This is a genomic window from Ruegeria sp. YKSF131, assembly GCF_059612645.1.
The window spans coordinates 1-57,671 of record NZ_JBXWQZ010000021.1; the positions used below are offsets into that span (position 1 = coordinate 1).

48 protein-coding genes and 1 pseudogene (1 of these 49 running past the window's edge) are annotated in these 57,671 nt (G+C 60.9%); 18 read left to right on the forward strand and 31 right to left on the reverse strand.

All coding sequences use genetic code 11. The features are described 5' to 3' along the window. The 5 genes and pseudogenes from AC2FLZ_RS09600 to AC2FLZ_RS09620 form a co-directional block, all read left to right on the forward strand. Positions 1-701: pseudogene (locus tag AC2FLZ_RS09600) on the forward strand (hypothetical protein); the annotation flags it as partial. 81 nt (positions 702-782) lie between these two features. Beyond that, positions 783-2,294: an Asp-tRNA(Asn)/Glu-tRNA(Gln) amidotransferase subunit GatB gene (gene gatB / locus AC2FLZ_RS09605; protein WP_267365910.1), complete on the forward strand. Its 1,512-nt coding sequence runs from the start codon at positions 783-785 to the stop codon at positions 2,292-2,294. A 147-nt stretch (positions 2,295-2,441) separates the two neighbouring features. Then, positions 2,442-3,698, forward strand: coding sequence for a peptidase T (pepT, locus tag AC2FLZ_RS09610; RefSeq protein ID WP_480622264.1), 1,257 nt, complete (start codon positions 2,442-2,444; stop codon positions 3,696-3,698). 80 nt (positions 3,699-3,778) lie between these two features. Continuing rightward, complete coding sequence (locus tag AC2FLZ_RS09615) at positions 3,779-4,210, forward strand: DUF4177 domain-containing protein (protein WP_496813654.1); 432 nt, start codon at positions 3,779-3,781, stop codon at positions 4,208-4,210. A gap of 161 nt (positions 4,211-4,371) precedes the next feature. Further along, the gene (locus AC2FLZ_RS09620; protein WP_496821611.1) at positions 4,372-5,448 is read left to right on the forward strand and encodes a PLP-dependent cysteine synthase family protein; all 1,077 of its coding nucleotides are present in this window, start codon (positions 4,372-4,374) and stop codon (positions 5,446-5,448) included. Positions 5,449-5,457: 9 nt separating this feature from the next. On the opposite strand, the gene AC2FLZ_RS09625 is transcribed toward AC2FLZ_RS09620, so the two are convergent. Next, a complete protein-coding gene (locus AC2FLZ_RS09625) occupies positions 5,458-5,712 on the reverse strand; it encodes a BolA family protein (protein ID WP_209597754.1) in 255 nt (84 codons plus the stop codon). 106 nt (positions 5,713-5,818) lie between these two features. On the opposite strand from AC2FLZ_RS09625, the gene AC2FLZ_RS09630 reads away from it, so the two are divergent. The 3 genes from AC2FLZ_RS09630 (at position 5,819) to AC2FLZ_RS09640 (ending at position 8,015) form a co-directional block, all read left to right on the forward strand. Then, positions 5,819-6,445, forward strand: a complete 627-nt coding sequence (locus tag AC2FLZ_RS09630) for a J domain-containing protein (RefSeq protein ID WP_480475989.1) — start codon at positions 5,819-5,821, stop codon at positions 6,443-6,445. A gap of 131 nt (positions 6,446-6,576) precedes the next feature. Beyond that, positions 6,577-7,125: an NYN domain-containing protein gene (locus AC2FLZ_RS09635; protein ID WP_480475987.1), complete on the forward strand. Its 549-nt coding sequence runs from the start codon at positions 6,577-6,579 to the stop codon at positions 7,123-7,125. A 101-nt stretch (positions 7,126-7,226) separates the two neighbouring features. Next, positions 7,227-8,015 carry a hypothetical protein gene (locus AC2FLZ_RS09640; RefSeq protein WP_496821613.1) on the forward strand — a complete coding sequence of 263 codons (789 nt, stop codon included), beginning with the start codon at positions 7,227-7,229 and terminating at the stop codon, positions 8,013-8,015. Positions 8,016-8,181: 166 nt separating this feature from the next. Here the strand turns inward: AC2FLZ_RS09640 and AC2FLZ_RS09645 are convergent, their stop codons facing one another. Further along, positions 8,182-9,072, reverse strand: a complete 891-nt coding sequence (locus AC2FLZ_RS09645) for a Hint domain-containing protein (RefSeq protein ID WP_496882124.1) — start codon at positions 9,070-9,072, stop codon at positions 8,182-8,184. Between the two features lie 448 nt (positions 9,073-9,520). On the opposite strand from AC2FLZ_RS09645, the gene cobS reads away from it, so the two are divergent. From cobS to AC2FLZ_RS09665, 4 genes are all read left to right on the forward strand, one after another. Next, positions 9,521-10,507 carry a cobaltochelatase subunit CobS gene (gene cobS / locus AC2FLZ_RS09650; protein ID WP_480475981.1) on the forward strand — a complete coding sequence of 329 codons (987 nt, stop codon included), beginning with the start codon at positions 9,521-9,523 and terminating at the stop codon, positions 10,505-10,507. Positions 10,508-10,628: 121 nt separating this feature from the next. Next, entirely contained in the window at positions 10,629-12,506 is a 1,878-nt protein-coding gene (gene cobT, locus AC2FLZ_RS09655; protein ID WP_496882125.1) for a cobaltochelatase subunit CobT, read from the forward strand. Positions 12,507-12,587: 81 nt separating this feature from the next. After that, complete coding sequence (locus AC2FLZ_RS09660; protein ID WP_496882126.1) at positions 12,588-14,378, forward strand: aminopeptidase P family protein; 1,791 nt, start codon at positions 12,588-12,590, stop codon at positions 14,376-14,378. 63 nt (positions 14,379-14,441) lie between these two features. Further along, the gene (locus tag AC2FLZ_RS09665) at positions 14,442-14,783 is read left to right on the forward strand and encodes a DUF427 domain-containing protein (protein WP_480475975.1); all 342 of its coding nucleotides are present in this window, start codon (positions 14,442-14,444) and stop codon (positions 14,781-14,783) included. Between the two features lie 59 nt (positions 14,784-14,842). On the opposite strand, the gene AC2FLZ_RS09670 is transcribed toward AC2FLZ_RS09665, so the two are convergent. The 19 genes from AC2FLZ_RS09670 to AC2FLZ_RS09760 form a co-directional block, all read right to left on the reverse strand. Continuing rightward, the gene (locus AC2FLZ_RS09670) at positions 14,843-16,528 is read right to left on the reverse strand and encodes a chloride channel protein (RefSeq protein ID WP_496882127.1); all 1,686 of its coding nucleotides are present in this window, start codon (positions 16,526-16,528) and stop codon (positions 14,843-14,845) included. 99 nt (positions 16,529-16,627) lie between these two features. Further along, on the reverse strand, positions 16,628-18,277 hold the full coding sequence (recN, locus tag AC2FLZ_RS09675; protein ID WP_496882128.1) for a DNA repair protein RecN: 1,650 nt from the start codon (positions 18,275-18,277) through the stop codon (positions 16,628-16,630). Between the two features lie 36 nt (positions 18,278-18,313). Next, positions 18,314-19,177 carry an outer membrane protein assembly factor BamD gene (locus tag AC2FLZ_RS09680; RefSeq protein WP_480475969.1) on the reverse strand — a complete coding sequence of 288 codons (864 nt, stop codon included), beginning with the start codon at positions 19,175-19,177 and terminating at the stop codon, positions 18,314-18,316. A 126-nt stretch (positions 19,178-19,303) separates the two neighbouring features. Further along, complete coding sequence (lpxC, locus tag AC2FLZ_RS09685) at positions 19,304-20,224, reverse strand: UDP-3-O-acyl-N-acetylglucosamine deacetylase (RefSeq protein WP_496882129.1); 921 nt, start codon at positions 20,222-20,224, stop codon at positions 19,304-19,306. A 213-nt stretch (positions 20,225-20,437) separates the two neighbouring features. Continuing rightward, positions 20,438-22,042 carry a cell division protein FtsZ gene (gene ftsZ / locus AC2FLZ_RS09690; RefSeq protein WP_480554080.1) on the reverse strand — a complete coding sequence of 535 codons (1,605 nt, stop codon included), beginning with the start codon at positions 22,040-22,042 and terminating at the stop codon, positions 20,438-20,440. Positions 22,043-22,388: 346 nt separating this feature from the next. Further along, a complete protein-coding gene (locus tag AC2FLZ_RS09695; protein WP_480516298.1) occupies positions 22,389-22,808 on the reverse strand; it encodes a hypothetical protein in 420 nt (139 codons plus the stop codon). Then, entirely contained in the window at positions 22,795-24,129 is a 1,335-nt protein-coding gene (gene ftsA / locus AC2FLZ_RS09700) for a cell division protein FtsA (protein ID WP_480475961.1), read from the reverse strand. The genes AC2FLZ_RS09695 and ftsA overlap by 14 nt, the downstream gene beginning before the upstream one ends. A gap of 8 nt (positions 24,130-24,137) precedes the next feature. Next, complete coding sequence (locus AC2FLZ_RS09705) at positions 24,138-25,145, reverse strand: cell division protein FtsQ/DivIB (protein WP_480475959.1); 1,008 nt, start codon at positions 25,143-25,145, stop codon at positions 24,138-24,140. Beyond that, positions 25,133-26,056, reverse strand: coding sequence for a D-alanine--D-alanine ligase (locus AC2FLZ_RS09710; protein ID WP_496882135.1), 924 nt, complete (start codon positions 26,054-26,056; stop codon positions 25,133-25,135). The genes AC2FLZ_RS09705 and AC2FLZ_RS09710 overlap by 13 nt, the downstream gene beginning before the upstream one ends. A gap of 102 nt (positions 26,057-26,158) precedes the next feature. Next, positions 26,159-27,097 (reverse strand): UDP-N-acetylmuramate dehydrogenase, encoded by a 939-nt coding sequence (gene murB, locus AC2FLZ_RS09715; protein ID WP_480493806.1) that lies wholly within the window; start codon positions 27,095-27,097, stop codon positions 26,159-26,161. Beyond that, entirely contained in the window at positions 27,094-27,387 is a 294-nt protein-coding gene (locus tag AC2FLZ_RS09720; protein ID WP_209504519.1) for a hypothetical protein, read from the reverse strand. Before AC2FLZ_RS09720 ends, murB begins: the two co-directional genes overlap by 4 nt. Before the next feature lie 24 nt (positions 27,388-27,411). Continuing rightward, complete coding sequence (locus tag AC2FLZ_RS09725; RefSeq protein ID WP_480475955.1) at positions 27,412-27,678, reverse strand: DUF2484 family protein; 267 nt, start codon at positions 27,676-27,678, stop codon at positions 27,412-27,414. After that, a complete protein-coding gene (locus tag AC2FLZ_RS09730; protein ID WP_480516296.1) occupies positions 27,675-27,923 on the reverse strand; it encodes a DUF2484 family protein in 249 nt (82 codons plus the stop codon). Before AC2FLZ_RS09730 ends, AC2FLZ_RS09725 begins: the two co-directional genes overlap by 4 nt. Before the next feature lie 75 nt (positions 27,924-27,998). Further along, positions 27,999-29,408, reverse strand: coding sequence for a UDP-N-acetylmuramate--L-alanine ligase (gene murC / locus AC2FLZ_RS09735; RefSeq protein WP_480475951.1), 1,410 nt, complete (start codon positions 29,406-29,408; stop codon positions 27,999-28,001). Continuing rightward, on the reverse strand, positions 29,405-30,502 hold the full coding sequence (locus AC2FLZ_RS09740) for a UDP-N-acetylglucosamine--N-acetylmuramyl-(pentapeptide) pyrophosphoryl-undecaprenol N-acetylglucosamine transferase (RefSeq protein WP_480475949.1): 1,098 nt from the start codon (positions 30,500-30,502) through the stop codon (positions 29,405-29,407). Before AC2FLZ_RS09740 ends, murC begins: the two co-directional genes overlap by 4 nt. Beyond that, positions 30,502-31,665: a putative lipid II flippase FtsW gene (gene ftsW / locus AC2FLZ_RS09745; RefSeq protein WP_480475947.1), complete on the reverse strand. Its 1,164-nt coding sequence runs from the start codon at positions 31,663-31,665 to the stop codon at positions 30,502-30,504. The genes AC2FLZ_RS09740 and ftsW overlap by 1 nt, the downstream gene beginning before the upstream one ends. A gap of 189 nt (positions 31,666-31,854) precedes the next feature. Next, positions 31,855-33,456, reverse strand: coding sequence for a S8 family serine peptidase (locus AC2FLZ_RS09750; RefSeq protein WP_480516294.1), 1,602 nt, complete (start codon positions 33,454-33,456; stop codon positions 31,855-31,857). A 21-nt stretch (positions 33,457-33,477) separates the two neighbouring features. After that, positions 33,478-34,635 (reverse strand): phosphatase PAP2 family protein, encoded by a 1,158-nt coding sequence (locus AC2FLZ_RS09755; RefSeq protein WP_480604449.1) that lies wholly within the window; start codon positions 34,633-34,635, stop codon positions 33,478-33,480. A gap of 28 nt (positions 34,636-34,663) precedes the next feature. Further along, the gene (locus AC2FLZ_RS09760; protein ID WP_496809129.1) at positions 34,664-36,487 is read right to left on the reverse strand and encodes an adenylate/guanylate cyclase domain-containing protein; all 1,824 of its coding nucleotides are present in this window, start codon (positions 36,485-36,487) and stop codon (positions 34,664-34,666) included. Between the two features lie 839 nt (positions 36,488-37,326). Here AC2FLZ_RS09760 and AC2FLZ_RS09765 point away from each other — a divergent pair. After that, positions 37,327-38,508: a BaiN/RdsA family NAD(P)/FAD-dependent oxidoreductase gene (locus tag AC2FLZ_RS09765; protein WP_496882130.1), complete on the forward strand. Its 1,182-nt coding sequence runs from the start codon at positions 37,327-37,329 to the stop codon at positions 38,506-38,508. Positions 38,509-38,531: 23 nt separating this feature from the next. Here the strand turns inward: AC2FLZ_RS09765 and AC2FLZ_RS09770 are convergent, their stop codons facing one another. The 9 genes from AC2FLZ_RS09770 to mraZ all read right to left on the reverse strand — a co-directional run bounded on the left by AC2FLZ_RS09770 (position 38,532) and on the right by mraZ (position 48,208). Continuing rightward, positions 38,532-38,906, reverse strand: a complete 375-nt coding sequence (locus tag AC2FLZ_RS09770; protein ID WP_480475937.1) for a glycine zipper family protein — start codon at positions 38,904-38,906, stop codon at positions 38,532-38,534. A 109-nt stretch (positions 38,907-39,015) separates the two neighbouring features. Continuing rightward, on the reverse strand, positions 39,016-40,413 hold the full coding sequence (gene murD, locus AC2FLZ_RS09775; protein WP_480554075.1) for a UDP-N-acetylmuramoyl-L-alanine--D-glutamate ligase: 1,398 nt from the start codon (positions 40,411-40,413) through the stop codon (positions 39,016-39,018). A 149-nt stretch (positions 40,414-40,562) separates the two neighbouring features. Continuing rightward, entirely contained in the window at positions 40,563-41,645 is a 1,083-nt protein-coding gene (gene mraY / locus AC2FLZ_RS09780) for a phospho-N-acetylmuramoyl-pentapeptide-transferase (RefSeq protein WP_480475931.1), read from the reverse strand. Between the two features lie 36 nt (positions 41,646-41,681). Next, positions 41,682-43,076 (reverse strand): UDP-N-acetylmuramoyl-tripeptide--D-alanyl-D-alanine ligase, encoded by a 1,395-nt coding sequence (locus AC2FLZ_RS09785; RefSeq protein ID WP_480516286.1) that lies wholly within the window; start codon positions 43,074-43,076, stop codon positions 41,682-41,684. Beyond that, on the reverse strand, positions 43,073-44,572 hold the full coding sequence (locus AC2FLZ_RS09790) for a UDP-N-acetylmuramoyl-L-alanyl-D-glutamate--2,6-diaminopimelate ligase (RefSeq protein WP_480604459.1): 1,500 nt from the start codon (positions 44,570-44,572) through the stop codon (positions 43,073-43,075). Before AC2FLZ_RS09790 ends, AC2FLZ_RS09785 begins: the two co-directional genes overlap by 4 nt. Before the next feature lie 22 nt (positions 44,573-44,594). Beyond that, a complete protein-coding gene (locus tag AC2FLZ_RS09795) occupies positions 44,595-46,382 on the reverse strand; it encodes a peptidoglycan D,D-transpeptidase FtsI family protein (RefSeq protein ID WP_496882131.1) in 1,788 nt (595 codons plus the stop codon). Next, entirely contained in the window at positions 46,379-46,747 is a 369-nt protein-coding gene (ftsL, locus tag AC2FLZ_RS09800) for a cell division protein FtsL (protein ID WP_209504535.1), read from the reverse strand. Before ftsL ends, AC2FLZ_RS09795 begins: the two co-directional genes overlap by 4 nt. Beyond that, the gene (gene rsmH, locus AC2FLZ_RS09805) at positions 46,744-47,736 is read right to left on the reverse strand and encodes a 16S rRNA (cytosine(1402)-N(4))-methyltransferase RsmH (protein WP_480604461.1); all 993 of its coding nucleotides are present in this window, start codon (positions 47,734-47,736) and stop codon (positions 46,744-46,746) included. The genes ftsL and rsmH overlap by 4 nt, the downstream gene beginning before the upstream one ends. Positions 47,737-47,740: 4 nt before the next feature. Beyond that, a complete protein-coding gene (gene mraZ / locus AC2FLZ_RS09810; RefSeq protein ID WP_480475923.1) occupies positions 47,741-48,208 on the reverse strand; it encodes a division/cell wall cluster transcriptional repressor MraZ in 468 nt (155 codons plus the stop codon). Between the two features lie 926 nt (positions 48,209-49,134). Between mraZ and AC2FLZ_RS09815 the strand changes: the two genes are divergently transcribed. Together AC2FLZ_RS09815 and AC2FLZ_RS09820 are read left to right on the forward strand one after the other, a co-directional pair. Then, on the forward strand, positions 49,135-49,359 hold the full coding sequence (locus AC2FLZ_RS09815) for a DUF1127 domain-containing protein (RefSeq protein ID WP_480516274.1): 225 nt from the start codon (positions 49,135-49,137) through the stop codon (positions 49,357-49,359). A 370-nt stretch (positions 49,360-49,729) separates the two neighbouring features. Then, on the forward strand, positions 49,730-50,020 hold the full coding sequence (locus tag AC2FLZ_RS09820) for a DUF1330 domain-containing protein (protein WP_480516272.1): 291 nt from the start codon (positions 49,730-49,732) through the stop codon (positions 50,018-50,020). A gap of 4 nt (positions 50,021-50,024) precedes the next feature. Here the strand turns inward: AC2FLZ_RS09820 and AC2FLZ_RS09825 are convergent, their stop codons facing one another. Next, entirely contained in the window at positions 50,025-52,421 is a 2,397-nt protein-coding gene (locus AC2FLZ_RS09825; RefSeq protein WP_480554070.1) for an ATP-dependent helicase, read from the reverse strand. Positions 52,422-52,580: 159 nt separating this feature from the next. On the opposite strand from AC2FLZ_RS09825, the gene AC2FLZ_RS09830 reads away from it, so the two are divergent. From AC2FLZ_RS09830 to AC2FLZ_RS09840, 3 genes are all read left to right on the forward strand, one after another. Further along, the gene (locus tag AC2FLZ_RS09830; RefSeq protein WP_496809121.1) at positions 52,581-54,377 is read left to right on the forward strand and encodes a sensor domain-containing diguanylate cyclase; all 1,797 of its coding nucleotides are present in this window, start codon (positions 52,581-52,583) and stop codon (positions 54,375-54,377) included. A 39-nt stretch (positions 54,378-54,416) separates the two neighbouring features. Further along, positions 54,417-55,544, forward strand: a complete 1,128-nt coding sequence (locus AC2FLZ_RS09835; protein ID WP_496882132.1) for an alpha-hydroxy acid oxidase — start codon at positions 54,417-54,419, stop codon at positions 55,542-55,544. A 154-nt stretch (positions 55,545-55,698) separates the two neighbouring features. Beyond that, on the forward strand, positions 55,699-57,671 hold the 5' portion of the coding sequence (locus AC2FLZ_RS09840; RefSeq protein ID WP_496882133.1) for a pyruvate carboxylase. 1,465 nt of this gene lie beyond the right edge of the window; the window shows 1,973 of its 3,438 coding nt (coding positions 1-1,973); the start codon lies at positions 55,699-55,701; the stop codon falls past the right edge of the window.

Consider the following 57,671-nt stretch of genomic DNA (forward strand, 5'->3'; position numbering starts at 1 on the left):
TGCCCAAGTGCAAGGCGGATGCGCCGGACAGCCCTCTGATTGCGGCCGCCGGTTGTGCCCTGTTGGCCGGGCAGCGCAAGTCAAACGCCCGCGTTGCCGATGAGTACGAGCACCTGATCACACTGGACCCGCACAATCAGCGTCACATGCGCGCGATGGGCAGCCATCTTTTGCCCCGGTGGTTCGGCAGCTACGCAGAACTGGAATTACAGGCACTGCGCAATGCCGTCCGGACACAGGATATCTGGGGCGCAGGTGGATATACGTGGGTGCAATTCGATGCCATCGCTTTGGACGAAGAGGCCTGCGCACAGGTCGATGTCGAATATTTCCTTGAAGGATTGCGCGATATCGTCGGTCTGCGCCCTGATCAGCAGATGATCAATATGTTGTCGGCCTATTGTGCAATCACCATTCAGAATGGTCACGGGCTGAACGAAAAAGCAGACAATGTCCGCGCCCAGATGCGCGACACCGCAAACTGGCTGATCCGCGATCACCTGACCGAGCTTCACCCCCTGATCTGGGCCCATGCCGCCAACGGGTTCAACAACTCGGTCCGCATCAACTCGCCCGAGCGGTTTGCTGCGCGCGGTCAGCGCGACGCGCTGCGCGCTATCTCGGATCTGTTCCGGGATGAACTGCGCAGCGGCAAGGATGTAACCTTCACACCGTCTGGTCTGCAGTTTTCCAAGAACTGAACGCGTCAGGATTCCCCCTTGCCCCTAGGCCCTGCCGGGCCTAATACGCAGGCTTAGACTTCTGCGGAAATGAGGCGCGCCATGCTCGACCTGACATACGAAATGCCCAAACCCAAAACCATTGCCGGGGCCAAGCACGATTGGGAACTGGTGATCGGGATGGAGGTGCATGCGCAGGTCTCATCCAATGCCAAGCTGTTCTCGGGCGCGTCCACAAAATTCGGGGCCGAGCCGAACTCGAACGTGGCTTTCGTGGATGCGGCGATGCCGGGAATGCTGCCGGTGATCAACGAGTTCTGCGTGGAACAGGCGGTGCGCACCGGGCTGGGCCTGAAGGCGGATATCAATCTGAAATCGGCCTTTGACCGCAAGAACTATTTCTACCCTGACCTGCCGCAAGGTTACCAGATTTCCCAGCTTTATCATCCCATTGTGGGCGAAGGCGAGGTTCTGGTCGAGATGGGTGACGGCACTGCGCGCATGGTGCGGATTGAACGTATCCACATGGAGCAGGACGCCGGCAAATCGATCCACGACATGGACCCGCACATGTCTTTTGTCGATCTGAACCGGACCGGTGTCTGCCTGATGGAGATCGTCAGCCGCCCTGATATTCGCGGCCCGGAAGAGGCCGCGGCCTATATCGCCAAGCTGCGTCAGATCATGCGCTATCTGGGCACCTGCGACGGCAACATGCAGAACGGCAACCTGCGGGCGGATGTGAATGTCTCGATCTGTTTGCCAGGTGCTTATGAGAAGTATCAGGAAACACAGGACTTTTCGCATCTGGGCACCCGTTGCGAGATCAAGAACATGAACTCGATGCGGTTCATCCAGCAGGCCATTGAGGTCGAAGCCCGCCGCCAGATCGCCATCGTCGAAGCCGGTGGCAAGGTCGAGCAGGAAACCCGCCTGTATGATCCGGACAAGGGCGAAACCCGGTCGATGCGGTCCAAGGAAGAAGCGCATGATTACCGCTATTTCCCCGATCCCGACCTGCTGCCGCTGGAGATCGAACAGGCATGGGTGGACGATATCGCCGCCCATCTGCCAGAGCTGCCTGACGACAAAAAAGCGCGCTTTATCAGTGAGTTCGGCCTGACCGACTATGATGCTTCGGTGCTGACTGCCGAAGTGGAATCGGCGGCCTATTTCGAAGAGGTCGCGCAGGGCCGCAATGGCAAACTGGCCGCAAACTGGGTGATCAACGAGCTGTTCGGACGTCTGAAAAAAGAAGACCACGACATCACGGAGTCGCCGGTTTCTCCGGCGCAGCTGGGTGGGATCATTGACCTGATTTCCTCTGATGCTATCTCGGGCAAGATCGCCAAGGACCTGTTTGAAATCGTCTATACCGAAGGCGGTGATCCGGCGCAGATCGTCGAAGATCGCGGAATGAAACAGGTCACCGACACCGGCGCGATCGAGGCCGCTTTGGACGAGATCATCGCGGCCAATCCGGCGCAGGTCGAAAAGGCCAAGGTGAACCCGAAACTGGCGGGATGGTTCGTGGGTCAGGTGATGAAAGCGACCGGCGGCAAGGCCAACCCGAAGGCCGTTAACGATTTGGTCAGCAAGAAGCTGAGTTCCTGAACCTTACATTTTGTACAAGCCTGCCAGTGGCAATTGTCAGGTTTGTACAATCAGATTTCCACGATTTCTTAAGAAATGGGGTCAGCTCATCGGCTTGACTTCGCCTGTGATTGCACCCTTTCTTCCGACCCAGAGAGGTGAGGTATCATGCAGAACAGATTTGATCAGGAACTCGAAGATCGGCTGGTGCGTTACGCGGCGATCGACAGTCAGAGCGACGAGACCTCGGCGACCACGCCGAGCACACAGATACAGTTCGACATGCTGAACCTGCTGAAGCAGGAACTGACCGAGATCGGCGCCAGCGATGTGACGCTGACAGGTGACAGCGTGGTCGTCGCGACCATCCCCGGCACCGCACCCGGCCCGACGGTAGGCTTTCTGGCGCATGTGGATACGGCCCCCCAGTTCAATGCAACGGGCGTCAAGCCGCGGGTGATCAAGGGGTACAACGGTGGCGACATTTCCTTTCCGGACGATCCGGATCTGGTGCTGTCTCCGGACGAGAACCCCTATCTGGCCGAAAAGATCGGACATGATCTGATCACGGCATCGGGTACCACCCTGCTGGGCGCGGATGACAAGGCCGGGGTGTCGATCCTGATGACCATGGCCCGGCATCTGATCGAAAACCCGGATATCCCGCACGGGCCTATCCGCATTGCCTTTACCCCGGATGAAGAGATCGGGCGCGGCGTTACCGAACAGCTGCCCAAGGATCTGGGGGCGGATTTCGCCTATACTCTGGACGGTGCCGAAGTGGGCGAGATCGAATATGAAAGCTTTTCGGCCGACCGTGCCGTGATCCGGATCGAGGGGGTATCAATCCACCCCGGACTGGCCAAGGACAAGATGGTGAACGCAGCCCATCTGGCGGCGAAGATCGTGCAGACCTTGCCGCAGGCCACCATGACGCCCGAAACAACCGATGGCCGCGACGGGTTCATTCATGTCACCGACATGAGCGGTGGATCGTCCGAGATGGAAATCAAGCTGATCCTGCGCGATTTCGAGATGGAGGGCCTTGAGGCGCAACGTGACATCGTAAGGCAGGTCTGTGCCGCCGTGCAGGCCACGGAACCGCGCGCGACCATCACCTGCGATATCAGCCACCAATACCGGAACATGCGCTATTGGCTGGAAAACGACATGACACCGGTTGATCTGGCGCGCGACGCCTGCCGCGAGCTGGGGATCGAGCCGCTGTCGGTGCCGATCCGCGGCGGCACCGACGGGTCGCGCCTGACCGAGTTCGGCACCCCCTGCCCTAACCTGTTCACCGGAATGCAGTGCATTCACGGGCCACTGGAGTGGATATCGGTACAGGACATGGCAGTGGCGACCGAGCTGTGCCTGTCGGTTGTGACCAAGGCGGCACAGGCTGGCGGCAATAATCAGGGCTGAAAACCGCCGGTCGGGCGACGGCCCTTTCACCCGGGGGTCAGCGTGGTAAGTTGGCGCGAACAGGTATTTAGGAACACTTGATGCAGCTTTTTGAGTACAAGGTCGTCCCCGCGCCGCTAAAGGGCGTGAAAGCCAAGGGCGTGAAAACGGCCGAGGGCCGCTTTGCGGTCTCGGTCGAACAGGTTCTGAACCAGATGGCGCAGGACGGCTGGGAATACCAGCGCGCCGAGCTGCTGCCCAGCGAGGAACGCTCGGGCCTGACCGGATCGACCACAAACTGGCGCAATGTGCTGGTGTTCCGGCGGGTCGTGGCCGAGGAAGTCGATGCGTCGGTGATCGGAGACGTACCCGAGTTTGACGACACCCCATTGGCCCAACCGATCCCCGGCCCCGGTGTGGTGGCCGCGCCGAAACCAATTTCGGAAGACGCGAATGAGCCGCCCTTGTCATTGAAAAGCCGGGACCAGGTTGACCAGGACACTGACACCGCGGGCGACAAAAAAGACGCCTGAGACGGATCAGGGTTTGACGTGCGGTTACACCTGCAACACGGTGTGCACCGCAGTTTGAGCAGCCCGCCCGCGGGCAGGTTTGGCGCTGCGGGCGCGATATGTGCTTATCAACCCAGCGAAATCTGTGGCATGTTAACCGGACAACCGGGAGGGACTTTGAAATGGGTATTCGGCAGACACAGGGGCGGGCACGCCTGTATGACAGCATCCTTGATACAGTCGGCGACACGCCCTGTATCCGGATCAACCGGATCGCGCCGGAGCATGTGACCGTTTATGTGAAGTTCGAAGCGTTCAATCCGGCGGGGTCGGTCAAGGACAGGCTGGCGCTGAATATCATTGAGGCGGCAGAACGGGATGGGCGGCTGAAACCCGGCCAGACGGTTGTCGAGGCGACGTCGGGCAATACCGGGATCGGGCTTGCCATGGTCTGTGCGGCCAAGGGATATCCGCTGGTCGTGACGATGGCCGAGAGCTTTTCGGTCGAGCGGCGCAAGCTGATGCGCTTTCTGGGCGCCAAGGTTGTTCTGACCCCCAAGGCGCAAAAGGGGTTCGGCATGTATACCAAGGCCAAGGAACTGGCCGAGGAAAACGGGTGGTTTCTGGCCAGCCAGTTCGAGACTGCCGCCAATGCCGATATTCACGAGAATACGACCGCGCGGGAAATCCTAGCGGATTTCGAAGGCACGCAGCTGGATTACTGGGTCACGGGATATGGCACCGGCGGCACGGTCGCTGGGGTGTCACGAGTGTTGCGCAAGGAGCGGCCCGATACGAAAATCATCCTGACCGAACCGGCAAATGCCGCCATCGTGTCGTCAGGCTATGTGAATACGCGCAATGACGATCACCAGCCCACCGAAAGCCACCCCAATTTCGAGCCGCACCCGATTCAGGGCTGGACGCCGGATTTCATTCCATGGGTCCTTCAGGAAGCCATCGACAACGCCTATTACGACCAGCTGATCCCTGTTCCGGGGCCGCAAGGGATTGAGTGGTCGCGCCGCCTTGCCGCGGAAGAGGGGATATTCACCGGGATCTCGGGCGGGTCGACCTTTGCGGTGGCCATGAATCTGGCGGAAACCGCGGCGCCGGGATCCGTCATGCTGGTGATGCTGCCGGATACGGGCGAGCGTTACCTGTCGACGCCTCTGTTCGAGGGGATCGAAGACGTCATGACGGATGAGGAATATGCGATCTCGGCCTCGACCCCGTCGGCGCAGATGAGCGCGGAATAGGGCGCAGCGTCAGGTTCCGATATCCAGCGCCAGCGCGTGGATGCGGGGCACGATATCGCCCAGCGCCTTGTGCACGGCCCGGTGACGGGCGACGCGGGATTGACCGGCGAATGCGGCGGCGCGGATGCGGACGTTGAAATGGCTTTCGCCGCCTTCCCTGTGACCTGCATGGCCGCGATGGCTTTCGCTGTCGTCGATCACGTCAAGCTCATGCGGGTCAAAGGCGGCTTGCAGGCGGGTTCGGATTTCGTCGGTCACGCTCATTTTTTTGCTCAGCGGCAAAATTTTTGCCGCCCCCCTCTTCTACTTTCGGCTGCTTAGACTAAACTGCTGCCTCCGAGTCGAAAAGATGCGTTCGTGAGGATAGAGCATGGCGAAATCAGACCCCTTCGGATTCGATATGTCCGTTTCCAGCGCCAAGAAAAAGAACCCGCGTGGGCGCCGGGGCATGTCAGGCGCGTCCGAGACCTCGGTCCGGATCTGCGATCACGACGGGTGTGACGAGCCGGGCAAGTTCCGCGCGCCAAAGGCACCGGATGTTCTGGATGACTATTTCTGGTTCTGCCAGCAGCACGTGCGCGAGTATAACCAGAAGTGGAACTTCTTCGATGGCACCACTGAGGCCGAGCTGAACGCGCAACGCTCGAAGGACAAGGTTTGGGAACGTGAGACCAAGCCGATGGGAGACCCGGAGGCGCGCGCCTGGGCCCGTCTGGGCATTGAGGACCCGCATCAGGTTCTGGGCGCCAACAGCACGCAGAACAAGGGGCGCACCTCGGGTGGTGGCGGACGTCGCCTGCCCCCCACTGAACGCCGTGCAATCGAGATTCTGGAAGCCCATGACAGCTGGTCCAAAACCGAAGTGCGCAAGGCGTACAAGAAGCTGATCAAGGTGCTGCATCCGGACATGAACGGCGGCGACCGGTCGCAGGAAGAGCAGTTGCAAGAGGTCGTCTGGGCCTGGGACCAGATCAAGGACAGCCGGAATTTCAAGTAGGGCCGCCGTCAGTCGCCAGCTGTTTACACAGTTTGAACGGATTGTGAGGATGCTGTCTGGAAACCTGTTTCAATTCCCGCAATAGTAGTGGGAATTGAAACAGTGCTTTTCCCGGAGCAACCGCTGTGCGTATGCCTTTCTTTTTGTTGCTTGCCTCACTTTGTGGGCTGGTCGTGGCGCAGTTCTATCCAACCGAGATGGACTGGCTGTTCCTTTTGGCCCTGCTTTGTGTGTTCGCCAGTACGATCCTTCTGATCCGGGCCTGGTTCGGCTGGCGCAGGGCCAACACATGGATCATCGTGGACGGGTCGAACGTGATGCACTGGAAAGACGGCGCACCAGATCTGGCAACGTTGCGGCAGGTTCTGGCCAGCCTGAAGCAAGCCGGGTTCAAACCGGGCGTCGTGTTCGATGCGAACGTCGGGTACAAGGTCGAAGGGGAATACATGAACGACCGGGCGCTGAGCCGCGCCCTGGGCTTGCGGGCCAAGCGGGTCATGGTCGCGCCCAAAGGCACGCCGGCAGATCCGTTGATCTTGCAGGCGGCGCGGGACAGCAAGGCACGTATCGTTACAAATGACATGTTCCGGGACTGGGAGGACGAGTTTCCGGATGTGTTGAAAGCGGGTCGTCTTGTGAAAGGCGGTTTTCGCAAGGATGAGCTTTGGTTTTCGCTTTGACCACGCGACCATAGCTTTACGCATCGATCCGGGTTTCGTAGCGTTCAGGGATGACACTGACGTGGCCTTGCCCCGACAGAACAGTTTTGGATGCAAGGACCGTGGCACGCAAAGAGCAGAAACCACCAAAAGCCAAGATCCCGCCGGATCATCCGTTTTCTGACATCGTCAGCGATGCGTACAGGGTTTTCGCCTATCCAAAGCCGAGCAGTATCGAGGTTTGCGAAGGCTGCTGCATGGACGCCGATATTGAGGCGGACTTCTTCACGCCGTCCATTGCCGAGCTGCCCCTGCATTACGTTCAGGATTGGTTCTTCGCCGCTTGTGATCCCGCGGGGATAGCCCGCGAAACATGGGGGTACCTACTGCCCCGGATCCTTGAGATTCTGTCTGTGGACGAAGACCCCGCCAGTGTTGGGCTGGAGGTGAGCCTGAACCGGTTTGAAACCGGTAACCCGGATAACTGGTCACCCGAGGAATGGCAGATTCTGGACCGGTTCCAGCGCGCGTATCTGAAACGCGAGATGGCACGGGAACGCGGCTGTCTGGACGATACGCTTTGCATGTTCGCCCTGGCAGGGTGGCCGCTGGAGTCGCTGTTCGAACAGGTCGCCGCAAGCCCGGATACCGAATTGGTGCTGCGCCTGTGGCGCGATTGGTGTGCATATTGCGTTCCGGGGCGAGACTCGATCTGGATCACCGCGTTCTGGAACAGCCCGGGCAATACGCGAGCCTTTGAGTTTTACACCTCGGAAGCGATGCACGACAGGATGACCCGCATCGCGTTCGCCGAGGACACTCCGGAGGATATCGCGGAAAAGGCGCTGGCTGTGGCCAGTGTTATCGAGACCCATGCCGATTGGGGCATAGGCGGGTTGAACGGCCCATAATGCCCGTGCCATGCGCGAATGATGTTGGGTCGATGTCCCGGAGGATGAAGGCGTCAAACCTTGTTCGGTTGATCCCCGATTAGCAAATTCTGCACTTATGCAGTTAACAGCGGGGCGTGATCCGGGCGCGCACCAACAGCGGCGCCACGATTTCCGTTATGTGGGCCTAGTCTGCGAACATGTCTCGCAACGCGCGTGCCTCACGCCCGGTCAGGCAGCTTAGGCACGTTTGGGGGTGCGGTCCTGCGTCTGAAAGTAACCCCGGAAAGAGCGCGCGCAGTTCCTCGACATCGTCGCGATGCAGTGATTTCAGCGCCATATCGCCCGGAAACAGGCTTTCGCTTTGCAGGCCGTGCGAGGTGAGGATCACATGTTCGGCGCAGGCGATGTGGTAATATGTCACCGCTTCGCCCGTCGTCACCTGCCGGATGGTATCATCGTTGACCAGATGAATGGCCGCGCAGAACACGCTTGGTGCGCCAAAATATAGCTCGGCCCGCCAGCCCCCCAGCACGACCCGGTGTTGCGGAGAAAGGTAAAGATCCCTGTCCGGCAGGCCCTTGCCCATCGCATCGCGCCGGATGCAAACCGGGTTGAATTGGGGCCGGACGCGCAGGATTTGCGCGCTGAGCGTTCGTTTGCCGATCCATTCGATGGGCAGCGTGGTCCCACCGGCCACGCAAACCCGATCGCCCACGGCCAGATCTTCGACCGGACGCGGGCCGCGATCCGTTTCGATCAGGGTGCCCGAGACAAAACAGGGTGGATCGGTCGGGTTCAGATCAACCGGGGTGATCTTCCAGTTGCCTGTGGTCATCGGGCCTGTTGGGTTATTGGCATCCCAGGCGTAGATCTGCCCGCCGACCTGAATGAACTCTCCGGATTCCCCGGTTCCGCGATAGTTTCCCTGGCCAAGATAGGTGTAGGGCTGGAAGGTCGTGCCCCCATCAAACGACACCATCGAACCGCTGATGATCGCGGGTTGTGTCGTGTTCTGGACGATGAGATCGTTCTGGCCCGTCGTATTGACGGTGTGGAGAAGAGCGTTAAATGCCACCGGGAGTCACCGCGGCTTTGCAGGCAATTTCTAACGTCTGCCTGTCATTCGACACGGAGCGACACCCCGGTAAGGCCTGCGCTTGGCATTCCTGCTTCACCAACACCCGATCACTTACAAAACGCCCCATAAGACCATATTATATGCCTGATAAGGTCATCCTCTACAACATGTAGATTGTTGAATACCTACCTGCGTGCAGCCTTTCGGACACATGGTTTGGCGGGTGCGTCCGAATAGCAGCACTGTCATTGTTGATGAACGCGGCTTGATCTGCGTCTTGTACCCATCGCGACCAAGGATCGTCCGCGCGTCAATAGGGCCAGTTTGAAAGAAAAACCTGCTCACCTTTCGGAGCGGGCCGCTTTCCCTTGCCCTTGTCCGCAATATGTTGCACCACACACGGGTTCAAACCCGGTGAGCGGGGCAAAGGATAAGGACAAGGCGCATGGCTGACGGATCGATCGATGTAAACGCAAAACCCACCGAAGATATCTCGGTCCGTGACGTATTTGGCATTGATACGGACATGAAGGTCAAAGGGTTTGCCGAAGCCACCGACCGTGTGCCCGTGATCGACCCGACCTACAAGTTTGACCCCGAGACAACATTGGCGATCCTGGCGGGCTTTGCCCATAATCGCAGGGTGATGATTCAGGGCTATCACGGCACCGGCAAATCGACCCATATCGAGCAGGTCGCCGCCCGTCTGAACTGGCCCGCTGTGCGCGTGAACCTGGACAGCCACATCAGCCGGATTGACCTGATCGGCAAGGACGCAATCAAACTGCGCGATGGCAAGCAGGTGACCGAGTTCCACGAAGGTATCCTGCCCTGGGCCCTGCGCAACCCCGTGGCCATCGTGTTCGACGAATATGACGCAGGCCGCGCCGACGTGATGTTCGTGATCCAGCGGGTGCTGGAACATGATGGCAAACTGACCCTGCTGGACCAGAACGAGATCATCACGCCGAACCCGTGTTTCCGCCTGTTTGCCACCGCAAACACCGTGGGTCTGGGCGATACCACGGGGCTGTACCACGGCACGCAGCAGATCAACCAGGCACAGATGGACCGCTGGTCGCTGGTCTCGACCCTGAACTATCTGAGCCATGATGCCGAGACGATGATCGTGCTGTCGAAGGCGCCGCATTACAACACCGCCGAGGGCCGCAAGACCGTCAGCCAGATGGTCACCGTGGCCGATCTGACCCGGACCGCCTTCATGAATGGCGACCTGTCCACCGTCATGAGCCCGCGGACCGTGATCAACTGGGCGCAAAATGCCGAGATCTTCCGCAACGTGGGCTATGCTTTCCGCCTGTCGTTCCTGAACAAGTGCGACGAGTTGGAACGTCAGACCGTTGCCGAGTTCTATCAGCGCTGCTTTGACGAGGAATTGCCGGAAAGCGCGGCGAGTGCGAGCTTGGGCTAAGCGCCCGGATTGCGCCCGTTCCGGGCGCAATGCCTCCGGCGGGGATATTTTTGGCCAGATGAAGTCGGATCCGTTATTGTTTTCCGCGCCGGGCAGGTCACTTTGATGAGGGCTTAAGGACATGGCACAGAAGAACGACAACCCTGCCGATCCCTTCAAGAAGGCCTTGGCCGAGGCCACCAAGGTCATGGCTGATGATCCTGAACTGAACATTTCATACACCGTCGATCCGTCGGGCTTGTCGGGCGAGTCGATGCGGCTGCCGCAGGTGTCTCGGCGTATGACGCGGGAAGAGGTTCTACTGGCGCGCGGCACGGCGGATGCTTTGGCGTTGCAGCGCCGGTATCATGATGATGCAACCCATGCGCGCTATGCGCCTCCGGGGGATATGGCGCGGGACTTGTACGAGGCGATGGAGACGGCGCGTTGCGAGGCGATGGGTGCGCGGGATATGCCCGGCACTGCCAGCAACATAGACGTCAAGATCGGGCATGAGGCGATCCGGCGCGGCTATGACCAGTGCAAGCAGCCTGCCGATGCGCCCTTGTCGGTGGCGGCGGGCTATCTGATCCGGCATCTGGCCACCGGGCGCGATCTGCCGCCTGCGGCCGAGAACATCATGAACCTGTGGCGCGGGTTTATCGAGGAACAGGCCGGTGGCGTGTTGGAGAACCTTGATGACGTGCTGTCGGATCAGGCGGAGTTTGCCAAGTTCGCGCGGCAGATGATCAAGGATCTGGGCTATGGCGATCAGCTGGGCGATGACCCCGACGAGTTGGACGACGATCAGGAAGATCAGGCCGAGGACGACGCCGAGGAACAGCCCGACCCCGACAGCACCGGTCAGGATGATCAGGAAGATCAGGACGCGGATGCGACGCCTGAGCAGACGCAGGAAGAGCAGCAGGATCAATCTCAGGCGCAGGTCTCGATGGATGAGATGGCCGAGGATGAGCTGGGTGACGAGGCGGAGATGCCGGATGGCGAAGCGCCGCTGGAGCCGCCTGCCCCGCCGCCCGCATCCGAGGCCGACCCGGATTACAAGGTCTATCTGAGCACGCATGATGAAGAGATTGCGGCCGAAGATCTGGCCGAGCCTGCGGAACTGGAACGGCTGCGGGCCTATCTGGATCAGCAGCTTGAACCTTTGAAAGGGGCGGTTTCGCGCCTTGCCAACAAGTTGCAGCGCCGATTGCAGGCGCAACAGAATCGCAGTTGGGAGTTCGACCGCGAGGAAGGCATTCTGGATGCGGGCCGTCTTGCGCGCGTTGTGGCAAACCCCACCACACCGCTGAGTTTCAAGGTCGAGAAGGATACCGAGTTCCGCGATACGGTGGTGACGCTGTTGCTGGACAATTCGGGGTCGATGCGGGGGCGTCCGATCTCGATCGCGGCCATTTGTGCCGATGTTCTGGCGCGGACGCTGGAGCGCTGCAATGTGAAGGTCGAGATTCTGGGCTTTACCACGCGGGCGTGGAAAGGCGGACAGGCGCGCGAGGCATGGCTGAACGATGGCCGCCCGCAGCAACCCGGCCGCCTGAACGACCTGCGCCATATCATCTATAAGGGCGCCGATGCCCCATGGCGGCGGGCGCGGCCCAATCTGGGTCTGATGATGAAAGAGGGCCTGCTGAAGGAAAACATCGACGGTGAGGCGCTGGAATGGGCGCATCGCCGGATGATCGCGCGGCGCGAGCAGCGCAAGATTCTGATGGTGATTTCGGATGGAGCTCCGGTTGATGATTCAACGCTGAGCGTGAACCCCGCCAACTATCTGGAGAAGCACCTGCGCGATGTGATTGCCATGGTGGAAAAGCGCAAGATGGTCGAGCTGCTGGCGATTGGCATCGGTCATGATGTGACCCGGTATTACGACCGTGCGGTGACGATCACCGATGTGGAACAGCTGGCTGGTGCGATGACGGAACAACTGGCGGCTTTGTTCGACAGTGATCCACGCGCGCGGGCGCGGGTGATGGGGATGAAAAAGGTCGGCTAGGCTGGCCTTGCCTCCGGCGGGAGTATTTCCCAAAAGATGAAAAGGCGGCGATATCGACCGCCCGGCTGAGGGAGGAGTAGTATGTTCCAGTCCTTTGAGGTGACCGCGCGGCCCGAGCAGGGGCCACCGCGTCTGGCTGCGTTGCGCGCTGAGCTGGTGCGCGAAGGGTTGGACGGGTTTCTGATCCCACGGTCGGATGCGCACCAGGGCGAGTATGTGGCCCCGCGGGATGAGCGTCTGGCCTGGTTGACCGGGTTTACGGGATCGGCCGGGTTCTGTGCTGCGCTGACCGACATGGCTGGTGTGTTCATCGACGGGCGGTATCGCACGCAGGTCAAGGCGCAGGTCGCGGATGTGTTCACGCCGGTGCCGTGGCCTGACGTGAGCCTGAGTGCATGGCTGAAAGAGCAGTTGCCCGGTGGAGGCAAGGTCGGTTTCGACCCATGGCTGCACGCGGCAGGGCAAATCTCGGCCGCGCTTGACGAGCTTGAGGGCACAGGCATCGAACTGGTGCGCTGCGACAATCTGGTGGACCGGATCTGGGCAGACCAGCCTGAACCGCCGATGCAGGCCGTCAAGGCGCATCCGATCGAGTTTGCGGGTGAAACCGCTGACAGCAAGATTGCCAGACTGGCCGCAGACCTGCGGCAGGCCGGGCGAAAGGCCGCAGTAATCACATTGCCGGATTCGATCATGTGGCTGCTGAACATCCGGGGATCGGATATCGCTTACAACCCCGTGGCCCACGGGTTTGCGATCCTGCATGACGACGGCAGGGTCGAGCTGTTCATGGCTGCGGCAAAACTGTTGGACGTGCAGGATCATCTGGACCCGAAGGTAACGGTGCGCCACCCTGCGGAGTTTCTGGATGCGGTGGCAGTGCTGGACGGTGCGGTGCAGGTGGATCTGAGCACGGTGCCGCAGATCGTGGCAGACGCGTTGGGCGATGCCATGGTGGATGGCGGCGACCCCTGTGCCCTGCCCAAGGCCTGCAAGAACCCGGCCGAAATCGCGGGCAGCGCCGAGGCGCATTTGCGCGATGCGGTGGCGGTGGTCGAAACCTTGTGCTGGCTGGACGCACAGCCCCCCGGCAGCCTGTCCGAGACGCAGGTGGTCACGCGGCTGGAAGAAAACCGCCGCAGGGACAATGTGTTGCAGGATATCTCGTTCGATACCATTGCCGGGACAGGCCCGAACGGCGCGATCATGCATTACCGCGTGACGGACGAGACCGACAGCCGGTTGCAGGATGGTCATCTGCTGGTGCTGGACAGTGGCGGGCAATATCTGGATGGCACCACCGATATCACGCGGACGCTTGCCATCGGCTCTGTCGGGGCGGAGGAAAAGACCTGCTTCACCCGCGTGCTGAAGGGCATGATTGCCATGTCGATGCTGCGCTGGCCCACAGGGCTGGCCGGGCGCGACATCGAATGCGTGGCCCGCACGCCGCTATGGGCGGCGGGGCAGGACTTCAACCATGGTGTCGGACACGGCGTCGGGGCCTATCTGAGCGTGCATGAGGGGCCGCAACGCCTGTCGAAGGTCAGCCATGTCCCGCTGCAACCCGGCATGATCTTGTCGAATGAGCCGGGATATTACCGCGAGGGCGCTTTTGGCATCCGCATAGAAAACCTTGTGGTGGTGGAAGAAGCTCCGGCCCTGCCCGGTGGCGACGTGGAACGCGCGATGCTGTGCTGGCGCACCCTGACATTTGTGCCAATTGACCGCAGGCTGATCATGGTGGATATGTTGACGCCTGACGAACGCGGCTGGCTGAACGCCTATCATCGCGACGTCGCGGAAAAAATCCGCCCAAGGCTGGGACATGACGCGCAACTGTGGTTGGATGCCGCAACTGCGCCGATCTGACACCCGCCTGTTACATAGAACGGGCAGAGGAGAGGCCCCAATACGTCGACGGAAGGAATAGAAATGACTGAGATCACGATCCAAAAAGCACCGGGCAAATGGACTGTCCGTTCGGGCGGTGCGATTCTGGGCGAAACGAGCAACGCGCTGGAACTGCACGAAGGCGACAAAGCTCCGGTGATTTACTTTCCGCGCGGCGATGTTGCGATGGCGTTTCTGGATCAGACCGACAAGGTGACGCATTGCGCCGGCAAGGGCGACGCGACGCATTTTTCCATCGTCAACAAATCCTCGGTGACCGAAAACGCGGTCTGGAGCTATGAAGACCCGATTTCCACCGTGGCCGAGATCAAGGGATACCTGGCATTTTATCCGGTGGACTCGGTGAAGGTGGAGCAGATTTAGAGGCGCCGGACAGGGTTTCAGCGGAGGTTTCCGGAACGCTTGTCCCGGTCGCGGGCGCCTTACGAATGTTCCTCGGCCGCGGTGGCTGCAAGGGCCCGGTTGTAAGCCTTGAGCGCGTCGACATGGTAGAGCGCGCCAACCGGTGTCTCGGACCCGTCCTGTTCCAGAACGATAACCGGAATGCAGGGAATGTCGTCGCGGTCGAAATAGGGCATCGCGGCCTCAAGCGTGGCGCTGGCCTGAATGCACAGGCCCTGTTTGATCAGGGCTTGCGCCTCGTCCGCAGTGATCGACCGTTGATCCCCGAGCGGACGCATTACCGCCCCGGCACGGAGCATTGCCAGCAGATAGGCCTGCGGCCCGGCGGCCAGATGGACATCGCGGCGTTCCAGCTGGGTCAGGAAGAACGACCTGTCCACCAGGCGTGAGGCCAGCGCCGTGGACATGGACACACTGACCATAACAGCAAGGCCGATCTGCCAGTCGCCGGTCAGTTCAAACACGATCAGAGTGGTCGAGATCGGGGCACCCAGCACCGCCGCGGCCACCGCGCCCATTCCGGCAAAGGCATAAAGTGTGTGCGTGCCGGACACATCCGGCAGCAGCCCTGTGGCGATCAGTCCGAACGCCAGCCCGGTCAGCGCGCCGATCATCAGGGACGGTGAAAACACTCCACCCCCCATGCGCCCGCCCATGGTGATCGCCACGGCGATTGTCTTGGTCACCGCAAACAGGATCGCGGTTGTCAAAACCAGATCGCCGGTTAAAGCGCGGATCGTAGTCTGGTAGCCCACGCCGATGATATGCGGGAACCAGATCGCCATCAGCCCCAGCATCGCGCCGGACACGGCCGGTCGCAGCCAGCCCGGAATGGACAGGCGGTTCTGGATATGGCTGCCGATATCTTCAGCAAAGAAGATCGATCGCATCAGCAGCAGCGCGACAAAGCCGCAGATCAGGCCGAGGATCAGGAAGGCGGGAAGTTCGACATAGAATTGCAGCGATCCGGGCGTTTCCAGCGTGAACTCGGTAACGTCGCCATATTCGAGGCGGTTGATCACCGTTCCGGCGACCGAGGCGATGACGATCGGGGCAAAGGCATGCACGGCGAAGTGGCGCAGCACGACCTCGAGCGCGAACAGGGCACCGGCGATGGGGGCGTTGAAGCTGGCTGATACGGCGGCGGCGACAGCACAGCCCAGCAAGTCGCGGCCCGTGATCCCGTCGGCATGGATACGGTTGCTGACCCAGGTGGAAATCACCCCGGCCATATGCACCACGGGGCCTTCGCGGCCCGTTGACCCCCCGGAACTGAGCGTGATCAGCGAGGCAAAGAACGAGGCGATGCCGGCCTTGACCTCGACCCGCCCGTCGGTGATGGCGGACCCTTCGATCACATCAGCGACGGACCTGACGCGCCCGTCATTGGTGAACCGGTTCAGGATCAGGCCCACGACCAGCCCACCGATGATCGGGATGATCAGGATCATGAACCACGGCAGTTTCTCGGCATGGCTGTGCAGCAGCAGGACGTCGTCGGTGTCATAGAGATAGGCCTGCGACGCACGGATGGCTTTGCGGAACCCAAGCGCCATGAAACCGGCGGCGATACCGATGACCAGTGCGATGAACCAGAACTGGATCTGGCTTGGCCCCCGGCGCAGCATCACCCGCCACGCATCCTTGATCGCGGCCAGAGCCTGATTGAGCTGGTTGCGCAGAACGGTGCGGGTCGACTGGGTCATTGGCCCTCGGGGATCATCACGTAACCCTTAGTAAGCCACGGAGCACCCTAATAAAAGTGAGATAGCGACAGTGTGAGGCCAATTCGTGCCACGGGCGCATCAGGCCTGCAGCAGGGCCCGGGCGGCGGCGCGGGCCTCGTCCGTGATGGTGTCGCCCGCCACCATGCGCGCAATCTCGTCCACCCGGTCGGGTTGGGCCAGAGGGATGACGGTGGACAGGGTTTGCCCGTCCGTTACCTGTTTCTGCACCCGCCAGTGATGCGCCGCACGCGCGGCGACCTGCGGAGAATGGGTGACAACCAGCACCTGCCCGCCCTGCGCCAATGACGCGAGCCTGCGACCGACCGCATCGGCAGTGGCCCCGCCAACGCCGCGATCAATCTCGTCAAAGATCATCGTGCGGGCGCTGTCATCGCCCGACAGGCACACTTTGAGCGCCAGCAGGAAGCGGCTGAGTTCACCCCCCGAGGCGATCTTGTTCAGCGGCCCCGCAGGCGCGCCCGGGTTGGTGGCCACGGTAAAGGCCACCGCGTCGGTCCCTTCGGGGCCGGGTTCAGCCGGGGTGAGTTCGGTCCGGAACACCGCGCGTTCCATTTTGAGCGGAGCCAGTTCCGCCATGACGGCAGCGTCCAGCCGCCCGGCAGCCGCCGTGCGGGCCGCGCTTAGGTCGGCGGCGGCATTGTCATAAGCCTTTCGTGCCGCGTCCACGGCGGCACGCCTGTCCGCCAGGTCGGCATCGCCTGCTTCCAACTGGTTGAGGCGGGTGCGCAGAGTGTCGGCAAACGCGCCCAGGTCATCCGGGGCCACGTCATGTTTGCGGGCCAGTGCGCGGATGGCAAACAGGCGTTCTTCGGCCTGTTCCAGTTCCGACGGGTTGAAGTCCAGCGCCTGAAGGCAGGCGTTCACGCCATCCTGCGCCTCGCCCAGTTCAATCATCGCGCGCCCCAGCGCGGCAATCGGTTCGTCCAGCTGACCACCTGCGTTGCCAGACACGCCTTCCAGCCAGCGGATAGCGTCGGACATCGCCCCTTCGGCACCGTCCCCGGTCAGCATGGCATAGGCGCGGGCGACATCATCGCGGATACGCTCGGCCCCCTGCATCATGCGGCGGCGGGCATCAAGTTCGGCATCCTCACCGGGCTGAGGATCAAGCTGGTCCAGCTCGGAAACCGCGTGGCGCAGGAAATCTTCCTCACTTCGGACGGCCGCCAGCGCGGCCTCTGTCTCGGCCAGTGCCTTGCGGGCGCGTGACATGTCGGCCCAGGCCGCACGAACGGATGTCAGCCGGTCCGAGACCCCGGCGAAATCGTCCAGCATGGCCCGGTGGCCGCGCGGGTTCAGCAACCCGCGGTCATCATGCTGGCCGTGCAGTTCGATCAGGGTTTCCGACAGTGCGCGCAGCACATCGCCCGAGCAGCGACGGTCATTGACCCAAGCGGTCTTGCGCCCTTCGGCGGTGTTGACCCGGCGCAGGATCAGCTCATCCCCGCCTGGCAGGCCCGCTTCGGACAATATCGCATGTGCGGGATGATCGGCGGAAAGCTCGAACTCGGCCACAACCTCGCCCTGTGCCGCACCTTGCCGTACCAGTTCCGCACGCCCGCGCCAGCCCAGAACAAAGCCCAGCGAATCCAGAAGGATCGACTTGCCCGCGCCGGTTTCACCGGTCAACGCATTCAGGCCCGGCTGAAAACTGAGTTCCAGCCGGTCGATGATCAGCATGTCGCGGATATCAAGGGCGCGCAGCATCGGGTCTTCAGCGTCCCAAGCCTAATGCCATGGCGATTACAACCACTCACCCTTGATGGTCTGACGATAGATCGTGCTGAGCCAGTTGTTGCCACGGCTCTTGAGCTGAAGCCCGCGTGAGGTCAGCAGCTTGTACGCATCGTCATACCATTCCGAGGATTGGTAGTTGTAGCCAAGGATGGCACCTGCGGTTTGCGCCTCATCCAGCAGGCCGAGGGAAAGATAAGCCTCGACCAAACGATAAAGCGCTTCGGCGGTGTGGGACGTGGTCTGGAAATCCTCGACCACGACGCGGAAGCGGTTGATGGCCGCGGCAAAGTGATCCTGACGCAGGTAATAGCGCCCGATCTCCATCTCTTTGCCGGCCAGATGGTCAAAGGCCAGATCGAATTTCAACACTGCCGAGGTGGCATATTCGCTGTCGGGATAAACCTCGATCACGGTGCGCAGCGATTGCAGCGCCTGAAAGGTCAGCCCCTGATCGCGCCCGACCTCGTCAATCTGGTCGTAATAGCTGAGCGCCAGCAGATACTGGGCATAGGCCGCGTCTTCGTCCGTTGGATAGAAGTCGATATACCGCTGGGCCGCGGCCCGGCTTTCTTCGTAGTTCTTGTCGGAGTGGAACGAGAACGCCTGCATGATCAGCGCACGCTTGGCCCAGTCTGAATAGGGATACAGACGCTCAACCTCGGAGAAATACCAAGCCGCGTCATCCGAGCGATTCTGCGACAGTTCGTATTCGCCACGGGTGTAGATCTGTTCCGGTGTGAACCCTTCCAGATTCTGTTCCCGGTCCGCGCCCTTGTTGCCGAAAAGGCCGCCCCCGTTACCGCATGCCGTCAAAACTGCTGCCAGAAGAACCGCGCCTGCGAATCTGACTGCCGCTTTGCTGCCAACCATACCGCCCATCCTTGTCGTCTTACTTAATGGGGTTCGCCCCGAATTGAGCCATGGTCTAGCACAGAATATTCCGGTGCAAAACGCCTTATGCAACATCTGGCGCAAATGTCGTCAGAGTTGATCTGATCAGGCGACTTCGGGAATTTCGTTTACGATCAAGCCCTGCCCGGGCAGGCGTGCGGCCTGTTCCGGCGTGCACAGAACCGGGCGCACCGCGCCGGGCGTTTCAAACAGATTGCGCAGCAATGTGTTGGTCAGCGAATGACCCGACTTGTCGCCCGTGAAACGGCCCAGAATCGGCCCGCCTGCCAGATAGAGGTCACCCAGAGCATCCAGCATCTTGTGGCGCACGGCTTCGTCGACGCGGCGGAACCCGCCGGGCGTCAGAACCTCGCTGCCCTGCACGACCACGGCGTTATCCAGAGTACCGCCCAGGGCCAGCCCGTGTTCGCGCATGGCTTCAACATCAATGCGGCGGCAGAAGGTGCGGCAATCGCTGAGTTCGCGCGCGAACGACCCGTTGCGCATATCCAGCGTCTTGGTCTGGCTGCCGATTGCGCTGTCTTTGAAATCGATGTGGAAATCGATGATCAGCCCATCCGCAGGTGCGATCCTTGCGCTGGCCCCTTCACGCGATGCGGTGACGGTCTTCAGCACCTCATAGGCCAGCACCGGGCTGGCCTGACGGCGCACGCCTCGGGCCATGATGCCGCGTACGAAATCGATCGAAGACCCGTCCATGATCGGAACTTCGGGGCCGTCGATTTCAATCAGTGCGTTGTGAACGCCGCACCCGGCCAAAGCTGCCATGATATGTTCGATGGTGGATACCGACACCCCGGCATCATTCACCAGACGGGTGCAAAGCGGGGTCCGTTCGACCACGTGATAGATCGCCGGGATCATCGCATCGCCCAGATGGATATCCGTCCGTTTGAACCAGATGCCATGACCAGCTGCTGCCGGTTTCAGGATCATGGTCGCAGGCTTGCCGCTGTGCAGCCCGACGCCTTTAAACGTGACCGGAGATTTGAGCGTATGTTGCAAAATGGGCCTCGGCGAGTGGTGTCCAGCCTGCTGGGGCTGTGTTGGACACTCAGTTAAGGAAGCCCGCGTCAAGGCTCAACTCACTCTTTGTAACCGAATGAAACATGTATGTAACAGATCGGCAAAACCCTGCTTACCCGTTCGTAAGCCACTGTTTTAAAAAGAATTAGGGCCGCCAAATGGCGACCCCGTGAGTGGATTTTGTTACCGCGATCAGTTGGCCTGACGGCGCAGGAAGGCTGGAATTTCGATACGATCCTGATCCGGGTCGGCCTCATCGTGAATCGGTGCCGTGGCCTCGGACTGGCGCAGAACGGGCTGCTGACGCGGCGGATGGGCCGGTGTATCAGAGGCGTGCCCGGTCATCCGGTCGATCAGCCGATTGAAGCCAAACCGCGAGCGTTCTTCGGGTTCGTGATGCGAAACCGCCGCTTGCGGGCGGGGCGCTGCGGCGCGCTGAGCTGCCGAGGGAACCTTCTGAACCGCTGCCTGCAAACGCTGGAGCGCTTCGGGCGACGGGGTGCCTGCGACAGGCGCGCGCGGGGCAACAAAAGCCTCGGGCGCCGGTTCTATTTGCTCGGGCTGCGGCTCGAATTCGGCGACGCGCGGCTGATAGGCCGGTGGCGGCAGATCGTCCTCATCCCGTTCATCAAACGGCTGGAACTTCGGCTGGGCGGGCTCTTCCGCGGCTTCAAACAACGAAGGTTCGCGGTCCTCTTCCATCTGCGGCGCGGGCTCTGCCATTTCGGCGGCTGCGGGCGCTTCTTCGCGACCGTATTCTTCGGCCGAAACGGTGCGGGTCAGCGGCTCGGACATCGAGCGGCGCGCGACCGGAATATCAGCCGTTTTTTCGGTGGCGTCGATGCCGGTCGCAACAACCGACACGCGCATGCCGCCTTCCATCGCGGTATCCAGCGTCGAGCCGACGATGATGTTCGCCTCGGGGTCCACTTCCTCGCGGATGCGGTTGGCGGCTTCGTCCAGCTCGAACAGGGTCAGGTCGTGCGAACCGGTGATGTTGATCAGTACACCCTTGGCGCCCTTGAGGCTGATTTCGTCCAGCAGCGGGTTGGCGATGGCTTTTTCCGCCGCCTGAATGGCGCGGTCTTCGCCAGTTGCCTCACCGGTGCCCATCATGGCTTTGCCCATCTCGTCCATCACGGCGCGTACATCCGCAAAGTCGAGGTTGATCAGGCCCGGACGCACCATCAGGTCGGTTACGCCTTTGACACCCTGATACAGGACATCGTCGGCCATCGAGAACGCCTCGGTAAAGGTAGTCTTTTCATTGGCGAGGCGGAACAGGTTCTGGTTCGGAATGATGATCAGCGTGTCGACGACCCTTTGCAGTGCCTCAACACCGTCCTCGGCCTGACGCATCCGCTTGGCACCTTCGAACTGGAAGGGCTTGGTTACGACACCCACGGTCAGCACGCCCAGCTCACGCGCGGCCTGCGCGATGATCGGAGCGGCGCCGGTGCCGGTGCCGCCACCCATGCCCGCGGTGATAAAGCACATATGCGCGCCTGCCAGATGGTCGACGATCTGTTCGATGCTTTCTTCGGCAGCCGCGGCACCCACGGCCGGACGGGCCCCTGCCCCCAAACCTTCGGTGACCTTCACACCCAGTTGCACCCGCGCCGAGGACTGGCTTTGCTGCAGCGCCTGCGCATCGGTGTTGGCGACGACAAAATCGACGCCGTCCAGCTGTTTTTCAATCATGTTGTTGACAGCGTTACCGCCCGCACCGCCAACGCCAAATACTGTAATCCGAGGCTTCAGTTCGTCTTGCCCGGGCATCGAAAGATTCAATGTCATGCTCTGTCCGCCTGTATTTATGTTCCGCCAAAGCGGTATTTTTCTTACCTATCCTTGCTCGATTCTAGCGGGCTGATGCGAAAAGGTCACGTCAAAAATCGCGATTCACCACAAAATATGGAGGAAATAAGGCAGAAACCGGCGGCATTTCGCGGGTACTGCCAGATATAGCGGAAACATCGGCGACCATCACAAGGCAGACGACCCCGGCGCGAGGACTCAGCCGTTCGTCACGCTTTGGTCGACCATCATTTACACTGCGGAAAACTGCTCAGGTCCTGCCGCGCGCCTCTGCCGGGCCTTGTGGATATCTTGAGGGATAAATCGGCGCGCCGCAACCAATTTTTTAACTGAGCGGCGCACTTGGACAGTTCAGGCTGGTTTCGGTGATGCTGCGCACCTCCTGGATTTCGCTTTCTGCAAACGAGGCCAGACGCACCATCAGACGGCCTTCGTGCAGGAAGGGCCACCAGCAGACGGGAATACCATCCGGATCATTGTCATAGAGAAAGCAGATCTGACCGTTTGGCGTGGTGATCTGCCCATAGACACAGCCCTGCCCCTCTTGTCGCCAAACCGAAACGTGACGGTTCAGAAATTGCTCGGTCCCGACGAAATAGCCGCTGCGAATCTCATGGAACGTGAGCGTTTTGCCGACGGCGGCATCCAGAAATGCCTCGGGCGTGATGATGGTCTGGGCCGAAACCCATCCCGGCAACAGGGCCGTACACAGCGCGGCCCGTTGCAGGTGTCTACCAATTGTCACGGAACCACCGGACGGCCCGCTTGAACGGGCGCGCGGCGTAGGTATCGACCGGGATTTCGAAATCCCACCATTCGTCCTGCGGGTGCGCCGCAAACAGGCTGAGCCCCACTGAGGACGAGAACGCCGGTCCTGTCGCCGATTGCGGCAGGCCATGCACTCGCAGCGGGCGGCCCAGACGCACGCGTTGACCAAGGATGCGGGTCGCCAGGCCGTCCAGCCCCATGATCTGACTGCCGCCACCGGTCAGAACGATCTGCTGGCTTGGCATGTGTTCAAACCCGGCCGCATCCAGACGCACGCGGACCTCTTCTAGAATTTCCTCGACGCGCGGACGCATGATGCCGATCAGTTCGGCCCGACTGACCGTGCGGCGGTCGTGTTCCCAGTCACCGGTATCGCCGCCGATATCGATCATGTCGCGGTCATCAGCGCCGGTCGCATGAACGCCGCCATTGAACGTCTTGATCCGTTCCGCCACAGCCGCGGGCACACCCAGCCCCATCGAGATATCGGCGGTCACGTGATCGCCGCCCATACGCACGCAATCGGCATAGATCATGTGTTTCTTCATGAAGATCGAAACGCTGGTGGTGCCGCCGCCCATGTCGATACAGGCCGCGCCGAGTTCCTGCTCATCTTCGACCAGCGCGGAGATTCCCGAGACATAGGCCGAGTTCGCAATCCCGGCGAGTTCCAGATCGCAGCGTTTGATACAGCGCACGATGTTCTGGATCGCCATCGCATCGACGGTCAGCATGTGCATATCGACCGCAAGGCTTTGGCCCATCTGCCCGCGCGGGTCGATCAGGCCCGAGCGGTTGTCGAGCGCAAAGTTGACCGGCTGTGCGTGCAGCACTTCGCGCCCGTCGCCGTAATCCGGCACGTCGCATGCGTTCAGAACACGACCCACTTCGGCCTCGGTCACCAGCTGGCCATCCAGATCAACCTGTGCGTCCAGCCCGTAAGAGCGCGGGTTGGCCCCCGAGAAACAGGCGATGACGTGATCGACGCGAATATCGGCCATCTTCTGTGCGGCCTGAAGCGCGGTGCGGATGGCGCGTTCGGTTTCCTGCATGGCGGTGACTTCGCCAAACTGTACGCCGCGCGAACGTGTCGTTGCGGCCCCGATCACCCGAAACCCCGTCTGCCCCGCCATTGAGCCGATGGTGTTATCTTCACTCAGCCGGCCCGATCCGTCAAAACGCAGAACGAGGCAGGCAATCTTGGAACTGCCCACATCCAGAATCGCGATCACACCGCGTTGCAATGCCTGGCGCCGCATTTGGCGCATGGCGCGTTGGGACTGATAAAGATCGGTCATCATGCTCGTTACTGCCCGTTACTCAGTGTCACTTTTGTATTCCACCAGTCTTCGCTGGCGGCTTTGGTCATTCGGATGGTGGGACGCTGGCCAAGGCGCATGTCGACCACGGCCACGTCGCGTTCCAGAAGGTCCTGCACCTCGTTCACGGCAAGGACGCGTTCCAGCGCACGCACCGGGCGCTCGGTCGGCAGCATGATGCGCTGGCCACGGTCCAGGACCAGATCCCAGCGCCGTTCACCCACGCGCACCAGCCCGCGCACACGATTGCCCAGGCTGCGGGCGGTCTGAAAGATCTCGAGCGCCTGTGCCACATGGGCATCCGCGCCCGCGCCCGCGATCAGCGGCAGGTCGGCATGGTCCTTGCGAGAGGTGGTTTCCTTGACATGCGCGCCGGTCTCGTCGAGCAGTTCCAGCCCGTCATGCGTCCGCCAGACAATCACGGGCTGACGCTCGACCACGTTGACCTGAAGGATGCCGCCCGGACGGATACGTACGGTTGCCGATTTCACCGGATCAAGCCCGGTGATCGTGTCGCGCATCTGTTCGACATCCAGATCCCAGGAACTGATCGGGAAATCCAGAGGCACGACCTCGCGGATATCATCGGACAGGCTGGTGCCTGCCCCGTCGATGGCCATCAGGTTGACCATGAACTCGGGGCGTTCCTGAATCGAGGTGCGAATATCGGCAATATAGGTACCAAGCGCTTCGCGCCGTTCCTGAGAGGCAAAATAGACGCCAACTGCCGCGGCAATGGCGCAGATCGGCAGGCCAAGCTTGACGCCCAGACGGATACCCGGTGTCAGCATCCAGCGCTGAAGACGATAGCTGAGGCGCGACGGGGCCGGATCGCTGCGGCGTGCGGTGCGGGAAAACACCCGCGCCCCGCGCAGACGCAGAATGGGCTGGGTGTCATGCGGCTCCGTATCAGCCGAGGCAAAATCGGCATCCGGCCCGGCAAGGGGCTTGGTGCGATGGATTTCCAGAGAGCGGCTGGCGATTAACGGTTGCATGAGGCGTCCTTAACCATCCAGGCGCAGAGCTGACCAAATGTCATGCCCATATGCGCGGCCTGTTCCGGGGCCAGCGAGGTGGGTGTCATGCCAGGCTGGGTGTTGGTTTCCAGCAGAAACAGCCCATCAGCACCCGCGCTGTCATCCCAGCGAAAATCGGTGCGGCTGACACCCTTGCAGCCCAAAGCATCATGCGCGCGCAAGGCATAATCCATACAGCGATCAAAGATGTCCTGCGGGATATCGGCAGGGACCACGTGCCATGATCCACCGGGTTTGTACTTGGCGTCATAATCGTACCAGCCGCCATCGGTCATGATCTCGGTCACGGTCAGGGCGCGGTCGCCCATCACGGTCACGGTCAACTCGCGCCCGGCCACGTATTTCTCGACCATGATCTGGTCGGGCATATCTTCGGACAGCTGCGGCGGGCCGTTGGCGTTTTCGTGGACGATGTAGATACCGACACTGGACCCTTCGTTATTGGGCTTGGCCACATAGGGCGGTTCCATCACATGGGCGCGGGTCACTTCGGCACGCGGGACGATCACACTGGGGACAACGGGCAGGCCTTCGGACCGGAACACCTCTTTGCTGCGCTGCTTGTCCATCGCAAGGGCCGAGGCCAGAACGCCCGAATGGGTATAGGGGATACGCATCCATTCCAGCATCCCCTGCACGCAGCCATCCTCGCCCCAGCGGCCATGCAGGGCGTTGAAAACCACATCCGGCTGAATATCCAACAGGCGCGCATAGAGGTCGGGACCTGCGTCCAGTTCGACCACTTCAAAGCCTTCTCCCACAAGGGCGGCTGCGCATTCGCGCCCAGAGCTGAGAGACACCTCGCGTTCCGCCGAGGGGCCGCCCATCAATACCGCCACTTTGGGGTTTGTCCTGCTCGACATACCCAATGTGCGCCTCAATGTCCCCGGACCTTATGTGGTGGTCCGTACTGCGTTTATGCCTTTGATCCGTCGCCTGAATTTGCCTGTTTTGGTCTGACGGTCGGGGCTTTATTCTTTTAGCGGATCACCGACCCGCATGATTTCCCACTCTAGCGTGATGCCGCTTGTTTCGTAAACCTTTTTTCGCACCTCTTCGCCCAGACCTTCGAGGTCGTCAGCGGTGGCGGTGCCGGTATTGATCAGGAAGTTCGAGTGTTTCGGGCTCATCTGCGCCCCGCCGCGTGCCGCACCGCGCATTCCCGCATCGTCGATCACTTTCCACGCCTTGAGGTCATGCACGTCATCGGCCTGCCCGGTCGAGGAAAACCCGGCCGGGTTGCGGAACGTCGATCCGGCGCTGCGGTCCTTGGTGGGCTGTGTTTCGTCACGCTTTTTCAGTTGCGCTTCCATTCGGGCATGAAGATCATCGGGATCGCCGGACGGGCCTTCGAACGTGGCCGAAATCAGAACGGCGCCTTCGGGCAAGTCGGACTGGCGATAGCGAAAGTTCAGTTCCTCGGTCGTCAGGTCCCGCAGGTCGCCCTGCCGGGTGACAATGGTGGCCTTGCGCAGCACGTCCGCCGTGTAGCTGCCATAACAGCCCGCATTCATCCGCACCGCGCCCCCGATCGAGCCGGGGATGGTGCGCAGAAAGGTCAGGTCCACACCCGCATCCGCGGCCTTGCGCGCAACATGCGCGTCCAGTGCGGCAGCGCCCGCGATGACCGTATTGCCCTCAACCGAGATGGCGTTGAACCCGCGCCCCAGCCGGATCACCACGGCCCGCAAGCCACCATCGCGCACGATGAGGTTCGAGCCGACCCCCATCGGGAAGACCGGCACACCATCCGGCAGATCGCGCAGGAAGGCCTGCAAGTCTTCGATATCGGCAGGTTGAAACAGGTAATCCGCCGGCCCACCGACGCGGAGCCATGTGAGGTCAGACAGGTTACGCGCTTTGGACAGGCGGCCCCGGACGTCAGGAAGGACAGGGGGAAGCCGTGTCATGTAGTCGCGCGCACCGCCAGGCTGCGCCCACCGACCCCGCCCATGATTGCGGCGAAAAGGAAGGGGAGAACGCCGGCAGTCAACCAGACCAGCGGGCCGAACGCCTTGTCTTCTTCACCCGTTCCGACACCGGCCAGCACGACGATCAGCCCCAGACCAACCGCGGATGTCAGCCCGATCAGCCACAGAAGGCTGCGCAGGCCAAGCCAGCGGCCCGCCGTAAACCCGGCAGCGGCACCCAGAACGAAGGAAACGAGCGGTAGATAGGCAAATGTGGCGATTGTCGCCATGACAGATCTCCTGAAGTTGGCCGGTTATTCTTTGGCCGCCTTCATGCCCTGCATTTTCGCCTTTGTCCAACGGGTCAGATAAATCACCGGCCAGCGCAGCACGGACATGCCCATTGCCAGCACCAGCAAACCGATCCAGGGGCCGTTTTCATAGGTGACATAGCCGACGATGGGAATGCCCACGATGATCAGGATATAGGCGCGCGTCCAGTGGTTGTCGGTACTGGGGATCAGCGCAAGGATGTTGGCGGCAAAGCCCCACAGGGCCGCCAGAGCGATAGACCATGTCATTCCGCGACCTCGTGCCCTGTCCATTTGCGCCAGTAATACCGGATGGGGTTGCGAAACATCGACACGAACCCGGCAAATGCCGCGACCGACCAGAACCAGCCATGGACATACCCAAGCCACACGACCAGCACTGGTGCGCAGATCAGCAGGACAAACCCCGGCGGGAATTGCAGGCGCATCGGCAACATTGCCACGATGGTGGCGCAGATCACCCAAAGCGCTGCAAAGATCATCGAATAGTCCATTCGCCCCTCCGAGGACACGCGACTGTTGCAGTCAGAGTATCACACTTTTTAGTTGTGCGACAAACAAATGACGCGTCAAACTGCTTGTTTTCTTTGCAATCTCTCGGGCAGGCCATTGGCCCAGGCGCTGATCGTACCGGCCCCGAGGCAGACGACCATATCGCCCGGACGGGCCTGTTCGCGCACGAGGCGTTCGAGATCGTCTTCATCCAGCAGCGCGCGGGCGTGGCGGTGGCCGTGACGGATCAGGCCCTGCACCAGATCGTCGCGCGAGGCACCTTCGATCGGGTCTTCGCCAGCGGCAAAAACCTCGGCAATCGCCACAACATCGGCGTCGTTGAAGCAGGTGCAGAAATCATCAAACAGGTTGGACAGGCGCGAATAGCGGTGCGGCTGATGCACCGCAATCACGCGGCCTTCGGTCGCCTGACGGGCAGCCTTGAGAACAGCTGCGATTTCAACCGGGTGGTGGCCGTAATCGTCGATGATGGTGACACCGTCGATTTCTCCGACCTTTGTAAAGCGACGGTTGACGCCGCCGAAATTGGCCAGCGCATCGCGGATTTCCGCAGCTTTCATGCCCAGATGGCGGGCGACAGCCACAGCGGACAGCGCGTTTGAGACGTTGTGATCGCCGGGCATCGGCAGGGTGCAGCCTTCGATCATCTTGTCTTCGTATTGCAGGTGGATGTCGAAATGCGCCACGCCGCCCTTATAGGTCAGGTTCACAGCCCGCACATCCGCCTGCGCGTTGAACCCATAGGTGCGCACGCGGCGGTCGGTGATGCGGCCGACAAGGGCCTGAACCTCGGCATGATCGGTGCAGCAGACGGCCAGACCGTAGAATGGCAGGTTCGAGACGAATTCGTAAAAGCCGTCGCGCAGCCTGTCGAAATCACCCCAATGTTCCATATGCTCGGGGTCGATATTGGTGACAATGGCAATGGTTGCGGGCAGGCGGTTGAACGAGCCATCGCTCTCGTCGGCTTCGACCACCATCCATTCGCCCTGCCCCATCCGCGCGTTCGATCCATAGGCGTGGATGATGCCGCCATTGATCACGGTCGGATCGAAATCGCCGGCCACCATCAGTTCGGCCATCATGGTCGTCGTGGTGGTCTTGCCGTGTGTTCCGGCAATGGCAATGTTTGAGCGCAGACGCATGAGTTCGGCCAGCATGTCGGCGCGGCGGACAACCGGCAGCCCTCGGGCGCGGGCTTGGTCCAGTTCCGGGTTGCCCGGTTTGATCGCGGTCGAGACAACCACAACGGCGGCGTTTTCAAGGTTTTCGGCGCGCTGGCCGACGAAAATCTCGGCCCCCAAACTGGCCAGCCGGTTGGTGATCTTCGAGGCTTTCAAATCGGAGCCCTGTACCTGATACCCCAGGTTCAGCAGCACCTCGGCGATGCCCGACATGCCGATCCCGCCGATGCCCACAAAATGGATCGGCCCTACGTCCTGCGGCAGTTTGGTTGCTGGGTTCATGTGGTCTCCTTCTGCGCCAGCTGCTCGACCAGAGCGACCAGACGCTGGGTGGCATCGGGCGCCCCGACCGACAGGGCACCATGGGCCATTTTCTGTGCGGCTTCGGGGTTCGTGAGAACCGTGGTGATTTGCTGTGTCAGCGTGGGAACGTCAAGCGCATTTTCCGGGATCATGATGGCCCCGCCGGCCTGGACCAGCCCGCGCGCGTTGGCGGTCTGATGATCCCCGGCGGCAGCAGCAAACGGGATCAGGATCGAAGGGCGACCGATGACCGAGATATCGGCCACGCTGGACGCGCCCGAGCGCGAGATCACAAGCTGCGCATCCGACATGCGGCGGGGAATGTCATCGAAGAAGGGCTGAACGTCGGCGCGGATACCATGATCTTGGTAGAATGCGCTGACCCGTTCGCCATCTTCATCCCGCGCCTGATGCGAGACACGGATATGCGCGCGAAGGTCTTGGGGCAGCGCGGCAATCGCACCGGGCACCATATCGCTGAGGATGCGCGCACCCTGCGAGCCGCCCATCACCAGAACCGACATCGGATAGTCACCCGGCGGGATATACCCGGCGGCGGCGCGGTCCAGAACCGCGGCACGTACCGGGTTGCCAGTGTGGATGCCATGCGCGCCTTCAGGCAGATCCGTCGGCCAGACGCCGCAGGCCACCTGTGCAACGCGGGTTGCAAACAGCTGATTCACGCGGCCCAGTACCCCGTTCTGTTCATGGATCATCCGCGGAACTTTCAGCAGGGTCGCTGCGCCCAGCGCCGGGATCGAGGGATAACCGCCAAAGCCTACGACAACATCGGGTTTGTCGCGCATCATCTGGAAGACCATGCTGGTGACACCACCAGCGATAATCGGGCCAACCATCGCCTTGGCCGCCAGACCGCCACGGGCGAAGGTGGCCGAGGACGCCTCGACAATTTCAGTCGAATGGGGAAAGCCGCCGGTATAGCGCGCACCGCGCGGGTCGGTGGACAGGCGCACGCGCCAGCCCTTGTGCAGCATCGCCTCGGCCAGCGCCTGAGCGGGGAACATATGGCCCCCGGTGCCGCCAGCCGCAATCAACAGGTAAGGGTTCCCCATTATCCTCGTCCGCGCAGAATATCGCCTAGTTCGCCCTGTGGGCGGTTTCGGGTGAAGGCCAGCAGCATGCCGACGGCAATACCGCCTGCAATCAGCGACGAGCCGCCATAGCTGACGAACGGCAAAGTCATGCCTTTGGCGGGCAACAGACGTACCGCAACACCCATGTTGATCATCGCCTGAACGCCAAACATGCAGGCCAGACCGGTACCGGCCAGACGAATGAACATGTCGCGTTCGCGCATCAGCCGCAGCAGCGAGCGCACGACGATCAGCGCATACAGCGCAATGATGATCATGACGAGGATCAGGCCGTATTCCTCGGCCGCGACGGCGATGATGAAATCGGTATGGGCATCGGGCAGCGACCATTTCACCTGCCCCTCCCCTACGCCGACGCCGAACAAGCCACCTTCGCGGATGGCGTTGGTGGCATAGCCAAGCTGGGTGGTCGGATCGACCTCTTGATTCAGAAAGCCGTCGATGCGGCGGGCAAAGTGTTCGGAATTCGAATAGGCCAACATCCCGCCCAGAACGACAACACCGGCCATGCCCAGCAACAGCAGCATCGGGGCCCCGGCCACGAAATACATGACGCCCCAGCCGAACAGGATCAGGCAGGCCTGACCGAAATCGGGTTGCATCACCAACATGGCCACGATGGCCATGCAGAGCGCAAAGGACCACAACCGCCCCGGAGGACCGTTGATTTCCTGCGAGGCGGCCAGCAGCCATGCAGCCACGACGACAAAGCCGGGTTTCAGAAACTCGGACGGTTGCAGCGAGGCAAAGCCCAGTGAATACCAGCGCACCGCGCCTTTGCCGAAATCCGTTCCAAACACCGGCAGGAAGACCAGAGCGACGAAGGCCCCCAGAAAACCCAGAACGGCCAGACGCCGCACCAAGGTTGGAGACATCATCGAGGTCAGCAGCATCGCGATCAGCGCCAATCCGCCAAAGAAGGCCTGGCGCTCGACATAATGGAAGGGATCGAACCCGTTACGACCGGCCAGCGGCGGCGAAGAGGCCAGCCCCAGCAACAGTCCGATGGTAAACAGGATCAGAACGCAGGACATCGTCCAGCGATCGATAGTACGCCACCATTTCGGTAGAATCGGTTCTCCGCGCTGGTCCTGGACCGCGCCATACACCATCTCAGTCATGAGATACCGCCACTCTCTGCCTCGTTAACGCCCCGTTTTCGGGATCTGGCTGAAAGTCTACATGCAATTTGGCGATCAGGCCAGCCTGTTCGCGGGCAAATCGGGATTTCCCGCCCAAGACCCGTGCCGCACACCCGGACCGCCGGTCAGCCGTGTTGCGACGGCCACCGGGCGGAAGGCGGCGGGCTGTCAGACTTTGGTCAGCAGCAGCGGCACATCCAGCAACCCCGCCACACCGAACAGTTCGGCCCTGGGGGGTGGCGTGTAACCGTTGATCGCGTCAGCTTGCAGGGTTCCTGCGGCAGAGGACCAATACCAGTGGGTGTTGTCGAAACGCGTTGCAGATGTTTCGAGGTTCTTGAAGATGGCTTTGATCTGCACACCATTGAGAACATTGGGCGACTTTCGCTGCATCATCGCGATCGCCCCTGCAACGAGGGCCGAGGCCCCCGAAGTTCCGCCGAATTCAGTATAAAGCCCGGCAGGATCATCCACAGCCTTTTTTCGGGTTTCGACAGCCGCGGCAAGGCTGCCTTCGACATAGCCCCGCGGGCCCGGCACATCCAACGTCACCAACCGTTGAGATGCGAAATCGACAATCGGGATCGCGTCACCACTGCCGTCGCGTTTCAGGTGATGTTTCGGGTTTTCCAGATGGAAGTCAGTGGCCGAGGCTGCATCACGGTCCAGACGAATTTGATAGCGGTTGTATATCTCACCGTCATCCGAGGGGGCGGAAACGGTCAGATCAGCAGAGTAGTTCGAATACCCGGACCGGGTGCCATTATAGTTGACGGCCCCCACCGAGATGATCCCGTTGGTTGGATCACCGGACAAGCTGGCAGGATAAATCAACTCGCTTCGACCGTCATTGCCAGCGGCACAGACCACCGGGATTCTCGTGCTGACCCATTTGATGATCTTGTCCAGCGCCGACCATGCCATCGAGATGTCGCGCGCGTCGCCGTCGGGTTCGTCGCGCCTCGTCTCGTGCAGGCGGGTCTTTTCGTGCGAGTCCAGACCCGGATAGAACGGCTCGGTGCCAGTGGCAGGGCGAAATCTATATCCCGGCCAATGAGCAGGGTTCGCGGCATCGCGCGGAAACAGGATGACATGCGCGCCTTTGTGGAGGGCATAAAGAAACGCCGCAATCAATTCTTCCGGGCTGGGCGAGATCGACGTCGTGATCGGAATAATCCTGCTTTTGGGATCGACCCCGTAATACGCCGCGATATTGCCGGTATTGCCGAATTGATCGGCTGCAAAGCTGGTTCCGCAGGCCAGCCCGGCACAGCTGGTGCCGTGCCCGGCATAGCGATCGTCATAGGCATCGATGTAACGTTTGACGCCAAAACCCGACCTCAGCCCGGCAATCACCCGCCGTTCCTGAGAGGTCAGGCCCGGAATGCCCAAGGGGTCCTGAATGCCCGACAGATGTTGCACCTGTTCTTCGATATGCTCGGCCCCTGCCGCAACAGTCGACCGGTCGATGTATTTGACGCCGAACGGGTGGCTGGCCAGATCAAGGGCGTCGTCCCGAATGACCCTGTCCGCCGGAACCGGTCCGGTGTCCGGCGATTTCAGGTTCGGGTGATGCGGGGCCACGCCCATGTCGATCAGGGCGATTTTCGCCTCGGCCAGAGCGGGACCTGTGAAATCCCAGGTCGCGGTATCGATTTCCGGGCAGGTCTCTCCGTCGGCGGGTAGGGGTGCCTTGACGGTCAAGGCTTTGATCGCGACCAGATGCCAGAGATAGTAATAGCGTGCGTAGTCTTCGTTTCCTGCGGTCATTTCGTCACCTCGCGTTGATCCTCAGCCCAGCCATTCGTCTTGTGCTTCGTCCATCAGTTCGTCCAGAACCTCGGTCAGGTAAGCCACGGTTTTTCTGGCCAGACTTCGCCCGGCAGCTGTGTCGCTTGGATAATGCAAACCGGCCCATTCGCGGTTTTCAGCAATCCGCTGGGCGCGGTGGAACAAAGCGACAGTGCCCGGATGTTCGGGGATCAGACGCGAGAACAGTTCGGCAATCGCGAAGGATTGGTAGGAGTGGTTCGAGGGGTAAGCCGCATGATAAGGCACCGGAAGAAAGGGCCGGATCAGCGGCTGGATGATATTGGGTCTGGGCCGGCTGAAGCGGTTCTTGTAGGTCAGGCCGATTTCATTCGTCAGTTCCAGCAGGATCGTCATCAGCGCGCGGGTCGCATCAAAGCCGCCCTTCTCGTCAATGCCCAGCGGACTGAGATATTCATCGATGCCAAAGCCTGCCTGCGCCACGATTTCCTCGCGCCGTGTTGCCTGATTTGACCACTTGAGCCGCCCTTGCAGGATCAGCAGGTATTCAGTTTCCTTCATGCTTTCGTCAGGGCCCGGTGGCGGCAGAAGATCGATATTTTCCCAGACCTTGCCCAGCAATCCGGATGCGGGCAGCATACCGATCCGGCACAGATCGCGCATCTCGCGCCAGCCGAAGGAGGCATCGCTGCCGCCGACGTCAAAATCGCTGCGGTTTCTGTTACGATTGCGATTTCTGTTTCGGTTCCGGTTTCTGTTACGATTGCGGTTTCTGTTGCGGTTTCGGTTCAGTGCGAATGCCGAAGATGCGCTCATCGCGACAGACGCCGCGCCGAGGGCAGAGCGTTTCCCGATCTCTTCGTCTTTCGCACCTTTTACACGGCTGTCAGACCTGAAGGGGTCGATGAATTCTTCGTTCTGCATGAACTCGGTAAGCTCGCGCAGTTTTTCAATATCCAGCAACTCGGGATCCAGATCATGAATGGCATTGAGGTAATCGATGAAGCTTTCCCTCTGCGCGTCGTAAATGAAATTGTCCAACGCCTTTCGATTGTCCCCCGGTGAGGCACCGAGACCACCGGTTCCGGCAAGGTTCATCAGTTTCACCACTTTGCACGAGATCAGCTCACCACGTCGGACCATCATTCCGAAACCGTTGAGCGTGGACACGTAAGACATAAGTAAACCCCCTACTTTTACCCCTACTTCAAGCGTATTGCGGCAACCCGATCCTGGACAGGCCGCTTTCCATCAGTTGCGCGCTGAACCGTGTTGGCACCGGGAACCGGTCCTGCTGGATGCAGGCCAGCGACATGTCCGGTTCCAGGCTGGTCAACCGCTGCAAGGCGAACTCGCCTCGCTGCCGGTCACCTGCGTGCCCGTAAGCCGCAGCCAGATAGCGCATGACGGTTTTGAACTGCGGCTGAACCTCCATCACGGATTCTCCGAACCTGATGGATTTCTCGAACTCGCCATTGACCAGCGCGGCGACGCAACCGGCCCCGTCGAACAGGTGCCGGTATGGGCTGTGCCGCCCGATAAGCCGCGCCTTCTGCGCGGCTTCAACCGCCAGCGCCGGACGATCCGTGTAGCAATAGAGCATGGCGGCTGAATCCCAGCTCATCGCCCGATAAGGGCTGAGCTCGAGCGCGCGGTCGACCAGATCCTGCGCCACCGAAAACTCTCGGAACACGTAGGAGTGCACGTGGGCGACAAGGCCCAGAACGGTGCCGTTATCCGGGTCAGCCTCGACCGCGCGGCGGGCCAGATCGCGCGCCTGCGCTTCCAGCGCGGCATCCCAGGTACCGTACCGTTCGCCGACCTTGAAGGTCGTGACATAGGCCAGCCACGCCAGATAGACCGGCTTGGGATCAAGCTCGTAAGCCGCCAGAATATCGGCCTCGAGCTGGTCCAGCCCCGGCCCGGTCATGGTCAGCAGGTGATGCACGGCGGCAACGGCGGTTTTCGCCGCGTGATGGGCGGCCGGGTCGCGCATGTGACGCCCGTTCAGCAAGGCCGTCAGCAAGGCGTCGGTGGCATAACTGATGAACGACGTCAGCCCAGAGCAGTTTTGACCCAGAAAGTCACCTTGATCGGCCACTACATTCTGGCTCCAGATCACTTTCCTGTCTTCCGACCGCATTGCTGTGGCGGACACTTGCAACATGCTGCCACAGGTCGAGGCGCGGCATTGCAGGAACAGGTCAGGCCCTGCCGACAAAGGTTCCTGCGGGAACGCAATCTGCGGCACCCGGTAATCCTGAACCTCAAGCGCTTCGGTTTCGGTAAGGGATTTGGACAGCTGTTCCGCAACGATGTTGGACACGAATGCCGCGGTTTCGGAACCACCCCCTACATCCGGAGACAACAGACCGATCACGAAATTCGGGCGCGGTAAGGTGAACGACAGCTGTTCTGACCGGAAAGCCGTTGGGTTGGCGGGAACAGGAACCGGCTGTTCTTTTCCGTCCTTCTCATAGGGGACGTCGATTGTCGCGCGTGCAACTTTAAACAGCTCGAGCGAGGCACCGATATTCTTGAGATTGGGCCGCCCGATCGAGTTGAACAGGAAATCCTGCCGCCCGCGCAGCGCATTGCGCACAACGCTTGAGACCAGAACCTCGCCGGATGACCCGACGCTTTCGATGCGCGCTGCCGTGTTCACGGCGTCACCGATGATCTGCTGGTCAACCTCGAACGTGTCGCCCAGATGTATCCCAATTCGATACCCTTTGGCGTACCGGTCGGGGGCATGGGTCAGGACATCCTGCACCCCCAGCGCAGTTTCGACGGCGGCACGCGCACTTGGAAAGACGGCGCATAGCCCGTCACCGGTCAGGCCGGTCACCCGGCCCCGAAAGCTGTTAACCAGATCGCTGACGCAGTTCAGATCGCGGCGGATTCTGGCCAGCGTTTCAAGCTCGGCCTCGCGGACGGCGGCAGAGTAATCACATGCATCAAGGAACAGGATCGCCCTGAGCCGCGCCTTGGGAAGGTCGCTTGGATTGTTCAAATTCAGATTAATACCCATGATCGTGTCTCGGAACTCTTTAACTTGTTGAAATGTGCCACCCCGAAAACAGGCGGGCTGGCACGCATCAGAGGCGTGTTGTGATTGCAAATGCAGCCGACGGGTGTGAATGGCGCTGCATTGCGCGGGACGGGCCACGGGCCTGAATGGAAATCACGAGGCATTAATCGGCCCGCTGATGAGATTTGGTTTCTAAAATGCGTTAAGTTCAAAATAATAAGGGTTATTGTATTGTTTTAGTGAACTTCCGTCGACATATTTTTATTTTTGCACGTATTTTTCGGTGCAATTTGGCCAATTTACCCGGCATCTGTGGCGCTTGGTGCTTGGCGGGCAAGACGGGCTGATGCGGCAAGACTTCCCGTTAGGAGTGCGCGAGGGCTGACCCCGGTCAAGCCCTTGGCATTGGACCTTCCTGTTGCCGCTGAACCGGGCGGACAGTACGACGCAACAGCGGCTGACAGGTACCGGAAATCGATTCTCCAAAAAGTATCCGAACGTTGCCCGGCCCTCACCGTTTCTGCCGGTCAAGCCAGTCACCACTCTGTTTGGTGGCCCCACACGTGGCGGGATCAGGTGCCCTGCACAACCTGAACGGTGCCGCATTTTGACCGGACCCGAACGTGGTTTTCTGCGATCTGCGCCCTTCCAGCCCAGCCCCGAAACACCCGCGCAAAATCCCGACAACCAGCCCAAATCGGACCCCACGCAAGGGTGTCACCGCGCGCAAGCCCCGAATTTCCGGGAATCATTCACCTGACAACTAAATCCTTTGCCTCAGGCCCGATGCGCCGGGTTTCACCCTTGTCATCGCCGAAAATCCACGCCAAGGGCGGTGCATGAGGTTCGATACGATCATATTGGGCGCCGGAGCGGCAGGCATGATGTGCGCGGCCCGTTGCGGTGGGCGGGTGCTGGTGATCGACCACGCCAAGGCGCCGGGCGAGAAAATCCGCATCTCGGGCGGAGGGCGGTGCAATTTCACCAATATGTATGCAGGCCCGGACAACTTCCTGTCGCAAAACCCGCATTTCTGCAAATCCGCGCTGGCGCGGTTCACGCAGTGGGATTTTGTCGATCTGGTGAACCGGCACGGCATCAAATGGCATGAGAAAACGCTTGGGCAGTTGTTCTGTGATGGCTCTTCAAAGCAGATCATCCAGATGTTGCTGGACGAGATGAGCCGCGCCGGTGCCGAGCTGTGGGTGCAGACCGCGCTGCGTGATCTGCGCAAAGATGGCATCGGATTCGCGCTGGAGGTCGAGCGTGAGGGGCAGCGCCTGCATCTGACCTGTGCCAATCTGGTATTGGCCACGGGGGGCAAATCCATCCCCAAGATGGGCGCGACCGGGCTGGCCTATGACATTGCCCGGCAGTTTGGCCTGCGGGTGACCGACACCCGCGCGGCGCTGGTGCCATTCACCTTTTCGGATGGCCGGTTCAAGGACCTGTCCGGTGTTTCCCTGCCCGTGCGGCTTTCCAACAAACGCACAAGTTTTGACGAAGCGCTGTTGTTCACCCATCGCGGCCTCAGCGGGCCGTCCGTTTTGCAGCTGTCCTCTTATTGGCGCGAAGGTGAGGAGATCGGCGTGAACCTGATCCCCGAACTGCCCCTGTTCGATCTGCTGCGTGCGCAACGGCAAAACGCCGGGCGCAAGGCGCTGACAACGGAACTGGCGCGGCATCTGCCGTCCCGGCTGGTCGAGTATCTGAGCCAAGTCATTCCGATGTCCGGCAATCTGGCCGATCAGTCGGACGCGAAGCTGTCTGAACTGGTCGCGGCCCTGTCTGACTGGCGGCTGGTACCGTCGGGAACCGAAGGGTATCGCACTGCCGAGGTCACACTGGGCGGAATAGATAACGATGATCTGTCGTCGAAAACGATGGAGGCCAAGGATGTCCCTGGCCTCTATGCGATTGGCGAAGCGGTGGATGTCACCGGGTGGCTTGGCGGCTACAACTTTCAATGGGCGTGGTCATCAGGCCATGCCGCAGGTGTTGCCATTGCCGACAGACATTAACCTACACTTCCGTTTGCGCGACATTAACCTACGACGTTGTAGCCGCGACCGCGCATGCAGTTGCGCACGATCACTTCCTGGTTCTGGGTGTTGCTGATCGCGCTGGCACCCACACCGACCAGAGCACCGGCCGCCGCCGCACGGCCAAGATCGCTGGCGCTGTTGTCGATAATTGCCGTGGTTGCCGCCGCACCAGCCGCGCCGATGGCGGCAGCGCCCGCGGTGTTGCTGTCCAGCGTCGGGCGGGACCGCGCCAGCGCCTGACAATTGGCCAGATCGGACTGGTAATTCGGCCCCACAGGCCCGTCGATGATAGGAACATAATTCGCCCCGCTATTGGCACAGGCCCCGGCCAGCGCAACGACGGGAAGGATGGAGAGAATTTTGCGTGCAGACATTTCCGCTTCCTCTTTATTGAACTTAAGGTGACGCAACCTCAATTCCAACAAAGTGTCAATCTGACTGAAAAATGTCCACACGTACCGGCAGGCTGTTGCAGGTGCGGTGTTAGCCCAGCCGTTTTTGCACCTGCGCTGTGAAATCGTCGCCACGCTGTTCGAAATTGTCATATTGATCGAAACTTGCTGCTGCCGGGGCCAGCAGAACGGTCTCGCCCGCCTGTGCATCCGCCATGGCCTGCGCCACTGCCGCCTCCATCGTGGTACAAACCTGTGCGTCGGACGTCAGTTGCATCGCAAAGCCCGCCGCCTCACGACCGATAACATAGGCTTTGATCACCTGATCCGCTGCTGCGTTCAGGGCTGCGACACCGCCTTCCTTTTCAAGGCCGCCACAGATCCATCGGATCTTTTTGAACGCCATAAGCGCTTTCAGGGCGCTGTCGACATTGGTCGCCTTGGAGTCGTTGACATAGGTAACCCCGTCGGCCTCGGCGATGATCTGGCTGCGGTGGGGCAGGCCCGGGAACGAGTGCAGCGCGTCTTCGATCACGCGTGGCGCAAGGCCCAGCGACCGGCAGGCCGCATACGCCGCGCAGGCGTTCTGGTGGTTATGGGCACCGGGAAGGCCCTTGATCGCGCGCAGGTCGATGGACCCGGCCTGCCGCCCCTTGCGGTATTCCGACAAAAACCCCTTGCGCGCAAAGACCTGCCATCCCGGCCCCGTCAGCTTTCGCGTTACCGAGATACGAATTACGCGGTCATCCGCTGGCCCTTCGGCCAGTTGGCCAGCAAGAAAGGCGCCTTCGGTTTCATCGATGCCGACGATCGCGCGGTCCGGGCCGCCTTCGGCAAAGAGGCGCCGTTTGGCCGCGAAATATCCCCCCATGCCGCCGTGGCGGTCCAGATGATCTGGCGAAAGGTTGGTGAACACCGCCACATCCGGGGTCAGCGCACGGGCCAGTTCCGTCTGATAGCTGGAAAGTTCCAGCACCACGACCGAACCATCGCCACCCGGATCGATATCCAGAACACCGCGCCCGATATTTCCGGCCAGCTGCGCCTCGCGCCCGGCCTCGGTCAGGATGTGATGGATCAGAGCAGCAGTGGTTGATTTCCCGTTCGAGCCGGTGACCGCGATGACCCGTGGTGGAGTGTCATAGTTGCTCCATTCCGGCCCCGCAAAAGAGCGGAAGAACAGCCCGATATCATTGTCCACAGGCACGCCTGCGTCCAAGGCTGCGGCAACCACGGGGTTGGGTTCGGGATAAAGATGCGGAATGCCCGGCGAAACGATGAGCGTGGCAATGGTGTCAAACGCCCCCTGTTTGCGCAGGTCGGCACAGGAGAATCCTTCGCCCTCGGCTATGGCGCGAGCTGTCGGGTTGTCATCCCAGCAGACCGGCTCCGCCCCGCCTGCGCGCAAGGCGCGTGCGGTTGCCAGGCCGGACCGGCCCAATCCCAGAACCGCAACTTTCTGCCCTGAAAAGCCTTTGACCGGGATCATTCTACCCACCTTCTTTGATTTGGATTTGGAGGCCACACTGCACTGAAGAAAATCACAATGACAAGGGGCGTGTCAGGCTCGCGCTGCGGCGCGAGCCGGGCCCAACAGGTGGCAGGAGGGCCGCAGGCCCTTCGAACCTGGCGGGAGCGTTACCGGACCTTCAGCGTTGCCAGACCGATCATCGCCAGGATCAGCGAGATGATCCAGAAGCGGATGACGATGGTAGGCTCGGCCCAGCCCTTTTTCTCATAATGATGATGGATCGGGGCCATCAGGAAAACCCGCTTGCCGGTGCGTTTGAAGTAGAGAACCTGAATGATCACGCTCAGCGCCTCGACCACGAACAGGCCGCCGACGACGGCCAGAACCAGCTCGTGCTTGGTGGCCACGGCAATAGCGCCCAGCGCGCCGCCCAGTGCCAGCGATCCGGTATCCCCCATGAACACCGCCGCCGGGGGGGCGTTGTACCACAGAAATCCCAGACCCGCACCAAAGAGCGCAGAGGTGAAGATAAAGATCTCACCCGTGCCCGGCACGTAATGCACGTCGAGATATTCGGTAAAGTCGACGCGGCCCACGGCATAGGCGATCACACCCAGCGTCGAGGCGGCGATCATCGCTGGCATGATGGCCAGACCGTCCAGACCGTCGGTCAGGTTAACCGCGTTGGCGGCCCCTACGATCACGACAATCGAGAACGGGATATAGAAGATACCCAGATTGACCAGCGTGTCCTTGAACACCGGCACGGCCAGTTGATTCTGCAACGCTTCGGGGTGGTGCAACGTCGCCCAGAGCGCGGCCAGCACCGCGATGATCACGCCCAAGGCAAGGCGCATCCGCCCCGGAACGCCCTTGGTGTTCTGTTTCGACACCTTGGCATAGTCATCCGCGAATCCGATGGCCGCATAAGACAGGGTCACGAAAAGCACCATCCAGACGTAAGGGTTGTCCAGACGTGCCCAGACGAGGGTCGAGGTCACAAGAGCACCGACAATCAGCAACCCGCCCATTGTTGGCGTGCCTGCCTTGGAAAAATGCCCCTCGGGGCCATCATTGCGGATCGGCTGGCCCTTGCCCTGCTTTCTGCGCAGCACGTTGATCAGGGGCTTTCCGAAGATGAACCCAAAGATCAGTGCCGTCATGAAGGCACCGCCTGCGCGGAAGGTGATATACCGGAAGAGGTTCCAGAAATCCCCGCCATCCGACAGGGCGGTCAACCAGTACAGCATGACAATACCTTTCTCACACGAGGCGCATGGGCGTGATCACCCGTCAAGCGCGCCCCCTTGCCCCATTTTGCGCAGACCGTCAACAATCGAGGCCAATCCCATGCTGAGAGAGCCCTTGGCCAGAACAGTATCGCCGTCCCTGACCAGCGACGGCAACCGTCCGGCCATCTCGGCGCTGGTTTCGGACCAGAGACCGCGTTTGGCAGGGGGCAGCGCGTGGTGCAGTGCCCGCATCAACGGGCCGATACAATGCACCTGATCGACATGTGCCATCGCTTCGGCATCGGCCATGGCGGCGTGCATCGCCACTTCCTGTGTGCCCAGCTCTTTCATGTCGCCCAGAATGGCGATGCGGCGTTTGCCTTGTGAGGCAGCGAGTACATCCAGCGCGGCCTCCATCGAGGTCGGGTTGGCGTTATAGCTGTCATCCAGCAGTTCGATCTGCCCGCCGCCGGGCAGAGGAATGCTTTCCCGTACGCCGCGCCCTTTGACCGGGGACCATGCGCGCAGACCTGCGACGGCGTCATCGAGATCAACACCCAATTCAACGCAGGCTGCCAAGGCCCCCAGCGCGTTCATGGCGAAATGCGTACCGGCAGAGTTCACCTCAAATCGGATTACCTGTTCACCAACGGCTGCCTCGGCTTTCACGGTGTTCGCCGCCTGCTGAACGTCGGTCAGCCGGTAATCCGTTGCGCCTTGGCCGAAATCCACGATTCCGGCCCCCTGCCCAAGCGCCGTTTGGCGCAGGATGTCTGCGTGGTCGATATCTGCATTGACGATTGCCGCGCCACCGGGTTCGAGCCCTTCAAAGATCGCTGCTTTTTCATGGGCGATACCAGCGACGGACTCGAAGGCTTCCAGATGCACCGCCGCTACGGTTGTAACCAGCGCCACATGCGGGCGGGCCTGCCGGGCCAGCGGGGCAATCTCGCCCGGATGGTTCATTCCGATCTCGATCACTGCGAATTCAGTGTTACACGGCATCCGTGCAAGGGTCAGCGGAACGCCCCAGTGGTTGTTGTAACTGGCCACGCTGGCATGGGTTTTGCCTTGTGTTTCGAGGATCACGGCCAGCATTTCCTTGGTCGATGTCTTGCCGACACTGCCGGTCACCCCCACCACACGCGCATTCGTTCTGGCGCGTGCCGCCTGCCCCAAAGCCTCGAGCCCCGCCTGAACATCATCGACGATCAGCAGTGGTGCGTCTGGCGATACGTTGTCGGGAATATGCGAGACCAAAGCCGCGCCCGCGCCTTTCTCAAGCGCTTGGGCCACGAATTCATGCCCGTCCCGCGCCGCTTTCAGCGCAACAAACAGATCACCGGGTTGAAGGGTTCGCGTGTCGATGGAGACACCGTCAGCGGTCCAATCGGTCGTGACCCGCCCGCCCGTTGCCTGAGCGGCCTCGGATGCTGTCCAGAGCGTCATGCGACCCTCCCGTCCAGCGCGGCGACGGAAATGCTGGCCTGTTCCACATCATCAAAGGGCAGTACCTGATCGCCGACGACCTGCCCGGTTTCGTGGCCCTTGCCCGCAATCAGCAGTGCGTCGCCGGGTTGCAGGGCATCGATGCCGCGCAGAATGGCTTCGGCGCGGTCGCCGACCTCGGTCACGCTGACGTCGCCCGCTGCCTCGAGTGCACCTGCCATGACGGCGGCGCGGATGGCGGCGGGGTCTTCGCTGCGCGGGTTGTCATCGGTGACGAAAACCATATCCGCATAGTTCGAGGCCGCCCTGCCCATCAGCGGGCGTTTCGTGGCATCGCGGTCGCCGCCCGCGCCGACAATGGCAATCAGGCGGCCCATCACATGCGGACGCAGCGCCTTGAGGGCGGTGGCCACGGCGTCGGGGGTGTGTGCGTAATCCACAAAAACTGTCGCGCCGTTGTCGCGGGTTGCGGCCAGCTGCATACGCCCGCGCACGGTGGTCAGATGCGGCAGTGTTTCAAAAACCCGTTCGGGGCTGTCGCCCGCAGCAATCACCAGACCGCAAGCCAGCAGGATGTTTTCGGCCTGGAACCCTCCGATCAGGTTCAGGCGGGTCTGGAAGGTCCGGCCCTGCCACGCAAATCGCAGGTCCTGCCCGGTGGCATCGAACCGCTGGTTGATCAGGCACAGATCGGCGTCGCCCAACCCGACGGTCAGCACCGATTGACCGCGCGCCTCGGCGATCCGGCGGACCCGAGACCCCTTGGGATCGCTCAGATTGATAACCGCGGTGCCATCCTGTGGCAGAACCCGGTCGAACAACCCGGCCTTTGCTGCGAAATACGCTTCAAAAGTCTCGTGGTAATCCAGATGGTCCTGCGTGAAGTTCGAAAACCCGGCAGCGGTCAGGTGCACGCCATCCAGGCGGCGCTGTTCGAGGCCGTGGGACGAGGCCTCCATCGCGGCATGGGTCACGCCGTTTTCGGCGGCTTCCGCCAGACAGCGATGCAGGGTGATCGGCTCGGGCGTAGTATGGGCCAGCGGTGCTGTCCATGCCCCTTCGACACCGGTTGTCCCAAGGTTGACGGCGGCATGGCCCAGTTCGGTCCAGATCTGGCGCACAAAGGTGGCAACCGAGGTTTTTCCGTTTGTTCCGGTGACCGCGACAATGGTCTGCGGCATCGCGCCGAACCACAGGGCGGCGGCCCCGGCCAGCGCCTGACGCGGGTCTTCGACAACCACCAGCGCCGCATCCGACACCGCAAGTTCAGCTGCTGCGATTCTCGCCCCTTCGGCATCGGTCAGGATGGCGGCGGCCCCCATGCGCAGGGCGTATTGGATGAACGAACCACCATGAACCCGCGTGCCGGGAAGGGCTGCAAACAGGAAACCGTCTTTCACCTCGCGGCTGTCAACGGCCAGCCCGGTGATCTCGGGGTTTACCCCACCTCGCGCGGTCAGGGCCAGTTGGCTGAGTTTCTTTGACCTTGTGCCCATGACCCACCTCTTGCCGGACAGCCTAGTTTGAGGTCAGCGTTATAGCAGCGCCCGCCTCAGGCTCAAGCCGGGGACGCAAGCCCAGCAGAGGTGCCACGCGACCAATAAGTTCGGCAGCTACAGGCACTGCTGTCCAGCCTGCAGTTCGGCGTTTTTCGCCGTATGCCACGATCGAGGGTTCATCCAGCGTGACGATCAGAACATATTTCGGATCGTAGGCCGGGAAGATCGTTGCGAAAGTGGCGATGACCTTGTCTTCGTAATACCCGCCGCGTGGCTTGGGCTTGTCTGCCGTGCCGGTCTTGCCAGCCACGTCATACCCTTGCACTTCGCCAAAGCTGGCAGTGCCATCCGTCACCACCTTGCGCAGCATTTTCTGCGCCTGACGCGCGGTTCCCTGCGACATCACGCGGGGGCCGTATTGCGGGCCGTTCTGGCGCAGGATGGTCGGGCTGACATAGTGCCCGCCATTGGCAATCGCCGCATATCCCGCCGCCAGATGCATCGGGCTGGTTGACAGGCCATGGCCGTAGGAGATGGTCACGGTGCTCAGCTCGCCCCATTTCTTCGGCATCAGCGGCACACCACCCTTGGCTTCGACAATCTCGAACGGAGTCGGTTCGAACATGCCGAGCGCGTTCAGAAAGTCCTGCTGCCGCTGCGCACCGATCTGCAACGCCAGACGCCCGGTGCCACGGTTCGAGCTGTGGACGATCACATCCGCCACGCTGATCTTGCCGTAATTCTTGCCGTTAAATTCACCAATCGGGAAGCGCCCGATCTTCATCGGGCCGGATGTATCGATGATGGTGTTCGAGTTTACCAGCCCAAGCTCGACCGCCTGCGCGGCGGTGAAAATCTTGAAGACCGACCCCAGTTCGTACACGCCTTGCACATAGCGGTTGAACAGCGGGCTGTCTGAGGGATCAAACCCCGAGGTCGGCGGGCGCGGACGATCATTGGGATCGAATGAGGGCAGCGAGGCGGCGGATACAACCTCGCCCGTATGCGCATTCATCAGAACCGCCGATGCACCCTTGGCATTCATGATCTTCATACCGCCATAGAGCACCTGTTCGACCGCGGCCTGAATGGTCAGGTCCAGCGACAGTTGCAGCGGCTTGTTGCCGTTGGCGGGATCGCGCAGATAGTCGTCAAACTGCTTTTCCACCCCGGCCACACCGATCACCTCGGCGGCGCTGACGCCCTCGCGGCCAAAGCCGGAGCCGCCAAGGATGTGCGCGGCCAGCTTGCCATTGGGATAGAGGCGCATTTCGCGCGGGCCTAACAGGATGCCGGGATCACCGATGTCGTGCACGGCCTGTTTCTGTTCGGGCGAGATGCGTTTCTTGATCCACAGGAACTTGCGGTTGCCGGTGAAGTCCTTGACCAGACGCTCTTTATCCAGATCGGGGAAGATCGCGACCAGCTGATCTGCTGCCGCAATCGGGTCGATCATCAGCGGTGGCTGCGCGTAGACGGAATAAGTGTCCAGATTGGTTGCCAGAATGCGCCCTTCGCGGTCGACGATATTGGCGCGCTGCATGGCAATCGCAGCCCCCGGCGCATTGGCCAGCGGCTCCTGCGCCTCGGACGTTGCCAACATACCCATGCGGACGCCAACCACCGTGAAAGCGCAAAAGAAGAACAACCCCAGCACCAGCAGACGCCCTTCGGCGCGGGCGCGGGCGCGGTCTTTCATGTCTTCGTGGCGCTTGCGGATGTTTTCACGCTCAATCGCCTTTGGGTTTTCGCCCCGGGCGCGGGCGTCAAGGATACGGGCCAGTGGGCGAAGGGGCGTGCGCGTCATGGGATCTGCACCTCGCCCAAGGCCTGAATGTCGGTGATGGCCTGCAATTCAATCGGGTCAACGATGGGCAGGTCAGGATCCTCGGCAAAGGCAATCTGGTCGGCGCGCCCGAACTGTTCGGCCCGCAGAGGCAGCAGACCAAGACGTTCAAAATTCAGGTCTGCCAGTTCTCGCAGCCGGTCCGGGCGGTTCAAATAGGCCCATTCGGCGTTCAGGACCGCCAGCCGCACCTGCGCCATGCCGATCTCGCGTTGCAGGGATTGCGTTTCCTTCACCACCTGTTGGGTGCGATAATTCTCCTGATAGGCCCAAAGCGCCAATCCGAACACGGACAGGGCAGTCAACACATACAAAACACTCTTCATCTTGCCCTTCCCCCCAGTTGAGGCGCTCCAATGGCGCGGGCCTCAATTTCCCCCGCCGGAGCATCGGTACGGATCGCAACACGCAGCTTGGCCGAGCGCGCGCGCGGGTTTTCCTGCAATTCCTGTTCGTCGGGCCCCACCGCCTTGCGGGTCTTCAGCGTAAATTGCGGCTGGTCCTGTTCCATCTCGGGCGCATAGCGGTTCGCACGCCCTGTCTTGCCCGCGCGCGACTGAAAGAACCGTTTGACCATCCGGTCCTCGATGGAATGGAAGGTGACAACGGCCAGCTGCCCACCGGGTTTCAGCGCACGTTCGGCAGCCATAAGGCCCTGAAACAGCTCTTCATATTCGGCATTCACCGCGATCCGCAGGCCCTGAAAACTGCGCGTTGCGGGATGCGATTGCCCCGGTTTCGGACGCGGCAGGCAGGATTCGACAATCTCGGCCAGTCGCAGGGTTGTTGTGATCGGCGCCTCGGTTCGTGCCCTGACAATCGCCTTGGCAATCCGGCGGCTGGCGCGTTCTTCGCCATAGTGGAACAGGATATCGGCCAGTTGCGCCTCGGTCGCGGTGTTTACCAGATCGGCGGCGCTTTCGCCTTGCTGGCTCATCCGCATATCCAGCGGACCGTCCTTCATGAAGGAAAACCCGCGCTCGGCCTGATCCAGCTGCATCGAGGACACGCCAAGATCCAGTACAACGCCGTCCAGGTCCTGCGCGTATTCGTCCATGCGCGAGAATACGCCGGGCTGCATCACCAGCCGGTCGCCGTAATCCTGCGCCCAATCTGCCGCCATTTCAAAGGCCAGCGGATCTCGGTCTACACCGATAACCTTGTCCGCCCCGGCCTCCAACAGCCCGCGCGTGTAGCCGCCCGCGCCAAACGTGCCGTCCAGCCAGATGCCAGTGACCGGCGCAACCGCAGCCAGCAAGGGGCGCAGCAGAACGGGAATATGTGGTTTTTCTGATGAGGACGCAGCGCCGGCCATGCCGTTACGCATCCCCGGTGCCATCTAGGAACTGCATCGGATCAAAATCGTCAGGCAGATCATCCATCCATTCTTCGGTCTTGGCCAGTTCCTCGACCTCGTAGGTCTCGGGTTTCCAGATCTGAAAGGTGTCACCTGCGGCAATAAAGAACGCCTCTCCTTCCAGACCGATCTTGCTGCGCAGCTTGGCGGGCAGCACAAGACGCCCGGTTTCGTCCACGTTGGTCGGGAAGGACTGACCGTGGAACATGCGCTGCAACATCCGCCGCTGCATCGAGCCACGCGGCAAGGCATCGATCTTGGCATCAACCTCGTCAATCGCCTGCATGGTATAACATTCAAGGAACTTGCGGCGGTGGTCGCCATAGACAATCACCAGTTCAGGGTTGTCACCGGGCTGCCAGTTGGGATCGGACGATTCAAGCACACGGCGAAACGAGGCCGGGATCGACACCCTGCCCTTCGTATCCACCTTGTGGTGGCTCTCACCTCTAAACCTGCGCGCCAAGACGACTGTCCCTTTCGCTTGCGCCCCACCTTGAATTCACGGCCCCCCCCCGGATGAAAAACGGCGGGTTGATCTGCTGCCACTGATCAACCCGCCGCATTGACCCGCTAAGCGGGATGTCCAGCTGCGCGCGCCACCTGGGGGGATGTCTGCTCGCCCGCGCGCCGGATCTCTTGGTTGATGAAAGCGAGATGCCTGTATGAAACCTGAATATTTTTGGTCGGGGTCGTTTGGTGCCCCTGCTGCCTCGTCCTCATCGGATGCATTAGGGATGACATGGGAATTCATGGAAATCAATAGGAAACTTGCGCAGCGTGTCATGAGGAACACGGCCAGAGCGGAATATCATTGAAGGATCCGAGTCCCATGACACCAGTTTTAGTGGATGATGAAAAACCCACCCCTATATATAGAAAATTCTGCGGCCGAATTTTTTCCCGCGATTTCCCAAGAAATTTGCCTGCTTTTCTTTTGGACTGGAAATATTAGCCCCAAATGCACAATCAGCCCTTCGAATCGTTCAGAATTTCGGATCGCTTTCCGGCAATCTCCCCCACGCGACCACATCGCCCCATGATTTCCCACGAGCGATTTACCCATGCCTTGTCAACATCAGAACGGATATGTTTTGCCCATTTTCCCGCCGAGCGCGCTCAATTCAAAGGCAGGCCGCCGTGAAGAGCCAGATGTCGTCGCAAAAGCTGACCTAGGGTCGACCCCATATTTTCAAGGCGCATCGCGGCAGGAAGAAAAAACTGAGCCAATCTATGCATTTGCTGCATAGCAGCATTGATGTCGTGACCTATTGTGCAATTGCAGCATTTGCCTATCTTCAGTCTCAAGCAAGGGCCGGACGATACCGGCAAGACAAAAAGATACGGATGAAGAGCATGGCAGTCGCAAGCACGCATACAGCAGTAAAGAACGCACCGGCGTTTGGTTTTGGCGCAGTTTTGGAAAACGCAAAGACCCGGTTCGTACGCTATCGCCTGTACCGCCAGACCGTCAATGAACTGTCCGCTCTGTCGAACCGCGAGCTGGCCGATCTTGGCCTGCACCGCTCGATGATCCGCCGCGTTGCCATGCAGGCAGCGAGCGAACAATCCGCGCGATAGGCGCAACACGCATACTGAGATCAGGCCCTTCCTCCTCCCTTAGGGTCTGTAATCAGCGGCAGCGTCTTCCTCCTCCCTGACGTTGCCGCACCTTATACCGGCCTCAACCTGCCGGACACGGATACATCGGGGCTTCCTCCTCCCTGCTCTGATGTTGAAAGCGCGCGGCGATGTCTTCCTCCTCCCTGACATCGCCGCGTCTTCCTCATACCGGGTTCAAACCCGGGTTCGCATACATCAGGGCTCTCCTCCTCCCTGCTCTGATGTTGACAAGACGGCGGTTCCCTCTCCTCCTCCCTGGGAACCGCCGTTTTTTGTTTTTCAGACACTGGTGTAGGATTGCATCCTGACTTCTGATGCGGAGGACGCCATGGCCGCCTATTTCATTGCGCAGATCAACATTCACGACCCCGACGGGTACCAGGGCTATCTGGCAGGTTTCATGCCGATCTTCGACCGCCACGGCGGTCGCCTGCTGACGGTCTCATCCAAACCGGTCGAACGGATCGAAGGCGATTGGCCAGAAGGCGGGATTGTGTTGATGGAGTTTCCGGATCTTGCAGCGGCGAACGCCTGGAAGGACGACCCGGATTACATCGAACTGGCGAAGATCCGAAAGGCCACCGCAACCACCAATCTGGTTCTGGTCGACGGGATATGACGCCTCAGAACGGGACGTCATCCTTGTTGGTCAGAAAACGCGAGACCACTTTCTTGATGCCCGCCTTGTCGAAATCGACCTCGACCTTGTCACCTTCGATCCCGATCACCGCGCCATAACCGAATTTCTGGTGAAACACCCGCTCGCCCAGCGTGAAACTGGCCAGTGCGGTGGCGTCGATCACCGTGTTGCGGCTTTCGCGGGGTTGCGACATGCCATATTGGCCCTGCCGCGCCTGCAGCCGTCTCCAGCCCGGCGAGTTATAGACGTTGGCTTCGGCCGCGCGGGTTTCTATGCCCGCCGTCTGATGACCGCCACCATAAAGGCCCGGAGGTGTCAGCACCTCGACATGGTCCTCGGGCAACTCGTCAATGAACCGTGACGGCATCGAGTTCTGCCATTGCCCGAATACCCGCCGGTTAGCGGCGAAGGAAATCGTACAAACCTCTTCGGCGCGGGTGATGCCGACATAGGCCAGACGGCGTTCTTCCTCGAGTCCTTTGAGGCCGGTTTCGTCCATCGACCGCTGCGAGGGGAACAGCCCGTCTTCCCACCCCGGCAGGAAAACGACGGGAAACTCCAGCCCCTTGGCCGCGTGCAGGGTCATGATCGAGACTTTAGCGCCGTCACCATCCTGCTCATTGTCCATGACCAGGCTGACATGTTCCAGAAACCCTTGCAGGTTTTCGAAATTGTCCAGTTGGTTGACCAGTTCCTTGAGGTTTTCCAGACGCCCCGGCGCTTCGGGGGTCTTGTCGTTCTGCCAATGGGCCGTATAGCCGGATTCGTCGAGAATGATCTGGGCCAGTTCGATATGGGTATGCTCGGGCGCGCCATATCGGATCGGCGAAACCCCATCATCGATAACAGTGTCATCATCGACCTCAATCCGGGGACCGCGTGTCATCGCATTCCACCGGGCCAACCCGTCGATCAATTCGCGCAGCGCTTTGCCGCCCTTGCCCTTGATCAGCCCATTGTCGACTGCGATCCGGGCACCTTCGACCAGAGACACGCCGTTCTCGCGCGCCACAATCTGAATGGCCTGCTGCGCCTTGTCGCCCAATCCGCGTTTAGGCGTATTCACGATCCGCTCGAACGCCAGATCATCCTCGGGGCTGGTCACCAGTCGGAAATAAGCCATGGCATCGCGGATCTCCATCCGCTCGTAGAAACGCGGGCCGCCGATCACCTTATAGGGCAGACCGATGGTCAGGAACCGGTCCTCGAAGGCGCGCATCTGGTGCGAGGCACGGACGAGAATCGCCATCTCATCAAGGTTCATCGGACGGATACCGCGCGTCCCGCCCTGCATCGCGTCGATTTCCTCACCGATCCAGCGGGCCTCTTCCTCGCCATCCCAATGGCCGATCAGGTTGACCTTGTGGCCGTCTTTGGCATCGGTCCACAGCTCTTTACCCAAACGGCTTTCGTTGCCCCGAATGACGTTGGAAGCCGCCGCCAGAATATGTGGGGTCGAGCGATAGTTTTGTTCCAGCCGCACCACGTAGGCACCGGGAAAGTCCTTTTCAAACCGCAGGATGTTACCCACCTCGGCCCCGCGCCAGCCATAGATCGACTGGTCGTCATCGCCCACGCAGCAGATGTTCTTGTGCCCCCCGGCCAGCAGGCGCAACCACAGGTACTGGGCAACGTTGGTATCCTGATACTCATCCACAAGGATGTAGCGGAACCAGCGCTGGTATTGTTCCAGAACATCTGGATGGGTCTGAAAAATCGTGACCATGTGCAACAGCAGGTCGCCGAAATCCACCGCATTCAGCTCGCGCAGGCGGGTCTGGTATTGAGCATAGAGCTCAATGCCCTTGTTGTTATAGGCCCCGGCATCCGCCACAGGCACCTTGTCGGGCGTCAGCGCACGGTTTTTCCAGTCGTCGATGATCCCCGCCAGCATCCGCGCCGGCCAGCGTTTGTCATCGATATTGGCGGCCCGAACCAATTGCTTGAGCAGGCGCAGCTGGTCGTCGCTGTCCAGAATCGTGAAGTTCGATTTCAGATCGACCAGCTCCGCGTGGCGGCGGAGCAGTTTGACGCATATGGAATGGAAGGTGCCCAGCCATGGCATTCCTTCAGCTGGCTGGCCCAGCAAGCGGCCTACTCGTTCTTTCATCTCGCGCGCGGCCTTGTTGGTGAAGGTCACCGACAGAATCTCGTTCGGGCGCGCGCGCGCCGTGTTGAGCAGATGCGCAATCCGGGCCGTCAGCGCCTTGGTCTTGCCAGTCCCCGCCCCGGCCAGCATCAGAACCGGGCCGTCCAGACGTTCGACCGCGTCACGTTGCGCCGGGTTCAGATCATCCAGATAGGGCGAAGGGCGCACGGCCATAGCCCGCGCCGACAGGGATGCGCCTTCGAAGGCGTCCATTTCGTCAAAACTGCTCATGCCCCCAAACTACGCCGGATGATCGCCGAGGGAAAGAGTTTGTTCACGGCTTGTTCGCGGGGATTTTTCACGTCTTTTTGCATTCAATTCTAAACAAAGATGCCGCTGCCCTGTAGGGCTGTTAACCCTCTGTCAAGTCCTGACCCGGATGCTGGTTCCATGGCTGCGGGAGTGGAACAGATGGAAGCGACGGAACTGGCGGGCGGGTCGTCACGGCTGAAACTTGTGGGTGTGACCTTGATTCTGATCGCGCTGACAGCGGCAGCGGGATGGGGGATTTATGCGACCCCAGCCCCGGTTGTAGACCGCATGTTGGAATCGGACCTGCGAAAAGACGCCATGCGGCTAAGCCGTCAGGTCGAAAGCCATCTGAACAATCTGGATGCAACGTTTCGGTTCCATGAGTTGAACGAGCATGACGCGGAATTCCTGATGCTGTTGCCCGAAACCTCGGATATTTATCGGTTCAAGCTGTTTGACGCATCCGGTCAGGTGTTCTGGTCGACCCGTGCAAACGATATCGGGGCCGTGAATACAAAACACTACTTCCAGTCGGTCGTCGCCGCCGGAAGGGTCTACTACAACCACGAAGAAAAGCCCGCGACAGAGGTTGATTCATTTGACAACGACCCCGCTAAGCGAACCGGCCCGGGCAGCCGCCATGTGGCCGAAGTCTATACGCCGATCACCGTGGATGGCGTATTCCTGGGCGCTATCGAGTTCTATTCGGACATCACCGATCTCAGGACCCTGTTCATTACCCGTGTGCGTTGGTCGTTGGTGTTTCTTAGCGGTGTCGCGCTGCTGGCACTGACCACTGTCATCCTGATTGTCCACCGCACCAACCGCCGCCAGATGCGTGATTTGCGCAAACGGGCCGTGAAAGAACGCGAACTGATGGGAGAGCAGCTTCGCCTGGCGCGCGAGGTGCGCCTGCTGGGCGAGTTGAACGAGTGGTTGCAATCAAGCCGCTCACTGGATGAGCTTTTCGACATGGTGGCCCGCTTTATGACCCATATCCTGCCCGAGGCTGAGGGCAGCGTGTACGTCTATTCCAACTCGCGCGATGTGCTGGATGGCTGCGCCAGCTGGAACGGTGGAACGCATAAATCTCATATCCATCCGGAAGGATGCTGGGGCTTGAGGCGCGGCCGGACTTATGAGTTCGGTGCCTCAGAGATCGATTTTGTCTGCGAACATGCCGAACCGCATGACGGACGGCCCTATTTCTGTTTTCCCATTCTGGCCCACGGGGAAACCGTTGGTCTGTTGCATCTGCGTGCAGCTGAGGGGCGTGAAGCCTGTTTCCATAAAAGCCGCAAGCTGGCGCAGCTGTGCGCCGAACAGATCAGCATGGCAATCGCCAATGTCCGTATGCGCGATCAACTGCATGACCAGTCGGTGCGCGACCCGCTGACCGGGCTGTTCAACCGCCGCCACATGACCGAGACATTGCGCAAGGCCATCAGCCGCAGCCAGCAGACCGGCGCAGCGCTGAGCCTGATTGCCGTGGACGTGGACCACTTCAAGAAATTCAACGACACGCACGGTCATGACGCCGGAGACATGGTGTTGCGTGCCGTCGGCGCGGCGCTGGAACAGGGTTGCGACCGGGACGAGATCGCCTGCCGCATCGGCGGCGAGGAATTCATGCTGATCCTGCCCGACAACAGCCCCGAAGATGCCATGACCCGTGCCGAGCAGTTGCGCCAGTCGGTCGAGGCGGTCATTGTCCGCTATGGTGAAAAGGCCCTGCCCCGTATCACAATCTCGGTCGGGGTCGCGCATTACCCCGCCCACGGCACCATGCCGCAGGATTTGATGCGTGCCGCGGATGATGCGCTGTATGTCGCCAAGGACAAGGGGCGCAATCAGGTTCACGTCGCCGCCGGGGCGCTGGAGCAGGCAAGGCGCGTTCCTGCAACGGGTAAACGCCCATCGCCGGAAGCCGCTTGAAAACCTTGCCGAATCGCCCCGCAGGCCGGATCAATCCTTATGGGCCTGCACAGTACCTATCCCGGCATACCCGATCTGAAACGCCGCGCACGCCGTCGGCTGCCGCACTTCGTGTGGGAATATATCGACAGTGGCACCGGGATTGAAACGACGCGGCATCGCAATCGAAAGGCGCTGGATGATGTCCGTCTGAGCCCCTCGATCCTGCATGGGGACCTTGAATTCGATACGTCAGTGAAAATCTTGGGCGGCACCTGTCCTTTGCCCTTCGGTATTGCGCCGATCGGGATGTCCGGTCTGGTCTGGCCTGATGCGGAGCGGTTGCTGGCACAGGCCGCCGCCAAAGCAGGCATTCCCTATTCGCTGTCGACGGTGGCCAGTCAGAGCCCAGAAGACCTGGCCCCCTATCTGGGCGAGACCGCGTGGTTCCAGTTGTATCCGCCAAGGGACCCCGAGATTCGCATGGACATGCTGAACCGGGCGCGCCGGGCGGGATTTCGAACCCTGGTTCTGACCGCTGATGTCCCTGTCGCCTCGCGCAGGGAGCGGCAAACACGCTCGGGCCTGCGGCAGCCGCCGAAACTGACACCGCGCCTGCTGGCGCAGATCGCTCAAAGGCCCGCCTGGGCGCTGGGCATGCTGCGCAGCGGTGTTCCTCACATGCGCACACTGGACAAGTATATCGATGACCCCGGTGATCTGCCGCCGACGGCCCATGTCGGATACCTGCTGCGAACCTCTCCGGATCTGGATTACGTCAAATGGCTGCGCGATCATTGGGATGGGCCGTTTGTCGTGAAAGGCATCCTACGCCCCGAGGATGCGGACAGGCTGGGACAGGTGGGTGTGGACGCCCTGTGGGTGTCGAATCACGGGGGCCGACAGTTCGATGCAGCCCCGGCCAGCATCGAGGTTCTTCCCGCGATCCGGAACGCGACCCGCCTGCCACTGATATTCGACAGCGGTGTCGAAGGCGGGCTGGATATCTTGCGCGCGCTGTCGCTGGGCGCGAATTTCGTCATGCTGGGGCGCGCTTTTTTGTACGGTATTGCGGCACTTGGCGCGAAAGGCCCCGCGCATGTGATCGATATCCTGAGGCGGGATCTGCACGCGAATATGGGTCAGATGGGACTGGCCGATTTATGTCAGTTTGAGACGAAATGCTAAATTATTGATGCTGCAACGCGGCATCCCTATAAGTGTGCCGAGGCCAAAGGGCGTTTGCGAGCGATAACATGCCGGTTCTACCCAGAAGAACGGATGTACCTGTGCGTATTCTCCGCCCAATAAGACGCCCAAACACCAAAGACCGGGACCTGATATGACAGACTTCAACAAGATCCTGATCGCCAATCGCGGCGAGATTGCCATCCGCGTCATGCGCGCAGCAAACGAGATGGGCAAACGCACCGTCGCTGTTTACGCTGAAGAAGACAAACTGGGCCTGCACAGGTTCAAGGCGGACGAGGCCTATCAGATTGGCGAGGGCATGGGTCCGGTCGCGGCGTATCTGTCGATTGACGAGATCATCCGCGTGGCCAAACACTGCGGCGCGGATGCGATCCATCCGGGCTATGGCCTGCTGTCCGAAAACCCGGATTTCGTGGATGCCTGCGTCAAGAACGGCATCACCTTCATCGGCCCCCGGGCCGAGACCATGCGCGCATTGGGTGACAAGGCCAGCGCGCGGCGCGTGGCCATCGCGGCCGGTGTGCCTGTCATTCCGGCCACCGAGGTCCTTGGTGATGACATGGACGCGATCCGCAAGGAGGCCGCCGAGATCGGATACCCGCTGATGCTCAAGGCGTCCTGGGGCGGCGGCGGGCGCGGGATGCGCCCGATCCAGTCGGAGGATGAGCTGGAAGAAAAGGTTCTGGAAGGCCGCCGCGAGGCTGAGGCCGCCTTTGGCAATGGCGAAGGCTATCTGGAAAAGATGATCATCCGTGCCCGCCATGTCGAGGTGCAGATCCTGGGCGACAAGCATGGTGAGATTTATCATCTGTACGAACGCGACTGCTCGGTCCAGCGCCGGAACCAGAAGGTCGTCGAACGTGCCCCTGCCCCTTACCTGAGCGAAGATCAGCGCGCCGAGATTTGCGAACTGGGCCGAAAGATCTGCGCCCATGTGAATTACGAATGCGCAGGCACTGTCGAGTTCCTGATGGATATGGAGACGGGCAAGTTCTACTTCATCGAGGTAAACCCGCGCGTACAGGTCGAACACACGGTCACCGAAGAGGTCACCGGCATCGATATCGTTCAAGCGCAGATCCTGATCGCCGAAGGCAAAACGCTGGCCGAAGCCACCGGTGCCACCAGTCAGGCAGAGGTGCATCTGAACGGTCATGCGCTGCAGACACGGATCACCACAGAAGACCCGCAGAACAACTTCATCCCCGACTACGGGCGTATCACCGCCTACCGCTCGGCCACGGGCATGGGCATTCGTCTGGATGGCGGCACGGCCTATGCGGGCGGGGTGATTACGCGGTATTACGACTCGCTGCTGACAAAGGTCACTGCCTGGGCGCCGACACCCGAGAAGGCGATCAGCCGGATGGACCGCGCCCTGCGCGAGTTCCGTATTCGCGGCGTCAGCACCAATATCGATTTCGTCATCAACCTGCTGAAGCACCCGACCTTCCTGTCGAATGAATACACCACTAAGTTCATCGACACGACGCCGGATCTGTTTGCCTTCAAGCGCCGCCGCGACCGGGGCACCAAGGTTCTGACCTATATCGCCGATATCACGGTGAATGGTCATCCCGAAACCAAGGGCCGCCCCGAACCTCGTGCCGACCTGAAAGTCGCCAAGCCCCCCGCGCCGAAGGCTGAGCCGCGGATGGGCACGCGCAACCTGCTGGAGCAGAAAGGCCCGCAGGCTGTGGCCGACTGGATGAAGGCGCAGCGGCAGCTGCTGATCACCGACACCACTATGCGCGACGGACACCAGTCGCTGCTGGCGACCCGGATGCGGTCGATCGACATGATCAAGGTGGCGCCAACCTATGCCGCGAACCTGCCGCAGCTGTTCTCGGTCGAGTGCTGGGGCGGTGCGACCTTCGACGTGGCCTATCGCTTCCTGCAGGAATGCCCATGGCAGCGTCTGCGCGACCTGCGTGAGGCAATGCCGAACCTGATGACGCAGATGCTGCTGCGGGGTGCGAACGGGGTTGGTTACACCAATTACCCCGACAACGTGGTGCAGGAATTCGTGCGCCAGGCATCGAAAAACATTGATGTCTTCCGCGTCTTCGACTCGCTAAACTGGGTCGAGAACATGCGTGTTGC

Excerpts from the sequence above, each read along its gene's own strand:
- AC2FLZ_RS09665 (WP_480475975.1), top strand. The coding sequence starts at position 14,442 with ATGACTGAGATCACGATCCAAAAAGCACCGGGCAAATGGACTGTCCGT.
- AC2FLZ_RS09725 (WP_480475955.1), bottom strand. The coding sequence starts at position 27,678 with ATGACATGGTCTATCGCTCTGGCGGCCCTGTGGGGCTTTGCCGCCAAC.
- AC2FLZ_RS09730 (WP_480516296.1), bottom strand. The coding sequence starts at position 27,923 with ATGGACTATTCGATGATCTTTGCAGCGCTTTGGGTGATCTGCGCCACC.
- ftsL (WP_209504535.1), bottom strand. The coding sequence starts at position 46,747 with ATGAAGAGTGTTTTGTATGTGTTGACTGCCCTGTCCGTGTTCGGATTG.
- AC2FLZ_RS09825 (WP_480554070.1), bottom strand. The coding sequence starts at position 52,421 with ATGAGCAGTTTTGACGAAATGGACGCCTTCGAAGGCGCATCCCTGTCG.
- AC2FLZ_RS09820 (WP_480516272.1), top strand. The coding sequence starts at position 49,730 with ATGGCCGCCTATTTCATTGCGCAGATCAACATTCACGACCCCGACGGG.
- AC2FLZ_RS09720 (WP_209504519.1), bottom strand. The coding sequence starts at position 27,387 with ATGGCGACAATCGCCACATTTGCCTATCTACCGCTCGTTTCCTTCGTT.
- murB (WP_480493806.1), bottom strand. The coding sequence starts at position 27,097 with ATGACACGGCTTCCCCCTGTCCTTCCTGACGTCCGGGGCCGCCTGTCC.
- cobS (WP_480475981.1), top strand. The coding sequence starts at position 9,521 with ATGGCTGACGGATCGATCGATGTAAACGCAAAACCCACCGAAGATATC.
- AC2FLZ_RS09740 (WP_480475949.1), bottom strand. The coding sequence starts at position 30,502 with ATGGGGAACCCTTACCTGTTGATTGCGGCTGGCGGCACCGGGGGCCAT.
- pepT (WP_480622264.1), top strand. The coding sequence starts at position 2,442 with ATGCAGAACAGATTTGATCAGGAACTCGAAGATCGGCTGGTGCGTTAC.
- AC2FLZ_RS09765 (WP_496882130.1), top strand. The coding sequence starts at position 37,327 with ATGAGGTTCGATACGATCATATTGGGCGCCGGAGCGGCAGGCATGATG.
- murD (WP_480554075.1), bottom strand. The coding sequence starts at position 40,413 with ATGATCCCGGTCAAAGGCTTTTCAGGGCAGAAAGTTGCGGTTCTGGGA.
- AC2FLZ_RS09815 (WP_480516274.1), top strand. The coding sequence starts at position 49,135 with ATGGCAGTCGCAAGCACGCATACAGCAGTAAAGAACGCACCGGCGTTT.
- ftsW (WP_480475947.1), bottom strand. The coding sequence starts at position 31,665 with ATGACTGAGATGGTGTATGGCGCGGTCCAGGACCAGCGCGGAGAACCG.
- AC2FLZ_RS09615 (WP_496813654.1), top strand. The coding sequence starts at position 3,779 with ATGCAGCTTTTTGAGTACAAGGTCGTCCCCGCGCCGCTAAAGGGCGTG.
- AC2FLZ_RS09705 (WP_480475959.1), bottom strand. The coding sequence starts at position 25,145 with ATGCAACCGTTAATCGCCAGCCGCTCTCTGGAAATCCATCGCACCAAG.
- AC2FLZ_RS09670 (WP_496882127.1), bottom strand. The coding sequence starts at position 16,528 with ATGACCCAGTCGACCCGCACCGTTCTGCGCAACCAGCTCAATCAGGCT.
- murC (WP_480475951.1), bottom strand. The coding sequence starts at position 29,408 with ATGAACCCAGCAACCAAACTGCCGCAGGACGTAGGGCCGATCCATTTT.
- AC2FLZ_RS09680 (WP_480475969.1), bottom strand. The coding sequence starts at position 19,177 with ATGGTTGGCAGCAAAGCGGCAGTCAGATTCGCAGGCGCGGTTCTTCTG.
- AC2FLZ_RS09770 (WP_480475937.1), bottom strand. The coding sequence starts at position 38,906 with ATGTCTGCACGCAAAATTCTCTCCATCCTTCCCGTCGTTGCGCTGGCC.
- recN (WP_496882128.1), bottom strand. The coding sequence starts at position 18,277 with ATGCTGCGCGCCCTTGATATCCGCGACATGCTGATCATCGACCGGCTG.
- AC2FLZ_RS09635 (WP_480475987.1), top strand. The coding sequence starts at position 6,577 with ATGCCTTTCTTTTTGTTGCTTGCCTCACTTTGTGGGCTGGTCGTGGCG.
- ftsZ (WP_480554080.1), bottom strand. The coding sequence starts at position 22,042 with ATGACATTGAATCTTTCGATGCCCGGGCAAGACGAACTGAAGCCTCGG.
- AC2FLZ_RS09625 (WP_209597754.1), bottom strand. The coding sequence starts at position 5,712 with ATGAGCGTGACCGACGAAATCCGAACCCGCCTGCAAGCCGCCTTTGAC.
- AC2FLZ_RS09760 (WP_496809129.1), bottom strand. The coding sequence starts at position 36,487 with ATGGGTATTAATCTGAATTTGAACAATCCAAGCGACCTTCCCAAGGCG.
- mraY (WP_480475931.1), bottom strand. The coding sequence starts at position 41,645 with ATGCTGTACTGGTTGACCGCCCTGTCGGATGGCGGGGATTTCTGGAAC.
- AC2FLZ_RS09835 (WP_496882132.1), top strand. The coding sequence starts at position 54,417 with ATGGGCCTGCACAGTACCTATCCCGGCATACCCGATCTGAAACGCCGC.
- AC2FLZ_RS09755 (WP_480604449.1), bottom strand. The coding sequence starts at position 34,635 with ATGTCTTACGTGTCCACGCTCAACGGTTTCGGAATGATGGTCCGACGT.
- AC2FLZ_RS09750 (WP_480516294.1), bottom strand. The coding sequence starts at position 33,456 with ATGACCGCAGGAAACGAAGACTACGCACGCTATTACTATCTCTGGCAT.
- AC2FLZ_RS09660 (WP_496882126.1), top strand. The coding sequence starts at position 12,588 with ATGTTCCAGTCCTTTGAGGTGACCGCGCGGCCCGAGCAGGGGCCACCG.
- AC2FLZ_RS09830 (WP_496809121.1), top strand. The coding sequence starts at position 52,581 with ATGGCTGCGGGAGTGGAACAGATGGAAGCGACGGAACTGGCGGGCGGG.
- rsmH (WP_480604461.1), bottom strand. The coding sequence starts at position 47,736 with ATGGCCGGCGCTGCGTCCTCATCAGAAAAACCACATATTCCCGTTCTG.
- AC2FLZ_RS09785 (WP_480516286.1), bottom strand. The coding sequence starts at position 43,076 with ATGACGCTCTGGACAGCATCCGAGGCCGCTCAGGCAACGGGCGGGCGG.
- AC2FLZ_RS09790 (WP_480604459.1), bottom strand. The coding sequence starts at position 44,572 with ATGGGCACAAGGTCAAAGAAACTCAGCCAACTGGCCCTGACCGCGCGA.
- AC2FLZ_RS09630 (WP_480475989.1), top strand. The coding sequence starts at position 5,819 with ATGGCGAAATCAGACCCCTTCGGATTCGATATGTCCGTTTCCAGCGCC.
- ftsA (WP_480475961.1), bottom strand. The coding sequence starts at position 24,129 with ATGACCGATCTTTATCAGTCCCAACGCGCCATGCGCCAAATGCGGCGC.
- AC2FLZ_RS09795 (WP_496882131.1), bottom strand. The coding sequence starts at position 46,382 with ATGACGCGCACGCCCCTTCGCCCACTGGCCCGTATCCTTGACGCCCGC.
- AC2FLZ_RS09620 (WP_496821611.1), top strand. The coding sequence starts at position 4,372 with ATGGGTATTCGGCAGACACAGGGGCGGGCACGCCTGTATGACAGCATC.
- cobT (WP_496882125.1), top strand. The coding sequence starts at position 10,629 with ATGGCACAGAAGAACGACAACCCTGCCGATCCCTTCAAGAAGGCCTTG.
- gatB (WP_267365910.1), top strand. The coding sequence starts at position 783 with ATGCTCGACCTGACATACGAAATGCCCAAACCCAAAACCATTGCCGGG.